At 65.4% G+C, this 54,740-nt stretch carries 56 protein-coding genes and 1 tRNA gene (2 of these 57 only partly in view); 30 read left to right on the forward strand and 27 right to left on the reverse strand.

All coding sequences use genetic code 11. The annotated features are described in order from the left end of the window. Positions 1 to 287, forward strand: the 3' portion of a protein-coding gene (locus tag DEIDE_RS02245; RefSeq protein WP_242402940.1) for a putative pterin-binding protein. It extends 358 nt beyond the left edge of the window; the window shows 287 of its 645 coding nt (coding positions 359-645); the start codon falls outside the window, past its left edge; the stop codon is at positions 285 to 287. Beyond that, positions 284 to 1,549, forward strand: coding sequence for a sensor histidine kinase (locus DEIDE_RS02250; protein WP_242402941.1), 1,266 nt, complete (start codon positions 284 to 286; stop codon positions 1,547 to 1,549). The genes DEIDE_RS02245 and DEIDE_RS02250 overlap by 4 nt, the downstream gene beginning before the upstream one ends. A 25-nt stretch (positions 1,550 to 1,574) precedes the next feature. Here the strand turns inward: DEIDE_RS02250 and DEIDE_RS02255 are convergent, their stop codons facing one another. Then, positions 1,575 to 2,603, reverse strand: a complete 1,029-nt coding sequence (locus DEIDE_RS02255; protein WP_242402942.1) for a CAP domain-containing protein — start codon at positions 2,601 to 2,603, stop codon at positions 1,575 to 1,577. An 82-nt stretch (positions 2,604 to 2,685) separates the two neighbouring features. Further along, entirely contained in the window at positions 2,686 to 3,294 is a 609-nt protein-coding gene (locus DEIDE_RS02260; protein WP_012692345.1) for an RNA polymerase sigma factor, read from the reverse strand. 95 nt (positions 3,295 to 3,389) lie between these two features. Here DEIDE_RS02260 and DEIDE_RS02265 point away from each other — a divergent pair, with 95 nt between their 5' ends. After that, complete coding sequence (locus tag DEIDE_RS02265; protein ID WP_012692346.1) at positions 3,390 to 3,749, forward strand: FUN14 domain-containing protein; 360 nt, start codon at positions 3,390 to 3,392, stop codon at positions 3,747 to 3,749. 311 nt (positions 3,750 to 4,060) lie between these two features. Here the strand turns inward: DEIDE_RS02265 and DEIDE_RS02270 are convergent, their stop codons facing one another. Beyond that, positions 4,061 to 5,068: a LacI family DNA-binding transcriptional regulator gene (locus DEIDE_RS02270; protein ID WP_041227352.1), complete on the reverse strand. Its 1,008-nt coding sequence runs from the start codon at positions 5,066 to 5,068 to the stop codon at positions 4,061 to 4,063. 211 nt (positions 5,069 to 5,279) lie between these two features. Between DEIDE_RS02270 and DEIDE_RS02275 the strand changes: the two genes are divergently transcribed. The 7 genes from DEIDE_RS02275 to msrB all read left to right on the forward strand — a co-directional run bounded on the left by DEIDE_RS02275 (position 5,280) and on the right by msrB (position 11,307). Then, positions 5,280 to 5,756, forward strand: a complete 477-nt coding sequence (locus DEIDE_RS02275) for a copper chaperone PCu(A)C (RefSeq protein ID WP_012692348.1) — start codon at positions 5,280 to 5,282, stop codon at positions 5,754 to 5,756. A gap of 49 nt (positions 5,757 to 5,805) precedes the next feature. Then, entirely contained in the window at positions 5,806 to 6,510 is a 705-nt protein-coding gene (locus DEIDE_RS02280; RefSeq protein WP_012692349.1) for an SCO family protein, read from the forward strand. After that, entirely contained in the window at positions 6,507 to 7,370 is an 864-nt protein-coding gene (locus DEIDE_RS02285; RefSeq protein ID WP_012692350.1) for a cytochrome c oxidase assembly protein, read from the forward strand. Before DEIDE_RS02280 ends, DEIDE_RS02285 begins: the two co-directional genes overlap by 4 nt. A 42-nt stretch (positions 7,371 to 7,412) precedes the next feature. Beyond that, positions 7,413 to 8,348, forward strand: a complete 936-nt coding sequence (locus DEIDE_RS02290; protein WP_041227353.1) for a hypothetical protein — start codon at positions 7,413 to 7,415, stop codon at positions 8,346 to 8,348. A 185-nt stretch (positions 8,349 to 8,533) separates the two neighbouring features. After that, entirely contained in the window at positions 8,534 to 9,115 is a 582-nt protein-coding gene (gene xpt / locus DEIDE_RS02295; RefSeq protein ID WP_012692352.1) for a xanthine phosphoribosyltransferase, read from the forward strand. 94 nt (positions 9,116 to 9,209) lie between these two features. After that, positions 9,210 to 10,772 carry an acyl-CoA carboxylase subunit beta gene (locus tag DEIDE_RS02300; protein WP_012692353.1) on the forward strand — a complete coding sequence of 521 codons (1,563 nt, stop codon included), beginning with the start codon at positions 9,210 to 9,212 and terminating at the stop codon, positions 10,770 to 10,772. Between the two features lie 82 nt (positions 10,773 to 10,854). Beyond that, on the forward strand, positions 10,855 to 11,307 hold the full coding sequence (gene msrB, locus DEIDE_RS02305; RefSeq protein WP_012692354.1) for a peptide-methionine (R)-S-oxide reductase MsrB: 453 nt from the start codon (positions 10,855 to 10,857) through the stop codon (positions 11,305 to 11,307). A gap of 72 nt (positions 11,308 to 11,379) precedes the next feature. On the opposite strand, the gene DEIDE_RS02310 is transcribed toward msrB, so the two are convergent. The 4 genes from DEIDE_RS02310 to DEIDE_RS17890 all read right to left on the reverse strand — a co-directional run bounded on the left by DEIDE_RS02310 (position 11,380) and on the right by DEIDE_RS17890 (position 15,210). Further along, a complete protein-coding gene (locus tag DEIDE_RS02310; RefSeq protein ID WP_012692355.1) occupies positions 11,380 to 11,952 on the reverse strand; it encodes a CAP domain-containing protein in 573 nt (190 codons plus the stop codon). A 136-nt stretch (positions 11,953 to 12,088) separates the two neighbouring features. Further along, positions 12,089 to 12,841: a hypothetical protein gene (locus DEIDE_RS02315; RefSeq protein ID WP_012692356.1), complete on the reverse strand. Its 753-nt coding sequence runs from the start codon at positions 12,839 to 12,841 to the stop codon at positions 12,089 to 12,091. Positions 12,842 to 12,911: 70 nt separating this feature from the next. Beyond that, complete coding sequence (locus DEIDE_RS02320) at positions 12,912 to 14,363, reverse strand: sigma 54-interacting transcriptional regulator (RefSeq protein WP_012692357.1); 1,452 nt, start codon at positions 14,361 to 14,363, stop codon at positions 12,912 to 12,914. 256 nt (positions 14,364 to 14,619) lie between these two features. Then, on the reverse strand, positions 14,620 to 15,210 hold the full coding sequence (locus DEIDE_RS17890; protein ID WP_012692358.1) for a VOC family protein: 591 nt from the start codon (positions 15,208 to 15,210) through the stop codon (positions 14,620 to 14,622). Between the two features lie 144 nt (positions 15,211 to 15,354). Between DEIDE_RS17890 and soxR the strand changes: the two genes are divergently transcribed. Beyond that, a complete protein-coding gene (gene soxR / locus DEIDE_RS02330) occupies positions 15,355 to 15,828 on the forward strand; it encodes a redox-sensitive transcriptional activator SoxR (protein ID WP_012692359.1) in 474 nt (157 codons plus the stop codon). Then, positions 15,825 to 16,256 (forward strand): GNAT family N-acetyltransferase, encoded by a 432-nt coding sequence (locus DEIDE_RS02335; protein WP_162485382.1) that lies wholly within the window; start codon positions 15,825 to 15,827, stop codon positions 16,254 to 16,256. The genes soxR and DEIDE_RS02335 overlap by 4 nt, the downstream gene beginning before the upstream one ends. An 81-nt stretch (positions 16,257 to 16,337) precedes the next feature. Here DEIDE_RS02335 and DEIDE_RS18955 read toward each other — a convergent pair whose 3' ends face one another. The 3 genes from DEIDE_RS18955 to DEIDE_RS02345 all read right to left on the reverse strand — a co-directional run bounded on the left by DEIDE_RS18955 (position 16,338) and on the right by DEIDE_RS02345 (position 19,596). Beyond that, positions 16,338 to 16,511, reverse strand: a complete 174-nt coding sequence (locus tag DEIDE_RS18955; RefSeq protein ID WP_162485383.1) for a hypothetical protein — start codon at positions 16,509 to 16,511, stop codon at positions 16,338 to 16,340. Positions 16,512 to 16,954: 443 nt separating this feature from the next. After that, positions 16,955 to 17,149 (reverse strand): hypothetical protein, encoded by a 195-nt coding sequence (locus DEIDE_RS02340; protein ID WP_012692361.1) that lies wholly within the window; start codon positions 17,147 to 17,149, stop codon positions 16,955 to 16,957. Positions 17,150 to 17,307: 158 nt separating this feature from the next. Then, positions 17,308 to 19,596 (reverse strand): ATP-binding protein, encoded by a 2,289-nt coding sequence (locus tag DEIDE_RS02345; protein WP_012692362.1) that lies wholly within the window; start codon positions 19,594 to 19,596, stop codon positions 17,308 to 17,310. A 242-nt stretch (positions 19,597 to 19,838) separates the two neighbouring features. Between DEIDE_RS02345 and gatB the strand changes: the two genes are divergently transcribed. The 5 genes from gatB (at position 19,839) to DEIDE_RS02370 (ending at position 24,338) form a co-directional block, all read left to right on the forward strand. Next, a complete protein-coding gene (gene gatB / locus DEIDE_RS02350; protein ID WP_012692363.1) occupies positions 19,839 to 21,266 on the forward strand; it encodes an Asp-tRNA(Asn)/Glu-tRNA(Gln) amidotransferase subunit GatB in 1,428 nt (475 codons plus the stop codon). 55 nt (positions 21,267 to 21,321) lie between these two features. Continuing rightward, a complete protein-coding gene (locus tag DEIDE_RS02355; protein WP_012692364.1) occupies positions 21,322 to 21,981 on the forward strand; it encodes a hypothetical protein in 660 nt (219 codons plus the stop codon). A gap of 115 nt (positions 21,982 to 22,096) precedes the next feature. Next, complete coding sequence (locus DEIDE_RS02360) at positions 22,097 to 23,035, forward strand: carbohydrate kinase family protein (RefSeq protein WP_012692365.1); 939 nt, start codon at positions 22,097 to 22,099, stop codon at positions 23,033 to 23,035. Beyond that, entirely contained in the window at positions 23,032 to 24,063 is a 1,032-nt protein-coding gene (gene mltG, locus DEIDE_RS02365) for an endolytic transglycosylase MltG (RefSeq protein WP_012692366.1), read from the forward strand. Before DEIDE_RS02360 ends, mltG begins: the two co-directional genes overlap by 4 nt. Before the next feature lie 74 nt (positions 24,064 to 24,137). Further along, entirely contained in the window at positions 24,138 to 24,338 is a 201-nt protein-coding gene (locus DEIDE_RS02370) for a hypothetical protein (RefSeq protein WP_012692367.1), read from the forward strand. A gap of 101 nt (positions 24,339 to 24,439) precedes the next feature. On the opposite strand, the gene DEIDE_RS02375 is transcribed toward DEIDE_RS02370, so the two are convergent. From DEIDE_RS02375 to DEIDE_RS02410, 8 genes are all read right to left on the reverse strand, one after another. Beyond that, positions 24,440 to 24,823 carry a 2Fe-2S iron-sulfur cluster-binding protein gene (locus DEIDE_RS02375; RefSeq protein ID WP_041226995.1) on the reverse strand — a complete coding sequence of 128 codons (384 nt, stop codon included), beginning with the start codon at positions 24,821 to 24,823 and terminating at the stop codon, positions 24,440 to 24,442. Positions 24,824 to 24,871: 48 nt separating this feature from the next. Beyond that, positions 24,872 to 26,548, reverse strand: a complete 1,677-nt coding sequence (locus DEIDE_RS02380) for an adenine deaminase (protein WP_012692369.1) — start codon at positions 26,546 to 26,548, stop codon at positions 24,872 to 24,874. 176 nt (positions 26,549 to 26,724) lie between these two features. Next, complete coding sequence (locus DEIDE_RS02385; protein ID WP_012692370.1) at positions 26,725 to 27,513, reverse strand: hypothetical protein; 789 nt, start codon at positions 27,511 to 27,513, stop codon at positions 26,725 to 26,727. A gap of 80 nt (positions 27,514 to 27,593) precedes the next feature. Beyond that, entirely contained in the window at positions 27,594 to 28,373 is a 780-nt protein-coding gene (locus tag DEIDE_RS17895) for a prepilin-type N-terminal cleavage/methylation domain-containing protein (protein WP_012692371.1), read from the reverse strand. Next, positions 28,370 to 28,759, reverse strand: coding sequence for a type IV pilus modification PilV family protein (locus DEIDE_RS18960; RefSeq protein ID WP_012692372.1), 390 nt, complete (start codon positions 28,757 to 28,759; stop codon positions 28,370 to 28,372). Before DEIDE_RS18960 ends, DEIDE_RS17895 begins: the two co-directional genes overlap by 4 nt. Continuing rightward, positions 28,756 to 29,238, reverse strand: a complete 483-nt coding sequence (locus tag DEIDE_RS02400) for a pilus assembly FimT family protein (protein ID WP_012692373.1) — start codon at positions 29,236 to 29,238, stop codon at positions 28,756 to 28,758. Before DEIDE_RS02400 ends, DEIDE_RS18960 begins: the two co-directional genes overlap by 4 nt. After that, positions 29,235 to 30,881 (reverse strand): pilus assembly PilX family protein, encoded by a 1,647-nt coding sequence (locus DEIDE_RS02405; protein WP_012692374.1) that lies wholly within the window; start codon positions 30,879 to 30,881, stop codon positions 29,235 to 29,237. Before DEIDE_RS02405 ends, DEIDE_RS02400 begins: the two co-directional genes overlap by 4 nt. A 74-nt stretch (positions 30,882 to 30,955) precedes the next feature. Further along, positions 30,956 to 32,023, reverse strand: a complete 1,068-nt coding sequence (locus DEIDE_RS02410) for a peptidase C39 family protein (protein ID WP_012692375.1) — start codon at positions 32,021 to 32,023, stop codon at positions 30,956 to 30,958. A gap of 61 nt (positions 32,024 to 32,084) precedes the next feature. Between DEIDE_RS02410 and DEIDE_RS19460 the strand changes: the two genes are divergently transcribed. Continuing rightward, a complete protein-coding gene (locus DEIDE_RS19460) occupies positions 32,085 to 32,264 on the forward strand; it encodes a P-loop nucleotide/nucleoside kinase family protein (protein ID WP_012692376.1) in 180 nt (59 codons plus the stop codon). A gap of 301 nt (positions 32,265 to 32,565) precedes the next feature. Here the strand turns inward: DEIDE_RS19460 and DEIDE_RS02420 are convergent, their stop codons facing one another. The 3 genes from DEIDE_RS02420 to ruvX all read right to left on the reverse strand — a co-directional run bounded on the left by DEIDE_RS02420 (position 32,566) and on the right by ruvX (position 35,898). After that, a complete protein-coding gene (locus tag DEIDE_RS02420) occupies positions 32,566 to 33,573 on the reverse strand; it encodes an alpha/beta hydrolase (RefSeq protein WP_012692377.1) in 1,008 nt (335 codons plus the stop codon). A 72-nt stretch (positions 33,574 to 33,645) separates the two neighbouring features. Continuing rightward, complete coding sequence (locus tag DEIDE_RS02425; RefSeq protein WP_012692378.1) at positions 33,646 to 35,328, reverse strand: long-chain fatty acid--CoA ligase; 1,683 nt, start codon at positions 35,326 to 35,328, stop codon at positions 33,646 to 33,648. 159 nt (positions 35,329 to 35,487) lie between these two features. Further along, entirely contained in the window at positions 35,488 to 35,898 is a 411-nt protein-coding gene (gene ruvX, locus DEIDE_RS02430) for a Holliday junction resolvase RuvX (RefSeq protein ID WP_041227358.1), read from the reverse strand. 60 nt (positions 35,899 to 35,958) lie between these two features. Here ruvX and DEIDE_RS02435 point away from each other — a divergent pair, with 60 nt between their 5' ends. The 5 genes from DEIDE_RS02435 to DEIDE_RS02455 all read left to right on the forward strand — a co-directional run bounded on the left by DEIDE_RS02435 (position 35,959) and on the right by DEIDE_RS02455 (position 39,963). Beyond that, on the forward strand, positions 35,959 to 36,744 hold the full coding sequence (locus tag DEIDE_RS02435; protein WP_012692380.1) for an enoyl-CoA hydratase-related protein: 786 nt from the start codon (positions 35,959 to 35,961) through the stop codon (positions 36,742 to 36,744). 182 nt (positions 36,745 to 36,926) lie between these two features. Beyond that, a complete protein-coding gene (locus DEIDE_RS02440; protein WP_242402943.1) occupies positions 36,927 to 37,187 on the forward strand; it encodes a DUF4242 domain-containing protein in 261 nt (86 codons plus the stop codon). A 315-nt stretch (positions 37,188 to 37,502) separates the two neighbouring features. Beyond that, positions 37,503 to 38,222 (forward strand): M23 family metallopeptidase, encoded by a 720-nt coding sequence (locus DEIDE_RS02445; protein ID WP_012692382.1) that lies wholly within the window; start codon positions 37,503 to 37,505, stop codon positions 38,220 to 38,222. Beyond that, positions 38,219 to 39,184: a TolB-like translocation protein gene (locus DEIDE_RS02450; RefSeq protein WP_012692383.1), complete on the forward strand. Its 966-nt coding sequence runs from the start codon at positions 38,219 to 38,221 to the stop codon at positions 39,182 to 39,184. The genes DEIDE_RS02445 and DEIDE_RS02450 overlap by 4 nt, the downstream gene beginning before the upstream one ends. Before the next feature lie 80 nt (positions 39,185 to 39,264). Further along, positions 39,265 to 39,963 carry a tyrosine-protein phosphatase gene (locus DEIDE_RS02455; RefSeq protein WP_012692384.1) on the forward strand — a complete coding sequence of 233 codons (699 nt, stop codon included), beginning with the start codon at positions 39,265 to 39,267 and terminating at the stop codon, positions 39,961 to 39,963. A 6-nt stretch (positions 39,964 to 39,969) separates the two neighbouring features. Here DEIDE_RS02455 and ilvA read toward each other — a convergent pair whose 3' ends face one another. The 3 genes from ilvA to DEIDE_RS02470 form a co-directional block, all read right to left on the reverse strand. Continuing rightward, complete coding sequence (gene ilvA / locus DEIDE_RS02460) at positions 39,970 to 41,514, reverse strand: threonine ammonia-lyase, biosynthetic (protein ID WP_012692385.1); 1,545 nt, start codon at positions 41,512 to 41,514, stop codon at positions 39,970 to 39,972. A gap of 73 nt (positions 41,515 to 41,587) precedes the next feature. Continuing rightward, entirely contained in the window at positions 41,588 to 41,761 is a 174-nt protein-coding gene (locus DEIDE_RS02465; protein ID WP_162485384.1) for a hypothetical protein, read from the reverse strand. 143 nt (positions 41,762 to 41,904) lie between these two features. Continuing rightward, entirely contained in the window at positions 41,905 to 43,065 is a 1,161-nt protein-coding gene (locus tag DEIDE_RS02470) for an FAD-dependent oxidoreductase (RefSeq protein ID WP_338032123.1), read from the reverse strand. An 89-nt stretch (positions 43,066 to 43,154) separates the two neighbouring features. Between DEIDE_RS02470 and DEIDE_RS02475 the strand changes: the two genes are divergently transcribed. The 3 genes from DEIDE_RS02475 to DEIDE_RS02485 are packed head-to-tail and all read left to right on the forward strand — an operon-like array spanning position 43,155 to position 48,341. Next, positions 43,155 to 44,465 carry a SpoIID/LytB domain-containing protein gene (locus DEIDE_RS02475; RefSeq protein ID WP_012692388.1) on the forward strand — a complete coding sequence of 437 codons (1,311 nt, stop codon included), beginning with the start codon at positions 43,155 to 43,157 and terminating at the stop codon, positions 44,463 to 44,465. Further along, on the forward strand, positions 44,462 to 47,230 hold the full coding sequence (locus DEIDE_RS02480; protein WP_012692389.1) for a TonB-dependent receptor: 2,769 nt from the start codon (positions 44,462 to 44,464) through the stop codon (positions 47,228 to 47,230). Before DEIDE_RS02475 ends, DEIDE_RS02480 begins: the two co-directional genes overlap by 4 nt. 34 nt (positions 47,231 to 47,264) lie before the next feature. Then, positions 47,265 to 48,341 carry a hypothetical protein gene (locus DEIDE_RS02485; protein ID WP_012692390.1) on the forward strand — a complete coding sequence of 359 codons (1,077 nt, stop codon included), beginning with the start codon at positions 47,265 to 47,267 and terminating at the stop codon, positions 48,339 to 48,341. A gap of 1 nt (position 48,342) precedes the next feature. Here DEIDE_RS02485 and DEIDE_RS02490 read toward each other — a convergent pair whose 3' ends face one another. Both DEIDE_RS02490 and DEIDE_RS02495 read right to left on the reverse strand, forming a co-directional pair. Further along, positions 48,343 to 49,368: a serine hydrolase domain-containing protein gene (locus DEIDE_RS02490; protein WP_012692391.1), complete on the reverse strand. Its 1,026-nt coding sequence runs from the start codon at positions 49,366 to 49,368 to the stop codon at positions 48,343 to 48,345. A gap of 10 nt (positions 49,369 to 49,378) precedes the next feature. Continuing rightward, complete coding sequence (locus DEIDE_RS02495; RefSeq protein WP_012692392.1) at positions 49,379 to 50,392, reverse strand: asparaginase; 1,014 nt, start codon at positions 50,390 to 50,392, stop codon at positions 49,379 to 49,381. 79 nt (positions 50,393 to 50,471) lie between these two features. On the opposite strand from DEIDE_RS02495, the gene DEIDE_RS02500 reads away from it, so the two are divergent. From DEIDE_RS02500 to DEIDE_RS02510, 3 genes are all read left to right on the forward strand, one after another. Further along, positions 50,472 to 50,547: transfer RNA gene (locus DEIDE_RS02500), tRNA-Asp, on the forward strand. Positions 50,548 to 50,741: 194 nt separating this feature from the next. Then, the gene (gene speA / locus DEIDE_RS02505; RefSeq protein ID WP_012692393.1) at positions 50,742 to 52,664 is read left to right on the forward strand and encodes a biosynthetic arginine decarboxylase; all 1,923 of its coding nucleotides are present in this window, start codon (positions 50,742 to 50,744) and stop codon (positions 52,662 to 52,664) included. Between the two features lie 215 nt (positions 52,665 to 52,879). Further along, a complete protein-coding gene (locus DEIDE_RS02510; RefSeq protein WP_041226996.1) occupies positions 52,880 to 53,344 on the forward strand; it encodes a DUF6789 family protein in 465 nt (154 codons plus the stop codon). A gap of 115 nt (positions 53,345 to 53,459) precedes the next feature. Here DEIDE_RS02510 and DEIDE_RS19355 read toward each other — a convergent pair whose 3' ends face one another. Then, complete coding sequence (locus DEIDE_RS19355) at positions 53,460 to 53,636, reverse strand: hypothetical protein (RefSeq protein WP_193589556.1); 177 nt, start codon at positions 53,634 to 53,636, stop codon at positions 53,460 to 53,462. 83 nt (positions 53,637 to 53,719) lie between these two features. On the opposite strand from DEIDE_RS19355, the gene DEIDE_RS02515 reads away from it, so the two are divergent. Beyond that, positions 53,720 to 54,740, forward strand: partial view of a class I SAM-dependent RNA methyltransferase gene (locus DEIDE_RS02515; RefSeq protein ID WP_012692395.1) — the 5' portion only. It continues 212 nt past the right edge of the window; 1,021 of the gene's 1,233 nt are visible here — the first part of the coding sequence; the start codon lies at positions 53,720 to 53,722; the stop codon falls past the right edge of the window.

Raw genomic sequence — 54,740 nt, forward strand, 5'->3', positions numbered from 1 at the left:
GTTTCACCTATGAGGGCGTGCCGCTGCGCGATCTGGCTACGGCCGGCGGATTTGTGGGACGCGACCTCCAGGTTTACGCCGAAAATGGTTATGTGACGACTATTGCCGCACGCGATTACCAGAAAGAGGCTGTCATGCTGGCCTACGCTGCCAACGGCAAGGAGATTCCTGTGCTGCAGAAAGGCCCGCTGACAGTCGTGATGCCTCCCGACGAGAAGCGCTTTCCAGCGCAGAAATACGACTACGCGTGGGTGTGGTTCGTAGACCGCATCACGCCTGCCAAGTGAGGCTGCTGTCGCTGCTCCAGGGAGTGCCCCGCCCGGTGCTGATACGTGAGACAGCCCTGGCGCTGCTTCCGGCTTTGTTGACCCTGGGGTTGCTGCTGATGGCCACCCAGCCGGCGTACCGCACTCTTATTGAAAATGAGCGCGACTGGTCACCCTACGAGTACCGTGCGCTTGCTCAGGATCTGCAGACATACCAGATTGCCCGTCTGGATCCGACGGTAAGCGTAGATGAGCGTCAGCGCAGCTGGCTGCGGGCGCTGTCCAGTACCGGAACACCAGGGCAGTTTACTGATCTCGGCAGTGTAGAAAGTTTTGGCGAAGCCCGTCTGGAGAGCATTAACCGGGATCTACAGCTCAACACCGATTTAAGCATCAGACGGGCGATTATGACGGCTCTTCGTCTGAACGCCCAGGCGGACACCTATGCCACCAAGATCAGTGAAAAGGCCATAGACGCCTTGCAGCGCCTGCGCTTCGCACTGATCCTGGCTGCAGGTCTGACGGGCCTGATGAGCCTGCTGCTGATTACCCGTGCACTGCTGATGTGGCGCGCTGAACGTGAACGTCGCTCGCGGCGTGAGGCACGGCAGCGCGAGGCCCTGAGCCTGGCCAGCCATGAGCTGCGGCGCCCGCTGCAGTCGCTGTTGCTGGCCAGTGACCTGCTGCGCCACGCCCAGAGCGCGGAGCAGCGACAGCATCTGCTGTCTCTGATCGAGGACAGCGTTGTGCAGCTCGACAGCCGCGCTGACCTGACCCGCCTGAATGACCTGTACCTGGACGTAATCCTGCGGGTGCAGCGCACTGACCTGCGACTCCTGGTGCAGCGTCTTGCGGCGCGGCGGGTGGATGTCTGCGTGCCAGAGACACCGCTGATCTGGCCGGTGGATGCCAACCGTGTCCGCCAGGTGCTGGAAAATCTGGTGGAGAATGCCCTCAAGTACACCACCGGCCTGGTGGAGGTGCAACTGCGGCTGGTCGGCAACCGGCCTGAAATCACAGTCCGTGATTATGGACCGGGGATTCCACCAGCCCTGATCGAACGCGTTTTTCTGCCCTACGAGCGTGGGCCTCAGGGGTTGGATGATGGACACGGTCTGGGGCTGGCACTGGTTCGCCGCTACGCCCGCGCCCACGGGGGAGACGTCTGCCTCTCGCACGCGCCTGACGGCGGGCTTATTGCCACCGTGCGCCTGGGTGAGCCATCAACGTTACTGTCTGAACTGTCCAGGCCTGAACGCGCGGGCGCAGCGGCAGGAAGTTGATTCCTTTTCTGTCAGATCAACATTTTCAGAGTTTGGCGAAGACCTGGGTCCAGTAGCGCTGGAACTTGGTGCCGGGGCGTTCGACATAGGACAGGCCAATCAATGTGAAGTCACCCATGATGTTGCGGCAGTGGCCAGGGCTGCGCAGCCAGCTGCCCACCACTTCTTCTGGAGTCTGCTGTCCGGCCGCAATGTTCTCGGCAGCCACGTTGGGTGCGAGACCGGCGGCCTGCACCCTGCGCAGCGGTGAACTGCCGTCCAGGGCGCTGGTATGGTCAAAGTAGCCCTGCAGGGCCATGCCAGCCGATTGAGCCAGGGCCGCAACGTCCAGGGCATCTTGCTGTTTCAGAGGGGGAAGCGCCCGACCTCCCTCGCGCAGCGTGGCGCAATTGAATCCCTGTGCGCGGGCCCTGTTGGTCAGGCGCAGCACCTCTGTCTCAAAGGGTACGCTGCCGCCCAACGAGGCCATGCGGAACGACAGCCGACGCTCCAGGATTTTGCCTTCCTGACCGGGAAGACGCACGGCAAGGTCTACCGGCCCTTCTGTGACCCGTACCGGTCCGGGGCCGACGTCCTTTCCGTTGACCTGAAAGGTGGGAGTGCCCGGTGCGTACGCGACGCTGCCCGCCGAGCTGAGGCGGAGCGTGCCGCGGCCGATCAGGACGGTCATCTCGGCGCGCTCGGGACCGCTGGAGCGTACGTTGAGCTCGCCAGTGGCGCGGCTCACGGCCCTGCCGGTCGGGTCAAACAGGGTGGCCCGCACTGCATAGGTACCAGTCTTGTAGTACGTATGGCTGACCTTTGGGCCCACCCCCACGGCTCCATCTCCAAACACCCACTCAACCCGGTGCTCTGCCGGCACCGTGGCCTGAAAGCTGACCTGCAGCGGCGCAGCCATGCTGCTGTCGGTCCGGTACGCGATCCGGAAAGACACCTGTGCACTGCTCTGGGCCTGGACCCAGGCGGACCAGGGGACAGCTGCCAGTGCCAGCGTCAGGGCGGCGCGGCGCACCAGAGAGCGGGAACGTGAAGAGGAGAACAAGGCAGGCGGCACGTCCCCAGACTAGAGAATGGCCCGTGCCGGCACCGTGAAGTGGGAACCCCGAATGCGGATTTTCCGGCAGCCAGATGCTGGCCTAGTGGACGTCGGCCACCCCGGCCAGCAGATCGGCCAGCTGTTCCTTGGCCCGGAAGACGCGGCTTTTGGCGGTGCCCACGGCGACCCCCTGAATCTGTGCGATCTCGTCGTAGCTGAGATCCTCTACGAAGCGCAGCACCACGGCTTCCCGGTACTCGGCCGGCAGCCGGAGCAGGGCCCGCTGCACCCGGTCCTGGGCGTCAGCGCTCTCGGCAGCCTGCACGGGAGAGCGCGCGCCACTGGTGACCTCGAAGCCAGCATCCTCGCGGGCTTCTTCCAGGCTGAAGCGCTGCAACTGCTTGCGCCGATGTGATTCGATCTGTGTATTGCGCGCCACCTGATACAGCCAGGGCAGCACCCGCTCGCCCGGACGGAAGGTGCGGATGCTGCGCCACGCCCGGAAGAACACCTCCTGTGTCAGGTCCAGGGCGTCCTCGCTGTTGCCTTCCAGGCGGTACAGGTAGCCGTACATCCGCCCTTCGTAGGTCTGCACGAAGCTGTACCAGGCGGCTTCGTCGCCGGCCACCAGCCGCTCGTGCACTTCGGGTGCGAGCAGGTCGGGGGCGGGGGAGGTGGTGCTCAGGTCAGTCACGTTGAGGTACACCATACCGCTCCCGCCTTTAATCACGCGTCAGCTTTAAGGCATACCCCCCCAGTGCCGCCGCGTATACCGCATTCCAGGAACGCTAGGATGCGCAGGTCTTGAGCCCCACTGCCCCCGCCGACCCCACCGACACAGGACGCATTCTGGACGCGCTCCAGCCGCTCCTGCCTGATCTCAGCGTGGGTGCTCTGCTGGGCTTCGCGACAGGCGTGGCCCTGAGATATATCGGGCGCGTGGTCCTGATCGTGGTGGGCGTATTGTTCGTGACACTGCAGCTGCTGGCCTACGCAGAACTGATCAGTATCAACTGGCTGAGGGTTCAGGCGCTGACCGAACCGTGGCTGCGTCAGGGGGGCGAGCAGGGTGCGCAGTGGCTGGGACGGGTGCTGACTGCCAACCTGCCTTTTGCTGGAGCTTTCAGCGCCGGGCTGCTTCTGGGCCTGCGCGCCCGTACCTGAGTTCCAGGCCGGTTGGCGCTGACTTGGGTCTGAAGGTACAGGCAGGTGTGCCTGTTCAGCCGGGTGGAGCAGAAGCAACTGTGTGGCGGGCAACAGCAGTGGGGATGCGCGGTTCCAAGCTGCTGTCATGGTCACAAGGCGTGAAAGCTGGAGGCAGGCGCCTGAAAGCGGCCGCGACCAATCCGGGGAATCTGCCGGGTGCTTTCACGTCGTGAGCGGGTTGTGCTGGTGGCTGCTTCATCTGGAGGTGGGCAGCCCGCTGCCCCTTTTCCGCAAGGCGTCTGTATCAGACTGTGTCAGATCAGTCTGTGTCAGGCAGTTTCGCGGCGCACCAGGGTCGGCTCGAAGCGCCGGGCGCGTGGCGGGCCGCGGTGGCCATTCAGGCGCGAGAGCAGCAGCTGCGCTGCCTCGTAGCCCATGCTCTCTACCGGCTGATGCAGGGTGGTCAGACCGCGCGCCGCGGCCCAGGGCTGGTCGTCAAAACCAATGATCCGCAACTCCTCTCCAACCTTGATGCCGCGTGCATGGGCCTCGTCCAACACGGCACCGGCCAGCAGATCAGCTGAAGCAAAAACGGTTGCTGGCAGGCCTCCGGGTGTCGCCCGGAGCTCGTCGAGCAATGACGCAGCGGTATTGCGCGCGGCGAGGGTATCGAAACTGGTGATGAATTCCCCGCTCACCTCCCGTCCGGCGCGCTTCGTGGCGTCCAGAAACCCGCTCCGGCGGTCCTCGAAGACGCGGGTGGTAAACAGCTGATCAAGTTCGGTTTCTACCCAGATGGCGTACACGGCGCCGGGCAGGCTTGAGGCGTACTCGCCGGCCAGACGCCCGCCGGTCACGTTGTCCATATAGGCGCAGTCCACATTGTCGGTGTAGGCGTCGACCAGTACGGTGGGCTGCTGGGTGCGCATACGCCGTTCGTGGAACAGGGTGGTCAGATTGTAGGTGGCCATCACCAGGCCGTCAGCCTGATAGGCCAGGGTGTGCGAGCCCAGGTAGCGCTCCAGCCGGGAGCGGTCCAGCAGGGGAAAGATGGCCACGTCGTAGCGCGCTTCCTGAAATGCCGCTTCCAGACCGTCAAGGAGCCGGGTATAGAACTCGGTGGTCAGCATGGGCAGCAGCACACTGATGGTGTAGCTCTTGCCGCCTGCGATCCGGCGGGCGTGGGGATTAGGGGTGTACTCCAGATCGGCAATGGCCTTGAGGACCGTCTCGCGGGTCACACCCTTGACGGCCACGTGGTTGTTCAGCACGCGCGATACAGTGCCAACCCCCACTCCAGCCCGGCGGGCAACATCCTGAATAGTGGGTTTGCGCATCAGCTGCCCCACCATATCCCGAGTTGTGGAACCTGTTCCACTTTGTTCAACCCGTCGCCATACAAGCGGGCGCATGCAGAGGCAAGGATACTGAATGGGGGGGGGACAATCGGGCCGGGTCTGCCGTTCTAGACTTCGCTGGACCGCGGGGCAGCTGCCCGTCAGGGCACGCCCTTGTCTTCTGCCCGCTGATCCTGCAAGGAGAAGATGCATGTTCCCCCGTATTTTCCTGGCCCTGTGTGCCAGCCTGTTGTTTCTGGCGCTTCCGGTTGCCGCCGGGCATGCCGCTCACGGTTCGGCCCGAACGCTCGCGACGGTTCCGGCAGAAATCAAGGTGGTCAGCACCCGTGTCCTCGCGGTGCCACCAGGGATCCGGGACACCAGCGCTTTTATCTCGCTTCGCAACCCCGGCGCCCGCCCGCTGGTGCTGAAGGCGGCCCATACCCCACTGGCTGCCCACAGCATGCTGATGGTGACGCACAAGGACGCTGCTGGCCGCACCGGCATGAAAGAGGTCAAGCGCCTGAACATTCCCGCCCGCGGCACGCTGCTTATGGGACCCAGCGGCACGCACCTGATGGTCATGGGGCTCAAGCGTGCCGTGAAAGTGGGGGAGAAGCTGCCCTTTACCCTGAGCTTCAGTGATGGCCGCACCCTGAAGGTCAGTGCCACTGTGTATAAACCGTGAGCTGCTCCAAGGCCACCCCTGCCCGTTTACCTCTGGAGGTGCTCCCCCTGTGACCGAAATATCTGCTCCCCGTCCTACAGCTGAAGCGTCTGGTGCCGAACCTGCTGAGACAGCAGCGCTGCCTGTCCGGCCCTGGTATGTATCGGCGCTGCTGGCGGTGTGTGCAGTGACGCTGCTGCTGGCCGGAGCCTGGGGCTTCGCGCGGCTGAAAAGCCCCTACCCGTTCTACGGCACGGCTTACGGGTCCGGCACGGTTGCGGGCGCTTTCCAGGGCACGGATCACAACCGCAGGCCGTTTGCCTTTACTCCGGGTCAGACCGGGGGGAAAACCACAGCCCTGTTTTTTGGGTTCACGCACTGCCCCAACATCTGCCCGCTCTCCCTGGCGTACCTGGACAAGGTGCGTCAGGCCCTGCCGCCTGCCGAGCGCGAGCGCTTTCAGGTGATCATGGTCAGCGTGGACCCGCAGCGTGATACGCCTGAACGCCTGGGCGCCTACGTGACGTTCTTTGGCCAGGCGCAGGGGGTCAACGTGCCGCCTGAAGCACTGAAGGATGTGGCGCGGGCCTACGGCGTCAGCGCGCAGAAGGCCGATGTGAGGAGTGACGCCGAGTACCAGATCAACCACACCACCGCCACCTACCTGATCGACAGTGCCGGCAAGCTCCGGGTGCTGTGGGACTACACCCAGCTGCCCCAGGTCGACCGTGTGCTCAGGGACGTGCAGTACGTCATGGACAACCCGGCCTCATGAGCATTCTGGCGGCTCCTTCCAATCTCAACCCGACGCTGGGTGACCTGCTGACCCTGCACGCCGACCCGCTGTTTCTGGTGCCTACGCTGCTGGTGGCTGGCGCCTATTTCTGGCGCTTTGCTCAGGCCCGCCGCACGCCCGAAGGCCGCGCCCGCTGGCCCTGGTGGCGGGCGGTGCTGTTCGGCACCGGCACAGTACTGCTGCTGCTGACCACCCAGAGCCTCGCCGCGACACTGACCCAGAGCAGCATGGCGCTGTACATGGGCCGCTTGATGATTCTGGCCGAGGTGGTGCCCCCGCTGCTGGTGCTGGGGATTCCGCGCGGAGTGCAGCTCAGTCCGCGGCGTGGCCTGGGCCGGGTGCTCAACCTGTTGCTGGACCCCTGGCTGGCGCTGGCAGTCTGGAGCGCCGTCATCATCTACTGGAATGTACCCGCCGGCTTCAATGCCAGCGTCGTGACCAACACGGCTGCGGCCCTGCTGCCCGCGCTGTATCTGCTCAGCAGCCTGCTGGTGTGGGCAGTTATCCTGCGTCCCCTGCCAGCCGTGCAGGCCGCCACCATCGGGTCACGCGGCTGGTTCGGGCTGCTGGCCGGCCTGCCGATGATGGCGGTCGCTGCCGTGTGGCTGTACTCCCCCCGGGTGCTGTACACGCCCTACGTCAACGCCCTGTGCCTGTGGAACCTGACCCCACTGCAAAACCAGCAATGGAGCGGCTGGATCATGATGATGGCCGGCCTGCCGGCTCTGGGCCTTGCGCTGGTGCAGCTGATGGGCTGGCTGATTCAGCTGAGTGAAGGACAGGGCATGCCCCGCTCCGAGCAGCCTCCCAAAACCCAGCCGCCAGGGCCTCCTGCCTGAAATCCTGACGGTCCCGGCTGTTTGCCACCTAGAATGGCGCGCATGACTGATCTGCCCAGCCACTGGCAACCCGCCCCTGCCGGTTACAAACACGTGGTCAGTGTGAGCCTGGGCGACAGCAAGCGTAACGCCCGCGAGGAAATTAACGTGCTGGGCCAGCCCTTTATTCTCGAGCGCATCGGAACGGACGGCGACAGCCGCAAGGCTGCGCAGTTGTTTCAGGCGCTCGATGGCCGTGTCGATGCCTTTGGCCTGGGCGGTGCGGACCTGTACGTGATTGCAGGAGGACGCCGGTACACCTTCGGCAATGTGCGCCAGCTGGTGTCGCATGCCAAACTCACGCCTGTGCTGGACGGCAGCGGCCTCAAGAACACCCTGGAGCGCGACGCCATTGCCCAGCTTGACCCGCTGCTGAACTGGCGTGCCCAGAAGGTGCTGATGGTCTCAGCAGTCGACCGGTTCGGCATGGCCGAAGCGCTGGCTGAGCATGGGGCGCAGGTGATCTACGGCGACCTGATTTTCGGGCTTAACGTGAACGTGCCGCTGCGGACGATTACGGCCCTGCGCCGGGTGGCGGCGCTGGCGCTGCCGGTGATCACCAAACTGCCTCAGGACTGGTTTTACCCCACCGGCAAAAAGCAGGAAAGCAGCGTCGAAGGCAAGGGGACGCGGTATTACGCCTGGGCCGATGTGATTGCTGGAGACACCCACTATGCCAAGCGCTACGCACCCAGGGATCTGCAGGGCAAGACCATCCTGACGCAGACGATCACCGAGGCAGACCGGGTGTGGATGAAAGAGCGTGGGGTCCAGCGGCTGATCACCACCACGCCGCGTATGGGCAGCCGGAATTTCGCGACCAACGTGCTGGAGGCTTTCTTTGTGGCGCTGAGTGGAAAGCGCGAAGCCCTGAGTGAGGCTGAGTATCTGGAGTATGTGCGGCAGGTCGGGTTCAAGCCAGAGGTCAATGAGTTGTAGTTCGGTCATTTGCTCCCTGGCCCCAGCCCCCTGCCCCTCTGGGGTAGGGGGAGCTTACGTTGCACTGGGCAGGAAGTCTGTCCGGGGTCGCAGGCATGCTCTTTCATTCGCGTGAGCGGCTGAGCTGCACCGTCCTTGTTTGGCGGCCTGACTTTTTCTCTCTTCTCTGCCGGTAGACTCCGGGGATGCGGGCTCTGGTAGATGCAATTCGGGCGCAGGGTACGGTGCTGCCCGGCGGGATTTTGAAGGTAGATGGGCTGATCAACCACCAGTTGTTGCCCCAGCTGACCCGTGAAATGGGCGAGACCTTCGCGCGGAGTTTTGGGCCCCTGAAGCCCACCAAGGTGGTGACCATCGAGGTCAGCGGGATTGCGCCGGCCCTGGCTACGTCCATGGTTCTGGGCGTACCGATGGTGTATGCCCGCAAGAAACGTCCGGTGACCATGCAGGGTCCCGTGTACACCGCGCAGTCGGTGAGCCGCACCAAGGGCGGGGTGGTGGAACTGTTCGTCAGCCATGAATACCTGAGTGCTGACGACCGCGTGGTGGTCATTGACGACTTTCTGGCCTCGGGAGGGACGCTGCTGGCGCTGGCAGGCATGATCCGCGAGAGCGGCGCACAGCTGCTTGGGATGGGCTGTGTGGTGGAAAAAGCCTTCGAGAACGGCCGCGCCAACCTCGCGTCTCTGGGGGTGCCGGTACGCACGCTGGCCAACATCGTGCGGATGGACGAGGGCGGCACGCTGGTGGTTGAAGCTGGGCACTGAGACGGTCGGTAAGCCCATGGGATTTCCACCCGTCCCCCGTCCAGGAACGGGCGCAGGGTAAGCAGCCTAACGCCCGTTTGGGTACAGTGGGCGCATGACCCAACCCGGTGTGGAACTGCAGGAACTTATTGCGGCCATGGAGCAGCGCCGCCACAAGGTCGAACAGGGCGGCGGCCCCGAGCGCCAGAAAAAGCAGAAGGAAGGCGGCAAGCTGACCGCCCGCGAGCGCATCGAGCATCTGCTGGACCCGGGCAGTTTCCTGGAGATGAGCACCTTCGTCGAGCACGGCCGTAACCGCCTGATGGAAGGCGTGGACGCGCCGGGCGAAGGGGTCGTGACCGGGCGGGGCACCATCGACGGCCGTCAGGTGTTCGTGTTTTCGCAGGACTTCACGGTGCTGGGCGGCTCGTTGGGCAAGATGAACGCCAGCAAGGTCACCAAGATCATGGATCTGGCGGCCAAGACCGGCTGCCCGGTCATTGGCCTGAACGACAGCGCTGGCGCGCGTATTCAGGAGGGGGTGGACTCGCTGAGCGGTTATGGAGAGATCTTCTACCGCAACGCCATCTACAGCGGCAGCGTGCCGCAGATCAGTGCCATTCTGGGACCCTGCGCAGGTGGAGCGGTGTATAGCCCGGCGCTGACGGACTTCATCCTGATGAGCCGGGGCACCAGCTACATGTTCATCACCGGTCCTGAGGTGATTAAAAGCGTCACGCGTGAAGAAGTGACCTTCGATACGCTGGGCGGAGCCGACGTGCATACCCGAAAGAGCGGCGTGGCGCACCTGGCCTACGACGGCGACGAAGCGGTGCTGGACGGAGTGCGTGACCTGCTGGGGTACCTGCCCCAGAACGCCCGCGAACACCCGCCGGTCAAACCCACCCAGGACCCCCCGAACCGGAGCAATGAGCGCCTGCTGGAACTGGTCACGCCCGATCAGCGCAAGCCCTACGCCATGCATGACGTGATCCGTGAACTGGTGGACGAGGGCACGTTCCTGGAGATTCAGCCGGACTGGGCCAAGAACATGCTGGTGGGTTTTGCGCGCCTGGGCGGGCAGTCGGTGGGTATTGTTGCCAACAACCCCAAGAGCATGGCAGGCACGCTGAATATCGACGCGTCGGACAAGGCCGCGCGCTTTATCCGCACCTGCGACTGCTACAACATTCCGATCCTGACCCTGGTAGACGTGACAGGTTTCCTGCCCGGAACCCAGCAGGAATACGGTGGGATCATCCGCCACGGCGCCAAGATGCTCTACGCCTACGCCGAGGCCAGCGTGCCCAAGGTCACCCTGATTACCCGCAAGAGCTACGGCGGCGCGTACCTGGCCATGAACAGCCGTGATATGGGAGCGGATGTCGTGTACGCCTGGCCGATTGCCGCTGTGGCCGTGATGGGCGCCGAGGGAGCCGCCAATATCGTCTACAGGCGCGACATTAATTCCAGTGACAACCCGGAAGCCACCCGGGCGCAGAAGATCGCCGAGTACAAGGAAGCCTTCGACAATCCCTACGTGGCTGCCGCCAAGGGCTATATCGACGACGTGATTCCCATGGAGGAAACCCGCGCCCGCCTGATTCAGACCTTCGAGATGCTGCGCAACAAAGAAGAGACCCGGCCCTATAAGAAGCACGGCAATATGCCGCTCTGAGAGGCGCTGTTTCCGGGCTGTACTGGGATGAACACCGCCTGATCCACTGTTCGTCACCGGGTTCGCGCCTACACTCCGTGACATGAGCAAAGCTGACTTCCGGAAGCCCGCCGACGCCGAACTGCGTGAGCGACTGACGCCTATCCAGTATCAGGTCACGCAGCACGAGGGCACCGAGCGGGCCTACACCGGCGAGTACTGGGATCACACCGAGGAAGGCATCTATGTGGATGTGGTGTCGGGCGAACCGCTGTTCAGCTCACGCGACAAATATGACGCTGGCTGTGGCTGGCCCAGCTTCACGCGGCCAATCCAGAACATGTCGCTGACGGAGAACACCGACTACAAGATCGGCTACCCCCGGACAGAGGTCCGCTCCCCGGTGGCGGACTCGCACCTGGGACACGTGTTTCCTGACGGCCCTCAGGAGCATGGCGGCCTGCGCTACTGCATCAATTCCGCGTCCCTGCGTTTTGTGCCGGTGGGCCAGCTGGAAGCCGAAGGGTACGCCGACTACCTGCCACTGTTCCGCTGAATAAGGGCAAATCGTAAACAAGCAGGCCTCAGGAGTTGCGACTCCCGAGGCCTGCTCTTTTCCAGCTGCAATTCAGAACGAGGCGCCGAAGTTCTGTACCCAGTAATGACCATAGCTGCCGCCTTGAACGTGGCTGACGCCCAGTTCCCGGAAGGCCGGGTTCATGATGTTGCGGCAGTGGCCCGGGCTGCTCAGCCAGCCGCTGACGACTTCCTCCGGGGTGGCCTGCCCAGCGGCAATGTTTTCCCCGATGGTGCTCCAGCGGTACCCTGTTGCGTTGATACGGTCGGCCATGGTCCGGCCGTCCAGGCTAGTATGGCTGAAGTAGTTGCGGGCGGCCATATCGCTGGCGTGCCCCTGAGCCGCCTGATTCAGCTGTGCATTGGCGCTCAGCGCCGGCGCCGCAGCGTGGCTGGTCGTGCCGCAGGTGCGGGGCTGGCTGCGTGCAGCGTTGGACAGGCTCAGGACACGGTCCGTGAATGCGCCGCCAGCAGGAGGTGTTTGTGGTGGTGTCGGAGCGACCGGTGCAGGGACAGCAGGTGCGGGAGAAGCAACAGGGGACGCAACTGGTGTATTGGCACTACAGGCCGTGAGGGCCAGCAGCAGTGTGGGGAAAGCGAAAAGTCGGCGGGAGCCTGTGGCCATAGGGATCATTACAGCGCATCAGTCCTCAGCCAGACATGAACGCATGGCTCTCATTTCTCATAACCTGACAAAGTGGCCCCAGGGCGTGATGTACGTCTGAAATGCGAAATTTCAGACATGAAGATATTTTCACCGTTCACATCCGGCAGATGGCCGGTGCGGCGTCTGAGTTCCAGTGCAGAACGCTGAACCATACAGGCAGGGTGCCTTCCAGGTGCACGGCGTCCCCCGTGGGCGCCGACGTGGTGACCTGGCCTCCGCCCAGGTGAGCTGCAGCTTCCAGAAGGGCAGGACCGGCTTCCGGGGTCAGGGCTCCCCAGAGATGTGTGGCGCCTCCCACGGCTGTGGCCCGCCACAAGAGGGCCCCGGCAGGCTCGCCGTCCTGATACGCCTGCAGCAGCACAAAGTCCCGGTTGCCTTCCAGGACCCGGCCCAGGTGATGCGCCAGATCCGCACCCCATTCCGGTGTGCCGCGCGCCGTGGCCAGAATGTGAGCCCAACCAGCCACGTGCAATCGGCTGACCTGCTCGACCACCACTCCGGATTCAGGCTGCCCGTTCAGGGCGACCGTACCGACGTGCAGGCTGATGGCCAGCCGGGCATGATCAACAGGCTGGGAGGTGGCCAGCAGCACAGGCAGGCTGTGGGCCGCATGCCAGGCGGACACGTTTTCGAGGATGCCGCTCGGCTGGTGTATGGCCTGCTGATCGTTCTCCGGCAGGGCAGCAGCCTTCAGGTCTGGCAAATACAGATCTGGCAGATAGGTGGCGTTCAGCCCCAGGACATTCGTGCCTGGCGTGAGCAGAGTCACGGCGCCGCCTTCCTGGCGCTGCACCGCTGACAACGGAGAGAAGAAGTCCAGCAGCTCGGACAGGGCGGCATTCAGCATAAGGTTCACGCTACCCGGAAAAGACCAGGAGGCAGGCCGATACAGCCTGCCTCCTGCAATGGTGAAGCGCTCAGTTCCAGCGGCCCCCACGGCCCTGCTTCAGTTCCGGCTCCGGCGCAGCGTACAGTTCCTCGGCGCGGCTGAGTTTCTTGCGGCCATACAGCCCCTCAAGGATAAATTCGGCCGCGGCGGCGCGCACGGCGTCATCGGCACTGCCAGCGACCTCGGCGGCCAGAGCAGTCAGCCCGGGAACCTCATCGGCGGCTTTCAGGGCGCTGGCAGCGTCCCCACCCTGGGGGAAGCGGAACACGTTGCCCTGATCAAACCATTTTTCCAGCTCACGGGTGTCCGCGCTGCCGTAGTGCCGCGCGTAGACCACTCCGGCCGCCTTGCGAATCACATCACGGGCAACGTTGTCCGCCCCTTTGAGCTCGCCTTCGTACTCCAGCTCCATCTTGCCGGTAATGGCGGGCAGTCCGGCGTACACGTCGCTGACCCGCACCACCGGGGCGTCACCGGCAACCAGGCTGCGGCGTTCGGCGTTGGCGGCGCCCAGTTCCATCAGAGAGATCGGCAGGCGCTGCGAAACCCCGCTGAGCTTGTCCACGCGGCCGTCCTCACGGGCCTGGAAAGCAATTTCTTCGATCAGCTCGGCAATAAAGGGCGGCACAATGATGCCCTCGGCCCGCACGGCTTCCTGGGCAGTGATTTCCATACCCTGACGCACGTCTGTGGGGTAGTGCGTACGAATTTCACTGCCGATGCGGTCCTTGAGCGGCGTGACGATCTTGCCGCGCGCGGTGTAGTCTTCCGGGTTGGCCGAGAAGACCAGCATGACGTCGAGCTCCAGGCGGATCGGGTAGCCCTTGATCTGCACGTCCCCTTCCTGAAGGATGTTGAACAGCGCAACCTGTACCTTGGGCGCCAGGTCTGCCAGTTCGTTCACGGCAAAAATCCCGCGGTTGGCGCGCGGCAGCAGCCCGAAGTGCATGCTGCGTGTATCCCCCAGGCTGGTGCCCAGCCGGGCCGCCTTGATGGGGTCCACGTCCCCGATTAGGTCGGCGACCGTGACGTCGGGCGTGGCCAGTTTCTCCACAAAGCGGTCCGCGCGCGGCAGCCAGCGGACCGGCAACTCCAGCCCGTGAGCTTCGAGCAGGTGCCGCCCTTCGGCGCCCACCGGGTTCAGGGGATCGTCGGGCATGTCCACGCCGTCAATGACCGGTACAACCTCGTCCAGTAGCCCAGTGATGGCGCGCAGGATGCGGCTCTTGGCCTGGCCGCGCAGGCCCAGCAGAATAAAGTTCTGGCGGGCCAGCAGGGCGTTGATCAGCTGCGGAATCACGGTTTCGTCGTAACCGACCACGCCCGGGAACAGCTCCTCGCCGCTTCTGAGCTTGCGGGTCAGGTTGTCGCGTACCTCGTCCTGCACCAGCCGGACCCGGCCGTCAAAAGGCCGGCGCCCCGCATACTCCGGCGACTCGAGTAATTCCCCCAGCGTCCTGGCTTTTGCAAGTGCAGTCATGATGCGCGGAAGCTATCACGCACGGTTTCAGTGGAATGTGCGTGGACGCAGAGACGGACGTGTGGAAGGCTTCTTTGATGCCGCTGTCTGCCGCACAGACCAGCTGGGGAGGGCTGTATTCGGCAGGGCAGACAACGCCGGCGACAGGCTAGATTCTGCTGGCGGTCAGGGTATTGGCTTTCCCTCTGCCTGGGAACCGTCAGCCTCATCAGGCTCCGGTGGTCAAGCACCTGCCGGGCTCCGCTGTTCGTCCAGGTCAGCTGGAATTCAACCGGAACTGCTGGCCCCGTCCCGTGGGAAACCATCCCCGGCCGTCCCGCACCACGATCAGCATGCCTTCGTGACTGCCCAGCGGAGTGAAGGTGTCGCTGCCCCCGTTGAAGCGGCTCAGGCTGTCAACTGCTGCGTTGACATCCAGAACCACCACACCGAACTCACTGAGACGCTGCAGGGCATGCGCTCCGAAAGGCCGCGAAGCCCTATCGGCGCTATCGTGCCGCGCGACGAATTCAAGAATATGTTCAGCCGGGTCCTCGAAATACAGAGTGGTGGTGTTCCAGTTTCCGCCGGGTGGAAAGCGGGTCTGGCCATCCGGCGCGGCCAGCAGCTTCACCCGTGCCAGCAGCCAGCGTTCGGCGGCCTCGACCTGCGTCGGCGCAATATCCCAGGCCAGGTGGTAGAAACCGCTGCACAGGTCATCCTGCTGCCAGGTCAGCCGCGTGGTGCCGGTGCGGAAGGTCACGCTGGTGGGTGTTTCGTGCTTGGTAGTCAGCCCCAGCGTCTGCGTATAAAAACGGCGCTGAGTCTCAAGCTGGCGGGTTGGCAGAATCAGCGTCTCAATATGCATAGAACCTCCGGTCGGGGGCGCGCGTGGTGAGGTCATAGGGTCCGGAAACGGAATGTGCAGTGAAAGAACATCTGAACCTCCTGGGTCTGCACTCTGGTGCTATGGTTGAGTGTAAAACCTGAAGTTTTGTTAAGGTCAAGTCCTATGTCTGTTCCCGATGATGTCGATCTGTCCCTGTTATGGAGCCCTGGTGAGCTGGCCAGACGCAGCGGCCTGGCTGTTTCAGCGCTGCATTTCTATGAACGTCAGGGCCTGATCCGCAGCTGCCGCACATCCGGAAATCAGCGGCGCTATCCGCGTGAGACCCTGCGCCGTCTGGCCTTTATCCGGGCCGCCCAACGCGTCGGCCTGCCCCTGGCCGATATTCGCGCTGCCCTTGAAACGCTTCCTGGCGAGCGTACGCCCACGGCTGCAGACTGGGCTGCTCTCTCGGCGCACTGGCACGCGGAACTCGATGCCCGGATCGCGGTGCTTGGCCGCCTGCGCTCGGAGCTGAGTAGCTGCATCGGGTGTGGTTGCCTGTCGCTTGAACGCTGCGCACTGGTGAACCCGGATGACATCTGTGGCCATCAGCGCCCAGGGCACAACGCGCTGCTTGACCCGCCGGGCGCCTTGTGAGGTGGCGTGCAGCAGGTCCACAGGATGCCGGCGCCATCGCGTTTCACCGTTATCGCGAGGACGCAGACGAGGCAGAGCGCGACGTCTACGCCAGCTGGGTCAGGGCCGCGCTGGAACGTGAGGTGTACGTCGGCTTTCTGGCTAGTACGCAGGGTGGTGAGGTCGTGGCCGGAGCCGGGCTGCTGGTGCTGGAATGGGGGCCGTCGCGAGGTGACCCCCAGCCCTACCGGGCGAGAGTCGTCAATATCTGGACGCATCCGGACTGGCGGCGCCAGGGTCTGGCGCGTGAGGGAGTGCTGGCCTGCCTGGATGCCGCCCGCCAGCGGGGCGTGACGCGGCTGAGCCTGGGCACCACGGCTGCTGCCCAGGGGCTCTACGCCAGCCTGGGGTTCCGGGGTAGTGCTACGGAGATGACACTGGTGCTGTAACTGGGCTCTAGGGGTTCACAGACCAGCGACCAGTGTCTGATCGGCTGGATGAATGCGGTTACGCCCGGCTAGCTTGGAGGTCTACAGGTGCTGATCAGCCCTATTCAGAGCCGTGGCAAAGGTCACCGGCTGGCCCAGGGCGTAGCCGATGCTGATGGTCAGGAGACGGTCCCGCAGCAGCGGCGTCCATTCATGGTTCCCGAGCACGGCGCGGCATCGCTCGAGCAGGGCGTGGGGCGCTGTATGGCCGGTCACCCGGGTCGCCAGCAGAAATTCCTTCCCTCATATAACAGGCAAGCAGAGTGTCGCTGCGCGCGGTGTCGGTCAGCAGATGTGCCACGGTACGCAGCACGCTGTCTCCGACCGTATGCGAGTGCTGATCAACGCCGCCCGTGGCGTAGAAGCGTTGGTGGTCGTTGCCTTCAGGAGGGCGGTGCTGTAAGGCAACGTCCATGCCCTGAACCGTTTTGAGTTCATGAAGCAGGTGATTCCCTACATGCCCAAAAGCCCGGTGCAGACCCGCTCTGGAAAGCGTTGCCTGCAGCGCGAATCTTGAAGACCATGGCCGCAGACGGGCGAAAGCACATCTGCGGCCATTTCACCGAATACGGTCTGCGCTTGGCCACCACCTGACGTTCGCCGTGGCTGGGAAGCGGCAGTTCACGGTACAGGCTTCCCGTTCAGGGCAGGCTGGGCTCTCAATGGAAGCGGAGCATGGAGCGCAACCACGAGACCAGCAGCACATGCGCGCGCCAGGCAGGTTCGGTATTGGGGTCGGGGTCGGGCGTGCAGGCGGCTTCCCGGGCAAACCGGGCGGCAGCAGCATGCCGGGACATTTCCTTCTGGTGGTTCTTGACGTAAGTTTCGATTTCAAATTCGGTGTGCAGCAGCATACGTCCCCCTCACCTCCCCTGGCGGGGAGGAGCCCGGTGCGACTTCCGTGGACTTCTGGCTTCGGGAGCATGCGTCGCTCCTGACCTCACGGTAGCGGCCCACGGCAGCGTCCACATCTGGAGAACTACGAAGCCACTGCGCGTTGACAGGGGAAGAACTAGGTACGAATTCCCCGTTCGAGGGCCCAGCGCGCCAGGTCCACGCGGTTACGCAGCCCAAGCTTCCCGAGCATGTTTCCCACGTGCTTGCTCGCTGTGCCTGGGCTAATGTTCAGCAGCTTTGCGATGCGCCGGTCCGGGTGGCCCTGCACGAGCAGGATGAGCACTTCACGCTCGCGGGTCGTCAGTTCAGGCGTGTCCAGGGCTGCCGGAGCGTGCGTGGGCGCTGACGGGGTTTCCATGTCTTTCAGGGTCTGCGCGAATGCCGCTGCGGCGCGGCGCGCTTCTTCCGGAGTCCACTGCGCGCCTTCGCGCCACGCCTGCTGGTACGCGACTTCACCAAGCCGGTCATGAAGCTGGCTCAGGACCTGGGCTTGCATTGATTCGATGTACCGGCTGTGGTGCGGAAGGCTCAACCGGTCCGCAAAAGCCGTCAGCCGCACGGCCAGCGCATCGTCGCCCGTGGCGGCCACAACCATGCCGAAGCCTCGCGCGGCGTTCCTGGCGTGCACCCAGTACCCGCGTCTCAAGGAGAAGTCGAGGCTGGAAAGGTACGATTCGGCAGCGGCCAGCCACCGGCCCAGGTGGTAGTGGGCATGCCCCACCAGGGTATTCCGGGTTTCGGCATCGTGGTGTCCGAGTTTCAGGAGCTGGTCTCTGGCACTGGTGGCGTACCCGAGCGCCTGATCGTACTGACCGAGCTCCAGCAGGGAGAACACCGAGTTGTTCATGGCGTAGGCAGAATTCGTCCGCAACTGGTCCAGACTGGCGGCGTCCTGATTCTCGCTGTGCGCTATCAGCTGAGCACACCGCTCAATGACATCCTGATTCATCCGCAAGGACTCGGCGCTCCGACCCGCCCAGTGTTCCGCGATAGCGAGCGACCGCAGACCGTTGAGTTCCTGGTATATGTCTCCAGCTTCCCGGCTGGCGGCACAAAGTTCACGCGCGCACGCCGCGAGCGCCTCAGGCTGGTGATTGAGGGTGAGCAGGCACTCGACTGCGGTGTGCAGCGCCTGTGGCCGCAGATGTTCCAGCCCGCGGGCAGGAAGCGCCAGGGCGCGCTGGGAAAGGAGGTGGCCGTCGCTGAGCAGGCCGAACGGCACCCAGATCAAGACGATGCCGTGCAGATACCGCAGGGCCACTTCGGCCTGCTGGCGCTCAATTGCCCAGATCAGCCCGGCCCGCATGTTGGCGTAGTCAGGAAGAAGCCGCTCCTGTGCGTCGGCTGGCGTTCTGCCGGACGTGCTGCGCCGCATGATCTCCGTCATGGACAGGTAGTACCGGGCGTGCCGCTCCCTCCAGGTCTCCGCCTGTGGGTGGTCACGCAGTTTTTCCTGGGCAAGCTCACGCAGGGGCTGCAGCATCTTCCACCGCGTCCCGGGGGCGTCAACACGGGACAGGAAGCTCTGTTCGATCAGGGAGCCGACCCGGTCCAGCTCGTTTTCCGCCCCCCAGACGTAAGCAAGTGCGTCTGGCGTGAAGCTCCCCTCGAACACCGAGCAGCACTCGAACAGTTCACGGTCCTCCAGGCTCAGCAGGTCATAGCTCCACTCGACGGCAGCCCGCAGCGACCGCAGGCGCTGCGGGCGGTCATGGAAATCCGCCTTGAGAAAGGCCAGGGGATGCTCCAGCTGCACGAGCAGGTCGGGCAGGGCGTACGTGCGAAGCCGGGACGCGGCCAGCTCAATGGCAAGCGGCACACCCTCAAGGGCATGCACGAGTTGTTTGACGTCCTGTCTGTTCTGGTGGTTCAATTCGAACCCGGGTTGTACCAGGCGGGCACGCTGCTCGAAAAGCTGTGCAGCGGAACTGTCTTCGACGCGTGTCTGAGGATCGGGGAGAGTCAGAGGTCCGAGGGGGTACTCGTGCTCCTCGTGCAGGTGCAGCGCGGTGCGGCTGGTGACGATGATCCGGAGCGTGCTGGTGGCCTCCAGAACCTCGGCGACATGCGCAGCCGCGCCGGTAAGATGCTCGAAGTTGTCGAGGACCAGCAGCAGACGGGTGCCGGAGGTAAATTCGGCGATAGCGCGCAGAGGCGTGTGCTGGCGCTCGGGGTGCGGGAGTTGCGAGGCAATGGTGGCAAGGACCTGCTCAGGACTGTTCAGGGCGCTGAGGTCCACGTGCAGCACGTGATCGTATTGGTGCTGCAGCTGGTGCATGAGGTGAAGGGCGAGCGTGGTTTTGCCGATTCCACCGGGTCCGCGCAGGGTGATGAGGCGCGCACCTTCGTTCAACATCCTGAGGAGGCTCTCTGTGTCGCGTTCCCGACCAAGAATCAAGGACATACCGCCCTCCTGCATGCCGTGCCAGTCTTCAGTGTAGGTGGCGTGGCAGCGTGCGGGGTGATGCTCAGGGCGGGGGCCTGACTGCTGCCAGTGCCCTGCCGTCGTGATGTGGGCGCAGAGACCACTCGCCTGTGGAGAACACACAGCGTTGAACGGATCTCTGCTCTTCTTGCCAGCCTCGGCGCCTACAGGCTTTTAGACCGCTTCCGGCCCTCGGTGGAACGCGGCGGTATGCTGCGCGCATGTCGTACCAGGCGGTCATCGGGCTGGAAGTGCACCTGCAACTCAAGACCCGCACGAAGATATTCAGTTCCTGCCCGGCGGAGTACCACGGCGCCGAGCCCAACACGTTCACAGATCCCCTGACGCTGGGGCTGCCCGGTACCCTGCCGACCCTCAACCGGGAGGCCGTGGAACTGGCCATGATGTTTGGCCTGAGCCTGAACTGCGACGTATCGGGCTTCACGCAGTTTCACCGCAAGAACTACTTTTACCCGGACGCGCCCAAGAACTTTCAGCTCTCCCAGTACGACCGGCCTATCGCCCGCGACGGTTTTCTGGACATCGGTTCCGAGCGCGTGCGGATCAAGCGCGCTCACCTGGAAGACGACGCCGGTAAACTGACGCACCCGACCTATGCGCCCTACAGCCTGCTGGACCTCAACCGGGCCGGGACGCCGCTGATCGAGATGGTCACGGAAGCCGACATCACTGGCGCCGAGCAGGCCCGCGCCTTCCTGGAAACGGTGCAGGCCATCGCGCAGGCTCTGGGGGTCAGCGACGCCACGCCTGAGGAAGGCAAGATGCGCTGTGACGTGAACATCAGCCTGCACAGGGCCGGTGAGCCCTGGGGAACCAAGGTGGAGGTCAAGAACCTCAACTCCTTCCGCAGCGTCGCGCGCGCCATCGAGTACGAGGTCTCCCGGCAGACCCGGGTGCTGGGCGCAGGTGGGCGCATCACCCAGGACACCCTGGGCTGGGACGAGGGCGGGCAGAAGACCTTCGTGATGCGCACCAAGGAGGGCGAGGCCGACTACCGGTACTTTCCCGAGCCGGATCTGCCGCCGCTGGACATCACGCCCGAGTGGATCGAGCGCATCCGGGCCCGTATGCCCGAGCTGCCTGCCCAGAAGCGCGAGCGTTACCTGAGCACTGGCGTGCGTGCCGCTGAGGCCCAGACGCTGAGCCTGAACGTGGCGCTTTCGCGGTTTTATGACGAGGCGCTGCGTGCTGGTCCTGCCGGTCAGCAGCCGGATGCCCAGAAGCTCGCCAACTGGCTGCTGACCGACGTCGCCGGTCACCTTGCTGCGCAGGATCAGAACATCACCCAGTCGGCGCTGAAGGCCTCGCACCTGGCAGCCCTGGTCCGGCTGATCGACGCCGGCACCATCAGCGGGCGTGTGGCCAAGGACCTGCTGCCCGAGGTCATGCAGGGCCAGGACCCGGAAACGCTGGTGCAGGAGCGCGGGCTGAGTGTCGTGACCGATACCGCCGCGATTGACGCGGCCATCGACGCGGCTATGGCGGCGGACCCGGGCACAGTGGACAAGGTCCGCGCGGGCAACACCAAAGCCATGAACGCTCTGTTCGGCCCGGTGATGAAGGCCATGGGCGGTCAGGCCAAACCCGAGGTCGTGCGCGAGCGCCTGACCCGGAAACTGGGCCTGTGAGGGCCAGCCTGCACAGGACTCGGCCTTCCGGTCACGCTGGGGCAGGCCGCAGAGCATGAGCCGCTGGCGCACGCCTGCTCTGGTGGCCCTGTGGACCCAGGTGGTGTCGCTGTTTGCAGTCAGTGCTTACGCCCTGTGGAAAGGAAGCTTTGGCTTCGGCGCGGCGATCAGCGCGGCCGAGGCGTTTCTGGCAGGCCTGGTGATGGTCTGGTGGACCCTGCTGTATGCGCGGCTGACCCAGGCCCAGACCGTGCCTCCGACAGACGGTGTGCTGCGGGCCCTGCAACTGGTCTTTCCAGGGCTGACCGCGCTGCGCGCCGCGCTGTGGCTGATGACCTTGCTGGCGCTGCTGTCGGGTGCCGGTGCGGAAGCCAGCCCCGTCGCCCTGACCGCCCTGGTGACCGTCTGGGGCGGCGCCGTGGTGGCCAGCAACGCGGTTTACGGCGCTCTGGTGCGGCTGGTCACCCAGCCGTCAGATCCCCTGCAGCGTCAGCGGTTGCTCGACTGGCTGAACGTGGCAGCGGCCCTGAGCCTGGGCATGGGGGTACTGAACGTGGTGCCTATTGCCGGCTTCAGCAGCCCGCCGGTGCTTCACACGCAGCTGGTGTACGGGCTTGTTGCTGCTGTAGACGTGCTGGCCACAGTGCTGGCCCGGCAGGCCCTGCGCGCTGCTCCTGTTCCCGCACCTTCTGACCAGGGTACGGCCCCCCGGTAAGACCCCAACGCTGTGCCCTGGACCCTCGCGCGGGCCGCGGGCGCTGAGCGCTATGCTGGCCCCCAGGCATGACCGTTTTTCTTGAACCGATCGTTTCCCGTGCGCGGGTCCAGGCGTGAAGCCGCTGGTGTCTCTGGGTGACCTGGCCTGGGACGTGCTGGCCAAACCCGACTCCATGCTGCTGCCGGGCGGCGACACGACCGGCCGCCTGGAGCTTTCCGGGGGGGGCAGCGCCGCCAATGTGGCGGTCTGGGCCCAGCGCTCCGGATACCCGGCCACCTTTATCGGCAAGATTGGTCAGGACCATTTTGGCGAACTGGCCATGGCCGGGCTGCGTGCTGAAGGTGTCGAGGCTGAAGTCATCGCCAGCCACGAGCACCCCACAGGCGTCATTCTGGCCCTGATCGACCGCCGGGGCCAGCGCGCCATGCTGACCAGTCAGGGTGCGGACTGGGATCTGCTGCCTACCGAACTTCCCGTGGCCACCCTGGAGGGTGCGCGTCACCTGCACCTGACAGCCTGGAGTCTGTTCCGTGATCCGCCGCGCGCAGCAGCGCTGCGCGCAGCCCGGCTGGCCAGGGCTGCGGGCGCGACCCTCAGCCTGGACCCGGGCAGCTTCCAGATGATCCAGCAGATGGGCCGTGAAACCTTCTTAGAGGTGGTTGACGGCGTGCCCTTTGACGTGATTTTCCCTAACGACGACGAGGCGCGCGCCATGAGTGGCGAGCGCGAGCATGGCCGGGCCCTGGACTGGCTGCGCGAGCGGTACCCGGAGGCCCTGGTGGTATTGAAAATGGACGAGGAAGGCGCATTGCTCGAAGGCCCGACAACCCCCCGGACCCACGTGCCGGCCACACCCGATACCGCTGTCGACGCGACCGGAGCCGGAGACGCCTTCGGGGGCGCTTTCCTGGCCAGCTGGCTGCAGCACGGTGATCCGGTGCGGGCCGCGCACCTGGCAGTGCAGGTGGGCGGCTGGGTGGTGGCCCGCTTCGGCGCGCGTCCGGCCACCGACGCGGACCTGCAGGCGCGGCTGCAGGCGGTGCTGGCATGACGCGCATGCATAAGCGTGGGATGCCCCTGTGGGCCAAGCTGCTGCTGGCCCTGCTGGCGCTGCTGATCCTTGCTGCGCTGGCCGCGTTCATGTATGCACGGAGCCTGATGGCGCCGGCAGGCGGCGGGCCCTACACCCTGGAAGTCAAACCCGGCGATACCCTTTCGGCGGTCTCGCGAACCCTGCAGGAGCGCAAGATCGTGAAAAATGCCGACGCGCTGAGACTGCTGATGCGCCAGAACGGGACGGCGGGACGCCTCAAGGAAGGGCTGTACGACCTCAACGGGCAGATGGACCTTTCACAGGTTGCTGAGAAACTGGCCGGGCCAGCGCGGATTCCGGTTGTAAATGTCACCATTCCCGAAGGCCGGCGCATCAAGGACCTGCCGGCCATCTTTGCCCGTGCGGGCTTTGACGCGGCCGGAGTACGCGCTGCCCTCAACGACCCGAGCCTGAGCCCGTACACCAAGGGCAAGCAGCCGGATCTGGAAGGCTTCGTGTTTCCGGATACCTACCAGTTCCGGCCCAAGGAAACGCCGCGCAAAATCGTCCAGACCCTGCTTGACCGTATGAACACCGAGTTCACTCCGGAAAATGTGGCGCGGGCCAAGGCGCTGGGATTGGGGGTGCGTGACTGGGTCATCCTGGGCAGCATGGTCCAGGCCGAGGCTGCCAATGACAGCGAGATGCCGGTCATTGCTGGCGTGTTCCTGAACCGTCTGCGAGACGGCATTGCGCTGGGAAGCGATCCCACCGTGGCGTATGGCCTGGGCAAGGACCTGCCCGAGCTTGACCGCAGCGCCGGAGACTTCACCAAGGACACGCCCTACAACACCTATACCCGTGGCGGGCTGCCGGCAGGGCCGATCAACAACCCCGGCCAGGCCGCGCTGAACAGCGTCCTGAATCCCGAGCGCAAGCTGGCCGATGGCCGCGACGCGGTTTATTTCCTGCACGCTGACAACGGCAAGATCTACGTCAATCACACTTATGCAGAGCATCTGCGCGACAACGCCCGTTACCGCTGAAGCAGACGTCTGTGGAGAGAAGGGGCTGCCTGGCAGGCAGCCCCTTCTCTCCTGTCTCCCCCTAAACTCTGGCCATGGCCCCCTTTCTCAGACGCCGCAACGCCCTATGGCTGGCGCTCCGGAGGGCTGAGCCCGGGTCAGCACCCTTCGACGAGGCGCTGCTGGAACTGTCACAGCTGACCGGATGGGATCGCGTGCGCATCCTGGCTGGTCTGGGCCTGTTCCAGGAGGAAGCGGAAGAGGATGTTGATCCCAGCACAAAGGAGCCGACATAGGCGTCGGCTCCGGAAGAGGTCAAGCGTCTGCGTTGTTTCGTTGTTGAACGTCTGGCAGCCAGAACGGGATCACCGCCGGCTCATCCCTCACTGCTGCTGCTTCAGCCCTCGGTGGATGAGCCAGGGCGTGTGGTCCACTGAGGCTCGGGCTCGATGTTCTCGGCGGGTGCCTTGCCCGGCTCCAGGCCGCTGGAACTGGCCGTCTGCAGGGGCGTGACGCTCATGCCCTGCGCACACTCGATCTGGCAGGACAGTCTCGCGGTGCCCAGCAGGCCCTTTTCGGTGAGCTTGTCGTACTCGGCGACCGTCATGGCGTCCGGTTCACCCTCGTCAAAGGACACCCGGCACGTGGTGCAGCGTGCCACCCCGCCGCAGCGGTGCAGCATATCCACCCCACCACGCTCCAGTGCCAGCACCAGCCGCTCGCCTTCCTGTGCCTGAATCTCGCCGAAGCCGGTCACCGTAATCGTCACGCCCTGAGTCATGGTCCCAGCATCGCACGTCCGGAGTCTGCGGCGCGTCTGCCCGCGTCTTTATCTGCTCGGAACCAGCTGCCAGGCCTCTACATCCAGCAGGCCACGCGGCGTGAGCTTCAGGGAAGGAATCACGGTCAGTCCCAGGAAGCTCAAAGTAGTCACCGGGTAGGGCAGGGTGCAGCCCAGCGCCCTTGTAGCGGCGGTCACACGTGCCAGACCTGCCGCTGCTTCCTGCGGCGCCTCGCCAGTCATCAGGCCCGCGAAGGGCAGCGGCAGGCTCGCACGGACCTCGCCGTCAGATACCACCACGAGACCGCCGCCCAGGGCTTCCAGAGCGCGCCCGGCCATCCGGACGTCCGTGTCTGACCCGCCCAGGAACGCAGCATGATGGGCGTCGTGCAGCACGCTGATGCCCAGGGTGCCTCCTGTCAGGCCGGAGCCGGCTGTCCAGCAGGCTGACCATTCGCCGCGGCCGTACCGGTCAGCCACAATCAGCCGGGCGTCCCCGCTGCCTTCGGGCTCCCGCGAGGTCGTGATCTGCTCTGCGTGAATTCCCAGGACGGGCCAGCCGGGCGGCACCTCAAAAGTTGCGGCGTCCCAGCCCTGGCCCAGATGAACACCTCCTCCGGAAAGTGGCGGGGTCAGTTCACCCGGCTGCGCTTCGGCGCCGCCCACGAAGGTCTCCAGCACCTCGAAGCTCTGCAGGTCACGCAGCAGCACAAAGTCAGCCAGGTGCCCCGGCGCGATCAGGCCCACGTCGTGCAGCCCCCAGTACTCGGCGGGGTTGCAGGTCACCAGCGCCAGGGCGTCCAGCGGGTCCAGGCCGCCCGCCACACACGCGCGCAGCAACCGGTCAAGGTGTCCCAGTTCCAGCAGTTCGTCCACGCTCACGTCGTCGCTGACCAGCATCGCGCGGCGCGGGCGCTCACGGAGCACCGGCAGCAGGGCCTGCAGGTTGCGTGCCGCGGAGCCCTCACGGACCATCAGCCATAAGCCGGCCCGCAGGCGCTCGCGGGCTTCCTCCGGCGTGGTGGCCTCGTGATCGGAATGCAGGCCAGCGGCGGCGTAGGCCTGCAGGTCGCGTCCCCGCACTCCTGCTGCGTGGCCATCAAGCCGGCGTCCTGTGGCCCGTCCGGCCTGAATCACGGCCCAGACCTCCTCGTCTCCACCAAGCACTCCCGGATAATTCATCATTTCGGCCAGTCCCAGGACGCCCGGCTGCCCCAGCATCTGCCGGACCTCGGCCGTTCCTACCCGTGCGCCTCCAGCCTCAAAGCCGCTGGCCGGCGCACACGACGGGGCCGAGGCCCACACCCGCAGTCCGCTGCGGCGCCCGGCTTCCAGCATCCACTCCAGGCCCTGCGGGCCCAGCACGTTGACCACCTCATGCGGCTCGGCCACGACGCCGGTCGTTCCTCGTAGCAGCACCGCCCGCGCAAATCCTGCGGGGGTCAGCAGGCTCGATTCGATATGCACGTGGCCATCAATGAAACCTGGAGCCAGAAAGGCGCCGCGCGCCTCGACCACCCGCGCCGCCTGCAGGCCGTCTCCAGTTCCGCCCAGGACAGCCACGCGACCATCCGCGATCAGCACATCTGCTTCCAGAATTTCCCGGGTCACCGGCTGAGCCACCCGCGCGCCGCGCACAAGCAGGTCTCCCTCTTCCAGGCCGCGCGCCACACGCACCAGCCGCCGGCGATCCTCCAGGCTCTCGGTCATGGCCCACTGCGTCATGGCCCAGTCTAGAGCAGTCTCGTGCCGGGTCCGGGGCAAGCTGATCTGTCTGGAGCCGGCGCTGGTTGCCCTGACAAGGGGAAGCCACTGTAGGGGAGCGTGCCCACGAGGCTGAGCCTCCGGGACATCTGGGCCTCTGGGACAGCTGGGCCCTGGCCGAGCTGACGGACGACGCTTCAGAACCTGCGCAGCCAGTCCAGCGCTGCTCCGCGCTCAGCCAGGGCCCGGGCAAACACCTGTGCGTCGTTCAGGGCTCCCTGAGTTCTGCCAGCCGGTACCGGGGCAGATTTGACCGGACCCGCCGAGGCGAAGCGGCGGGCGCGGAACATGCCGGGGTGCTCCTCGAACACGGCCGTGACGCCTTCAGGCAACTGCGACAGGTGGGCGGCAAAACTGCGTTCCTGAGCCAGCTCCACGTGACCGGCTCCTGGTCCAAGTTCGGTCAGAAGCCGGTCGATCAGGGCAAAAATACGTGCGGCGTACTCGTCCACCTCTGCGCGGCGGGGCAGGTATCCACGGTGAATCACCCGGTTGCGAAAATCTGCCCCCAGCGCCTTGCCGGTCAGGAAGTCGGGTTCCTGCCCCTCACGCAGCAGGTAGGCCAGCGCAAACATGCCGATCTGCCGCTCGGACTGGCTCACCACATGCCGCCAGGTGGTGTCCAGCCGGTTGACCGCCACGTCGAATTCCTCATCTTTTCCCGAGGCCTGTTCAAGGACAAAGGCGCGTATATAGAACTCAAAGAACCGTTCCAGTGCGGCCGCGAAGCTGGCCACGGCCTCGCGTGCGTAGCCGTCCATCAGGGCGCGTGTGCCCAGGTCGAACAGCACCTCGAACTTCTGCTTGCGCACAAAGAGGCAATACGCTGCTCCGCACGCAGTGCACTGCAGGTCATGGATGCTGGCATCCGCGAACTCCACACGGTTTTCGTGCCTGCACACCGGACACCGGGAGGGAAACAGCATGGGCCGAGTGTAGGGCAGGTGTCAGGGAGCGGCTGCTGGAAGGTGCTGCGTAAGCCTGACGGTTCCAGCGGCTGGGGCCCTTACGGGAGGTTGCGCGCCTGTACGGTCAGGGTATAGGGCGAGTCTGGCGTCCGCATTTCACGCCCGCGCACCCGCTGTCGGTACTGGAAGCGCAGGGTGACGGTCCGGTCGGCCGGGCTGTAGGCAAATGGCGCGTCTCCCAGATTGCCAGCAGGCGTCAGATAATCCGCGACCAGATACGGCTGCATGCCGGCCAGGCTGGTGGCTGCGTTCAGGTTGAGCAGCGCCTGACAACTGGCCAGATTGTTGGGCGGGTAGGCAGGCGCCCCGCTGCCGATCATCGGAGGAGAAGCCAGCAGCTGCGCCGGAGAGCCCACGCAGTCGCGTGGCGTGCTGCCACTGCCTCCGAAGGGGTCGGTAGAACGGTATTCCCGGAGCACCTGAACGTTGGCCTCGGCCCACGGGTCCGCCACCTTGTCGGCCGGTGCCACCCTGGAGCGGATTTCCAGACGGTAGACGTGCAAGTGGTACCGGGCCAGGGTTCCGCCGGAGCTGTGGTCCGGGACCACCAGGGCCAGGCAGGGATGATCGTTCGTACAGGAAAGACTGTTGACACTCAGCCCCGCGGTGGCCACGCGCACCCGCACGGCGGCGCGGATGCGGTCTCCCAGATAGCCACTGGTGTCGTTCAGCTCAGCCAGGCTGTGCGACAGGGCTGCCGTACGTGTCGAAAGGTCCAGGGTGGACGCCTGCCAGCTGGTCAGCAGTACAAACACGATGCCCATCAGGGCCAGGGCCACCAGAAGTTCCACCAGCGTCAGTCCTGCATGTGCCTTCACAGGGGCCGGCCGAAGTCCAGCACAAAGGTCAGGGTGGGCTGGCTCGCATGGGAGCAGGAAAGGGTCACGCGTTTGATCTGCCCGTCGGCCAGGGCCGGAATGGGCCGGGTGCTGACCGCAGGCGTGCAGGTGTAGTTGTTCAGGGTGTCGGCTGCCGGGGCGGCAGGCAGTGTGGCAGCATCGAAACCGCTCTGGGTGCTGTACTGGGTGCGTACCCGCTCCAGGTAATGCCTGGCTGCAATGGTCACGGACTGATCGGCGCGGGTCTGGCTGTTCAGCTGGAAAATTGAAGGAAACAGCGCCAGCACCGCGGCCGACACGACGGAAAAGATGGCGAGCGCCACCAGCACCTCAACCAGGCTGAAACCACAGGTCCGGTCCCTCACTTGACCACCACCTTTCCGAGGATGCTGGTCACGCGGACGGTGCGCTGAATACTGGGCTTGGCCCGCCACTGCGCGACATAGGTATTGGGTGCAGGATCGGTGGTGGCATAGGGCGGGGTGAAGTTGACGTTGTTGGTTCCTGCGCTGGCCGCTCCGGTTAACCGGATCATGGTGCCCTGCGGCAGGGCATAGGTCTGTTCCTGCGTGGGGGTGCCGCTGCAGGTGTGGTGCGGGAAGCGGCTGATTTCATAGCTGGTGGCGCCGGACAGCGGCGCACTCAGGCGGATCTGCCAGCAGGTGTTCGTGCGTTTGGCTCCGGTGCGCGTGGTGGTGACTGCCTGCGCGAACTGCTGCGCGGCTTCCAGCACAGTGCTGCTCGCGCGCCAGCGGGCGTAACTGCTCAAACCCACTGCAGCCAGAATGCCGACCATCGCCACCACGATCAGCGCCTCAATCAGGGAAAAGCCGTGATTGATCATTGCTGCCTCCAGGTGCCGGGAATGGCCTGCAGTTCCAGTGCCGAAAGCAGCGATCCGGCAGCAAGCAGCGCGCCGCGGTCGTAGACAATCTTTGCGCTGCCCTGACCCGTTCCGGCCACCTTGGTATCGCACGCGTTGCCCGGACCGCTTCCGGTCCTGGACGGAGACGGCATGCACTCGGTCCCGGCAAGCGCCTGATCGGCACCTTCGGTAATGACAGCCCCGCGGATCACCGAGTTGCCCTGCTGGTCGAAGTCGCCCATCACATAGACGGCGCCGGAGAATCCTGCCGCGCAGGTGCCGTTGACGGTCAGGTTTCCGCGCACGATCAGCAGGCCGCTGCCGCACAGTTCGCGGTTGCCGTTCAGAGAGACCGCGCCATCGATAAAGGTCAGGCCTGCAACCATTCCCGTGAATTCTGCGGCACTCACCGTGGGCTCCAGCCAGCCCTGGTAGGGCGAAACTGCCAGCATCTGGTATTTGGTCTGCCCCAGTACAGAGGCGAACAGGTCCGGGCCCGGGCTCACGCTGAACGGATTGCGGCCACGCGTCTGCGAGTCGTCCGGGAGGCTGCCGTTCACCACCTGGTCCTGTCCGGTAATCCCGTAGCCGGAGATCACGCCTCTTACGTTGCGCCGCACCGGAGTGCCTTCGGCCACGGTCGCCATGGTGCCTCCTGCTTCCCAGGCAACCGTGGCTGTTCGTTGAGCAGCGTCGATGCTCTGCACAGTTCCGCGGAGCGGTCCGACCAGCACCGTTGAGCCCTCGGTCAGCTGCGACGGGTCCGAGACTGCGACAGCACCGGTGGTGCCGGGTATTCCGGTAAACGTGGTGGTGACGGCCGAGTCCGCGCGGTGAACTTCAGATCGGGTCGGCACAGTGCTTTCAGCCTGGGCCGCAGCAACTGCCACAAGAGTGACCGCACCGGCCTGTCTGTCTACATGCAGTACCCGGTAGCTTCTGCCCTGCAGCCCCACGTAGTCGTCAGGCCCCAGCAGCAGCCGTGAAGACAGGACGGGCTGCAGTACCACCTCAAAAGGAGTGTTCCCGGCTGGCACCGTAAGCGGCTGGGCGACCAGGGCCACCTGAATCGTCCCAGTCGAATCCAGCATGGATTCACCCTGTACTGCAGCACCTCCGGTGATATCCACGTTTGAATACGACTGCAGCGCGGCCTCGGCACGAATGTTGAACGCCGGCTGGTTGACGGCATGAAAGTCCTGCAGCACCTGTGCGCGGGCATCTCCAGCGCTGCCGGTGGCCATCAGGGTAAAGATGCCCGTGGCTGGTGCGGTAGTGGCAGTCACGGGCGCGTCGGCATAAGTGCTCAGCCCCTGCCCGCTCAGCCAGGAATTCAGCGCAGCTGGCGAACTACCCCGGAACTGCAGGTGAGCAGGCAGAGCGTCCCGCTGAGCCCTGAACCGGACTGACAGAGTATTGAGCCCGCTTTCGGCTGCCAGCAGGGCCTGATAGGCGGCGCGCTCATTGACCCCACCCTTGCGGGCGCCCAGAGTCATGGTGGCAGTGGTGCTGACCACAATCATCAGCACAATGGTTGTAAACAGCAGAGCAATGACCAGCGCAACCCCCTGCTGCGCATGATGCGGGGCAGGGGGGCGGCCAGCCTGAACAGGCGGCAACATGAGGACAGCCTAGGCAATGCCCTCCACGGATGAGGACTCAAGTCAGCGCAGACCGTCTCAGACGTGAAATCCGCTCAGGGCAGCCGGGTGCCCTGGGGGGTAATGACGTAGGTAATGCCCCCGCTGTGATCCAGCCACAGCTTTTCAAACGCGGCGCGGGGGTAGGTGCGGCGCACCGTGTCGTTGCCGGGCGCAGCAGGATCATTGAGCACGGGGTTGCCCTTGGCGTCAAAGCCTGCCAGGACCATCAGGTGTCCGGCGCTGCTGGTCAGCGGAGCGCCGGGCAGCTCGCCTTTTTTCCAGCCCAGGCTGACAGCCAGCGGCAGGCCGGCGGCCGTGAACTTCTCAGCTGCCGCCAGGCTGGGCAGCCGCGTCACGAAGGCCCGCATGCCGTGCTCGCCGGCATACGCGGTATTGAACGGCCAGTTACCGGTCCCGTCATACGCCCGGTCGTACATGCCACGTGCGGCCTGCGGGACACTGATGTCCTTGCCATACCCAGCCAGAATCATGCTGACACTCGTGGGGCTGCACCAGACCTCACCGCCACCCTCATAGATCATCTGGGAGCGCTGCGGCACATCCACGATCTTGCCCCAGGCCTGACGGTTTCCAGCCTGCCCCAGGGCGGCGCTGCGCCGCGCCCGTTCGGTGGTGTTAAAGGCCAGCAGACGAACCTCGGTGCCGCTGCCGCGCAGGGTCACACGGTACTGATACGCCGAGCCCTTGCCCGTCAGGCGCAGGGTATCGGTCAGAATCTGCCCGCTGGCGTCCTTCTGGCCGTTCTGGCTGCTGCGACCTTCGGCGCTGCTCCAGGTGCCAAAGGAGTACCAGCGTGACCACGCGCCGCTTTGCTGTGCGCGCACCTCGACGGTCACGCTGCCACTGTGCCCGGTGCGGGCATTCCAGGAAGGCACCAGTTCATCGAAGGCGGGAACGCTGACGGGCTTTCCTGTCAGTGTGCCGCTGCTGGCCCCGGGCGCCAGGCCCAGGACGTCGCCACGCAGCTGCACCCCTTTGAGCTCGGCCCCGGTCCAGTCGGTACCGCGCTCATGAATAACAGTGGTGGAATGGGGATAGGTCATGGTGAGGGCCTCCGCGCTGCCCAGCAAGGACAGCGCCAGGACAAGGGCTTTGCGCATGTAAGGACTATGCCGCTTGGAGCGAGTCAAAGGATGAGTCAGGCAGCCTTATCCTGAGCACGTGACGCCGGCCCTGCATCTGCTCGTAGGTCTTCCTGGAGCGGGAAAGACTACTCTGGCCCGTGAGCTGGAAACGCAGTACGCCGCGCTGCGGCTGACGCCGGACGAGTGGATGCTGCCTTTGTTCGGGGCAGGTGAATTCTGGAAAAAGCGTGCTGTTCTGGAACGTGACCTGTTCTGAAGTGTGGCCCGTGGCCCGGCGTGCATTGACTCCCGGACTCAGCGTGGTGCTGGACTACGGTCCATAGTCACGCAAGGAACGCGAGACGTATCGTCTGCGGGCACGTGGACTGGGGTTGCCAGTAGTGCTGCATCTCCTGGACCTGCCGCCAGGTGACCTGTGGCTGCGGCTTCAGGCCCGCAACGTAGAGCACGTTCCCCATCAGGCGGACCGGACTGAAGCAGTGAAATGACTGGTTCGAGCGGCCTATAGCTGAAAGCGGGCGCTGTTCGATGGTCCTGACGCAGTGTGGTGAGTATCCTCAGGTTCCCTGCATGTACAGGAAGGCTTCGGGCAGGGCTTCGCGCCAGGTGATCCAGTTGTGGCCGCTGGGGTATTCGCGGTACTGGTGCTCCAGCCCCAGGTCGGCCAGCAGGCCTGCCATGCGGCGGTTGGGACCAGTCAGCCACTCGAGGACGCCGGTATCCAGGCTCAGGCGCAGATGCCGGGGAGGCTGCGCCTGCAGCTGCGTAAGCAGCCACTCGCCAGCACCCGTCGTGTCGATTCCGCCGTCTTTCGTGCGGGCGCCGGGCCGGGCGATAAAGGCGCCGCTGTGGCTGACCACCCGTGAGAACAGCTCCGGGTGGCTGCGTCCCAGATGCAGGCTGATCAGCCCCCCCAGGCTCGCCCCCCACAGACCCCGTGTAGAGGCCTGGACCAGCGGCCCTTCGACCCGTGGAAATACTTCCTGGGTCAGGAAGTCCAGGTAGTGGTCATTGAGGTAGTACTCGATGTTGCGGTCCACCGGCTCCACAAACACCAGCGCGGCGCCCGACGCCAGTCCGGCCTCCACAGCCCGGTCCATCAGTTCGCCCAGCCGGCCAGTACGGTAAAAGGCCACGCCGTCCTGCACGTAATACACCGGCAGCGGCCCGCCCGCGTAACCGTATGGGGTGTGCACGATCACGCGCCGCTTGCCGTGAAACACCTCGCCGTCCCAGGACAGACGGTGCGAGGTCCCGCGCTGCGTGGCGTCCGGAAGCTGCCACAGCGGATGGCGGACGTAATCGCCCACGACAGCAGCGCGCGGGTACGGCCACCAGGGATTCAGGCTGCGCTGGTCATTGTCGGGATCGGCAAATGCGTCACCTGCCGCGTCCACCCACGCATATTCCACCCATGCGCCGCGTGGCAGCGTCAGCGTGATGGGCTGTCCTGCCTCGACGGGAAGCGGAGGTCGCTTGCGCCAGTCGGTCATATCTCCGATCAGCCCGGCAGCCCCTGCCGGAGGCGTGAATGTCACCTGTTGTCCCTGCACCGATACGGCCATAGCCGCGATTGTACGGCCAATGAAAAGCCCTCCCACTGCCCGTCAGGACAGGGGAGGGGCCGGCAGGTGCGCTCAGGCGTCGCTGGTGGCCTGACTGCCGGCCTTATAACCGCGGTACTGGTCGCGCAGTTCACGTTTCAGGAACTTGCCGGTTGCGCCGATCGGCAGACTCTCGGTGATCACGGTGGCGTCCGGCAGCCACCAGCGGGCGAACTTCGGGGTGATGAACTCGACCAGCTCCTCATGGCTCACGGTCTGGCCTGGCCGGGGCACCACGACGGCCAGCGGGCGCTCGTCCCACTTGGGATCGTCCATGGCGATCACGGCGCACTGGGCCACAGCCGGGTGGGCCATGATGGCGTTTTCCAGGTCCACCGAGCTGATCCACTCGCCGCCGGATTTGATCAGGTCCTTGGCGCGGTCCTGAATGTGCATGAAGCCGCGTTCGTCGATCGTGACGATGTCGCCGGTGTCGAACCACAGCTTGCCATCGTCCAGGGTAAAGAAGTTGGACTGGCCCTCGCCCTTGAAGTAGCTGCTGGCTACCCAGGGAGCGCGGATGATCAGGCGGCCCATGGTCTTGCCGTCGTGAGGCAGCAGCTGTCCGTCATCGCTGAGCAGCGCCAGTTCGACCAGCGGCACTGCGCGGCCCTGTTTGGCGCGCAGTGCGTAGCCCTCATCGCTGGTGGGATCCACGCCCACCGGCACGTTGCTGGCTGTGCCCAGCGGGTGGGTTTCGGTCATGCCCCAGGCCTGCAGCATACGAAGGCCGTGGCGGTCCTCGAAGGCGCGGAGCATGCTTTCCGGTGAGGCGCTGCCACCGGAAATCAGGGTCTGCAGGCGGCTCAGGTCGTAGGGCGTGCCCTCTGCCTTGGCGCGGTCGAGTTCGGCCAGCAGGCCCATCCAGATGGTCGGCACACCGGCCGTGATGGTGACCTCTTCTTCCTGCAAGAGCCGCGCGATGCTGGGCCCGTCGCTGAAGACCCCGGCAAACACCTGCTTGGCGCCGTACATGGCACAGGTGTAGGGCAGGCCCCAGGCGTTGACGTGGAACATGGGCACAATGGCCAGCACGCTGTCGGCCTCGCTTACTCCCAGTGCGTCCTTGGGGGCACTGGCCAGTGAGTGCAGCACGGTGCTGCGGTGCGTGTAGATCACGCCTTTGGGGTTGCCGGTGGTGCCCGACGTGTAGCACATGGCTGCCGGAGCGTTCTCCTCAAGGTCGGGGTAACGCGCGAGTGGTTCGTGCGCCATCACAAAGGCGTCGTAGTCTTCCGCGCCCGGAATGGCCTGCGGGAGAGGACCCATCACAAACACCCGCTCGATCTGCGGGCAGGCTGCGCGGATGGCGGGGATCATCGCCGCAAACACGTTCTCGATGATCAGCACACGGTCCTCGGCGTGGTTCAGGATCCACACGACCTGCTCGGGGTGCAGGCGGATATTCACCGTGTGCAGCACGAGCCCGGCGCTGGGCACACCCATGTAGGCCTCCAGGTGCCGGAAGGAATTCACGCACAGGGTGGCCACGCGGTCACCAGGATTCAGACCCAGGCCCTGCATGGCACTGGCCAGGCGCAGGGCCCGGTCGGCCACGGCCCCGTAGGTCGTGCGGTGCTTGTGGGGAATCGGCTGGCCCTTCTCGTCACGCCCGGCCACCATCAGACTGACGACCTCGCGCCCGGCATATTGCGTGCGCATGCGCTCCAGAATGGTGGGAATCGTCAGCTGAACGTCCATCATGTTGCCCTGCATAGTGGTCTCCTCTTTCTTGCCCCGTGAACGGGATAAACGCGCGCCGGCGGCCAGCTGCCGGGCCACCGCCGAACCTGCTCAGAATCTGTTTGCCCGAACATTCTACTCCCGGGCTGAACCGCGTCCAAGAAGGGCGGTGAAACCCGGTCGGGAACGCTTCTAGGCAGGACCCGCGCCATGGCGGCCCATCAGGTACAGCTCCAGAATCTGCACGGCTGCTGCCTCGTCCTCGTCGGCAGCTCCCAGTTCCCGCGCGCGCCGGGTGGTGAAGCGCTCGTCCTGGTAGGCCACGCGGTAACCCTTGTCGGTCAGGACCCGTCCAAAGGCGCGGACCCGGTCGGCGGTGGGGCTGGGAGCCCCATCGGTACGCAGCGGCAGGCCCAGCAGCAGCAGGGTCGCGCCGGTTTCCTCGACTTTCAGCCTCACGGCCTTGAGGTCCAGCGGCAGCCTTTTGCGGTCCACGCTGCCACGCCCGAAGGCCAGCTGGCCCAGGTTCACGGCAAAGCCGATCCGGGACTTGCTGACGTCCAAGGCCAGAACGACGTCCTGAGAGTCCGGGGGTACCGTCATGGGCGTCATGCTAGCGCGGCCCTGCCCAGGAGCACCTTCCTGAGCAGGTAGCCTGTGGCCATGACTGAAGCTGTGCTCCTGACCGAAACGAATGCTGGTGTGCGCACCCTGACCCTCAACCGTCCCGAGAAGCTCAACGCTGCCAACGACGCCCTGCTGCTGGCCCTGACCGAAGCTATTGCCGAAGCAGACGGGGATGCGTCCGTGCGGGTCATTGTGCTGACCGGCTCAGGACGGGGCTTTTGCGCCGGGCAGGATCTGGGCGACGTTTCGGGCCGCAACATGACCTTTACCGAGCACCTGAACCACACCTACAACCCCTTGATCCGGGCCATCCGGAGCTGTGGCAAACCGGTGATCAGTGCGGTCAACGGGGTGGCGGCGGGTGCTGGAGCCAGCCTGGCGCTGGCTGGAGACGTGAGGCTATGGGCGCGCTCGGCCGCTCTGATCGAGATTTTTTCCAATATTGCGCTGGTTCCCGACAGTGGCAGCACCTGGTTCCTGCCCCGGCTGGTGGGCTACCACCGCGCGTTCGAACTGATGGCGCTGGCCGAGAAGGTCCGGTCCGACGAGGCCCTGCGCCTGGGGCTCTGCGAGCACGTGTTCCCGGATGAAACGTTCCACCAGGAAGTCCAGGCATACGCCGAGCGCCTTGCGGCCCGTCCGGCCAACGCCCTGAAACTGACCAAGCAGGCCCTGAATGCGGCCATGACCACCACCCTGGATGTGGCTCTGGACCGCGAAGCCGAGCTTCAGCAGGTGGCGGGGGATCACTGGGAGCACGAGGAGGGCGTCACGGCCTTTAAGGAGAAGCGGGCACCGGACTTCCGGCGCGAATACGAATAAAGGAGGGCACTCTGCCCGGTGCGCAACTTCCCTGTATGGGCCGCAAGAGTATGCTGGAAGCACTCGGGACGCGATGACCCCCACCCCTCTCCGGCGCCTGTCATTCGGGTGCACGCGGTCACCTCAGGTGGGGCGAGCCAGTGGTGAGACCGACCCGTGTGGGGGTGTCTATGAAGGTGTTTATGACCGAACGCGACCTTCCCGGAATCACGATGGACCAGCTGGGTGCCGCCCAGGCTGCGGTGATTGGCGAAAGTCAGCGCGCAAGCGAGGCGGGGACGCCGGTACGTTACCTGCGGAGTATGTACGTTCCAGGCGATAACCGCTGTGCCTGCCTGTTTGAGGCCAACAGTGCTGATGACGTCTGCCGTGTGAACGACGCTGCTGGTGTGCCCTACACCCGGGTGGTCGAAGCACACGATCTGCCGTCTCCGCAGTCCTGAATCAGAAGCTGGACTCCACAGAGCAGCGCTGGGCAGCCCTGTGGGGTCCGGTTCCTGAAACGCTCTCAGGCACCCTGGGCTTCAGCTATCTCGCAGAAGTGGTATCGGGAGCCGGGGGATTTTGGGTTTTCCGGCGCCATAAGGATTTTAGTTCCGAGTTCACCGCATGTTCTTGACGAATAGCGCATAAAGCGCTATCTTTTGTCCATCACCGCCCAAGAGGCGGGTTTTTTATTGCCTTCAGACTTCTTCTCATTTCCAGATTCATGTAATCGCGTGCACCGTATAAGCGGGTCTGCTGGGCCAGCATCGGGCATGAGGTTCAGAACCCTGGGGGCGGGCGCGGCGTTGGGTGCGTCCGCCTTTGCTTTTGCACATTACGCACCTGCCCTGCCCGACAGTGCCATTGCGCGGCCTGCCCAGCAGTTTGGCCTGCCATTTGCTGGGCCCCCAGGACCAGATACGTGGATGCTGGGGCAGGGATACGGCAACACCACCGGTGCCTACCGGCAGCGGCGCAGAACCTACGGCAACCTTCAAGGAGTCCATGCCGGGCTGGACTTCAGTGCGCCGTGTGGCACACCTGTGCGTTCCATCGGGGACGGCACGGTGGCCGAGGTGGACGGCCCACACGGCAGCCCCCCGCATAACGTGGTGATCAATCATGCCGGGAACCTCAGCAGCCTGTACGGGCATCTGCGCGTGCGCTCCAGCCTGCGGGTAGGACAGGCTGTCAAACGGGGAGACGTGATCGGGCAGAGCGGCGACTCTCAGGAAACCTGTATCAGTGCCCCACACCTGCACCTGGAACTGCGTGACCGCTCGCACCAGCGCTTTTTCAACCCGCTGCCATACATCCGCGCAGACTGGGATTCTCTGTCCCTGGCGGGCAGTTTTGGGCGCGGCTACCAGTACGACCTGAACGCTCCACGCCGCTGGCAGACCCCCGAGTCCCAGCCGGAAGTGCGCCGTGGTGGAGCCCTGCTCAATGAGTTTGCCCGGCCATGGCCTCCCGCCCCGGGAGGAGGCCGATGAGACGGCTACTGAGCCTGCTGGCAGCCGCCACCATTTCGGTCTCGGCGGCCGCTACGTTGCCTTCGCAGCAGGTGCTGAGTGGCACCTGCTGCCCGGGAGCCGTGTGGACCCCGGACTCCAAGGCGCTCCTGTTTCTGGATGGCCCTCCGGCACGTCCGGCCACAGGGATCTATCAGGTTCCGGCCACGGGGGGTTCCGTGACACGCCGGTTTTCCAGCGTGGCCTTTTTTTCTCCAAAACTGGCTTGGGCGGTGCGACCCGGCAACGGGGACGCCACCACACTGGAGCGGCTGTCGGACGGCCGGCGGTTTACCCTGCCCACCCGCGGAGCAGATGTCACCTGGACCCGCGCTGAGACCCGGCTGGCCTACACCCGCAGTGACACCACCGGCAACTTTGACCGCCGCCTGAGCCGGGTGTACGTGGCAGACGTGTTTGGCGCGCCGCGGCAGGTGGCGACGCTCTACGGCGGCGGCGTGAGCGGCTGGATCAACGACACCACCCTGCTGCTCAGCGGCAAGGCTCAGCCGGGCGTACGCGACCGCGAACTGTTTACGCTGGACATCCGCAACGGCGCGCGCCGGACCCTGGGTCAGGCCCTGTCGTTCCGGGGCGTCAGCCTGAGTCCCGATGGTGCCTGGGTCGTGTATTACGTGGCCTTTGATTCCAAGGCCCGCAACGGGCTGTGGATCCGCCCCACTGCTGGGGGCGCTGCCCGGAAGCTCGACGCCTTTGGAGCCTACCGCTGGCGGGACGCAGGACGCCTGCTGCTGATTCCACTGCAGCCCGACGGCTCGCCGCACGTACTGCGCGAATACCGTATGCGTGAAAACGCCTGGCGCACGCTGGGTGACCTGGGCGATCAGGTGCGCCAGGGTGACTGGAGTGTCAGCCCGGATGGTCAGAGGATGGCTTATCTGAGTGCCAGGAATGGAAACGTACGGGTGCTGAACCTGCCCTGATATGAACCTAGCGCCTGCGGCCTTCTATCACCAGGACCGCGCACCCAGACGCAGCGCTGCCCCGGCCCACAAGCTGGGGCGTGGCTGAATCTGCCTTCCGAACACTCCCCTGGGATGGCCTCCTCAACGCTCGTCAGGTGCTGCCAGGCCTGATCCGCAGCGCAAGCCTCTCGGCCCTGACCCCTCGGGGGCGCCAGGACCTGCTGACGAGTGGGCTGGGGCGCATCATTGACCTGCGCAACCGCTCCGAGCGGGACCAAGATCCTGCTCCCTTTGAGGGGCAGATGCTGTACCTCAATCTGCCGCTGTTGCCGTACCGCAACCGTGCACTCAATACGGCCAGCGTAGAGGCCCGCACCAATGCGGAGCACTACTGCGCGGTCCTGGATCACGTCGGCAATTCCCTGGCGACCATTTTCGGTGCGGTTCTGGACGCCGCCCCCGGCAAAGTGCTGATTCACTGTCATGCTGGAAAAGACCGTACTGGGCTGGTTACGGCCCTGGCCCTGGAGCTGACAGGCGTTTCCCGCCGCGCTATTGCGGCAGATTACGTAGAGACCGACCAGCACATGCAGGGGATGTACGCGGACATCCTGGCCCGCCAGCCGGACCCGGTAAAACGCAGGAGACTGTCCGCGTTTCTCGTCAGCCGCGAGCAGGACATTCTGTGTGCCCTGGACCATCTGGACCAGACTTGGGGAGGCGTAGCCACCTACCTGGAAGCGTTCGGGTTCAGCCGCAAAGACCAGGAACGGCTGGTGACCCGGCTGGCAGGCTGAGACCGCTTACGTCAGAAACAGGCGGTAGGAGGGGTTGGTGCTCATCTCGGTGGCGGGATAGCCCAGGTCGTGCAAGAAGGCGGTGAAGTCGGCCTCGTCTCCGGGCGGCACCTGCAGGCCCGCCAGCACCCGCCCATGCGCGCTGCCGTGGTTGCGGTAGTGAAACAGGCTGATGTTCCAGCGGCCGTGCAGGTGGGTCAGGAACTCCAGCAGCGCGCCGGGCCGCTCAGGAAACGTGAACGAGTACACGCGTTCGTGGGCCGCCTCCGGCGCCCGCCCGCCGACCATGTGACGCACATGGACCTTGGCCAGTTCATCGTCCGTGAGGTCAGTCACCGGGTACCCGCGCGAGGTCAGGGTACCCAGCAGTTCTGCACGCTGCGCTGCGCGGGCCAGCTGAACCCCCACGAAAATCCGAGCGTCCTCGCGTGGAGCGTAGCGGTAGTTGAATTCCGTTACGGCGCGCGGGCCAATCACCTCGATAAATTCCCGGAAGGCCCCCGGGCGCTCCGGGATGGTGACCGCCAGGATGGCCTCGCGCTGCTCACCGATTTCAGCGCGCTCGGCCACGTGGCGCAGGCGGTCGAAATTCACGTTGGCACCGCAGGTAAGCGCCACCAGAGTCTGTCCGGACTCTTCGAGCCGCTCTGCATACTGCTTGAGACCAGCCACCGCCAGCGCTCCGGCAGGCTCCATTACCGCGCGGGTGTCATCGAACACATCCTTGATGGCTGCGCAGACCTCGTCGGTACTTACACGGACCCAGCCGTCCACGTAGCGGCGGGTCAGGTCGAAGGTGTAGGCGCCGACCTGCTTGACCGCCACGCCGTCCACGAAGATGCCCACCGTGTCCAGGCGCACGCGGTGCCCGGCCTGCAACGACTGGTACATGGCGTCACTGTCGTCGGGCTCCACACCGATGATGCGGACGTCGGGGCGCAGGGCCTTCATGACGCTGGCTACCCCGGCGATCAGGCCGCCGCCGCCGACCGGCACGAACACCGTGTATGGCCGGTCCTCGTCAAGCTGGCGCAGCAGTTCCAGCGCCACGGTCGCCTGCCCAGCAAGCACATGCGGGTCATCGTAGGGGTGCACGAAGGTCAGGCCCTGCCCGCGTTGCAGCGCGTAGGCGTGGGTTTCGGCGTCACTGAAGCTGTCACCATGCAACACGACCTCAGCACCCCGGGCGCGGCAGGCACGCACCTTGATTTCGGGCGTGGTGGCCGGCATGACGATCACGGCGCGGACCCCAAGTTCCTGGGCGGAATAGGCCACGCCCTGGGCATGGTTGCCGGCCGAGGCAGTAATCACTCCCCGGGCCCGTTCGGCCGCCGAAAGCTGGGCCATGCGGTTGTAGGCGCCCCGCAGCTTGAACGAGAAGATCGGCTGCTGGTCCTCGCGCTTGAGCCAGACCCGATGTCCCAGCCGCTCGCTGAGGGCCGGAGCCGGACTCAGGGCAGTCTGGACTGCCGCGCCATACACCTTGCTGGTCAGGGCCAGGCGCAGCACATCCTGGGCATCGAGGGTGCCGGGTTCAAAGGTCTGTGTCATGTGTCTGCCTCCATGAAAGAAAAGGGCCCCGCCTGGAGGGGCGGGGCCGCGGTGTCAGCTTAAAAACCAGCTGTCAGGCACTCACCCCTGAGTGCCGGAAAATTCGCGTCATCATGCCTGTTCGCAGGAATCCACTCCGGTGTTCCCAGGTCGAGCGTGCATCAAGAAAGGCCGCGGGGTGCAGCCGGAAGGCTGTCGCGTTGGCAGTGCGCAGCACCCTGGACGCGGTGCCCGGCTTGACGGTCATGTCCGGCAGCATAGGGGAGAGCCGCCCCCTCCCGGACCTGCCGCGTAGACAAGCGGCCCAGACAGGAAAGAGCCGCAGGCAGACAAGTGGCCCAGTTGGAGAGCGCCCTGGTCGTCATGGCTTGTGGATCAGGACACCCAAGGTCAGTTCCAGGGACGCGTCTGTACGCCTGCCATGCTGGCGGCAAGGTCGTAGGCGGTGCTCAGGCCCAGGACATCGGCCAGCGGCCCACCCAGCAGCAGATGGGCGCCACCGGGCAGGGCCTGATGCTGGGGCCGGCCGCCTGGAGAGCCACCCGGCAGAACCAGCCAGGCGCCCGGGACGTCACTGATGCTGCGTCCCAGCTCCAGGGCCCCGGTGCCCAGCACGGGCAGCAGATCCATCAGGGCCACCAGATCCTCCAGCGTTTCGCGGCGCAGCCCGGTTGGCACTCCGGTCAGGTGCCCCCCCTGGGGTACATAGCCGTGCGGGTCCCGGTGGTGAATTGGTGGAACCAGGGTGTACCCACCCGCCTGTGGGCGCAGGGTCAGGCCGGATGCCCGCAGCACAGGTGAGGCGGAATCGCTGCTCACATTCAAGCGTGGGACCTGACGATAGGCGCGGGCATGAGCGGTATGTACGCCCAGGTCGTGTTCGGCAGCGTATGGCCCCCCGGCTCCCAGGGCAATGATGACCCGGGGTGCGCTGAGCACATGGGTTTCGTGCGTGATGATCTGGTGGGTGTTGGTCACAGTCAGGCGCTCCACCTGAACGCCGCCGGGCACCAGCGTCGCGCGGGCATTGAGCATCAGGTCAGCGCCCTGCCGGATCGCCTGCTGCGCGCAGGCCAGTGCTACGGCGCCTGGCCGGTAGGTGGCCGCCTGCGGGTCAAGCCGGGCAAACGGGAGACCTTCCATCTGAACCAGCGTGGATAGGGTGGGAAACCGCGCCTGCAGGCTGGAGGTCTGGACCGTGCCGTCCATCTCCTGCGCATGGAGTTCCAGCAGAGTCCGCTCATCAAAGCCTGCGTCTCCAAAAACAGTAGCTACCTGCGTGCGCACCCACAAAGCCTCGGCCTGCCACGCGGCTGGCAGGTCCATCCCGGTCCAGATGCCTGGAGCCAGAATGGTTGCACCGTCCTCGTTGGGCAGGCCGCCCTCGTCAAGCAGCAACGTCCGCAGGTCCGGAGCCAGCTGGCGCAGATACAGGGCGCAGGCTGCGCCCATGCGTCCGGCTCCGGCCACGATCACGTCATAGCCGGGGTCCACAAAGGCCTGCCCCACGTGTGCCCAGACCTGTCCCGCCTTGCTGGCCGTCTCGCTCATGCCCAGCATCATGCCGCGCGTAGGCCAGTATCGTTCTCACCCGGCTGTCAGGTGCATGGGATGAAGGGTTGTTTATACTCCGGACTATCATGCCTTTCCGTTTGCGTTCCCGGCGCGGCTCGTGGGGCCACTGCAGCCTGAGTGCCCTGGGGGCGGCCCTGGTGCTTGGTGCCCTGTCTGACGCCAAGGCGCTGACTGTCCGCGTGCTGGTCTCCAGTGGACAGCAGGTCACGGTGCGGGTACCGGTAACCCCCACGCCCACCTCACCGCTGGTGGCTCCCTCTGTACTGGCGGGTCTGCCCCAGCCTCAGGCCATGAATACCTGGGTGGTCGGGACTTCCGGCCGTCAGCCGGGCGCGCACCTGACCCTGGGCGGTCAGGACGCGGGCAATACGGCCCTGTACCTGCCGCCAGCTCCGGGCAGTGTGGTGGAAATCAATGGGCGGTTCTACCGAGGTGGGGTGCTGCTGCGTGCCCAGGACGGGGGCGTTCAGGCCATCAACGTGGTCGATGTCGAAGATTACCTGCGGGGCGTGGTGCCGGCCGAAATGCCCAGTGGCTGGCCGGTCGGTGCCCTGGCCGCGCAGGCGGTGATCGCGCGGACCTACGTTGCTGCCCGCATCAACCCGGCGGCGCCTTACGACACCTGCGCCACCGAAAGCTGCCAGGTCTACCGTGGCATGGATGCTGAAAAGCCTGGGACCGACGCCGCTATTGCCGCCACCGCTTCACAGGTCATCGCTTACGGCGGTAAACCTGCCAGCACCTACTTCAGCAGCGATTCGGGCGGCTTCACTGCTTCCAGCGCGGAAGTGTGGGGCAAGGAAATCCCGTATCTGGCCGCCAAGGCCGACCCCTTCTCGACCAGCGGGCCCCGGTCACGGTGGCGCCTGGAAGTGCCGCTGAGCAAGGTGCAGACAGTGGCCTCGCAGTTTGGGGTCAAAGTCGGAGACCTGCGTAGTGTGAGCGTCACGCGTGTCAGCGAATCTGGGCGGCCGCAGGAAATCACGCTGAGCGGCGCGGCTGGCGTGGCCCGGATTTCCGGAGCACAGGCCGGCGGCTTCGTCCGGGCCCTGGGCGCCATGAGCAGCCGCGCCACCCTGAGCGGCTTGAGCCCCCTGATCGTGGAGGGAAGCGGCGCCGGACACGGCGTGGGACTCTCGCAGTACGGTGCGCTGGAACTCGCACGGCAGGGCTACGACTACATGCATGTGCTGGGCTTCTACTATCCGGGAACCACCCTCAACCGGCTGGCCCGCGTGCGTGAAGGCGCTGGTCCGGTGCTGGCCGGTGGACGGCCTCTGCCTGCTCCAGCTCTGAGAAGCCCTCCTGAACCGTCTTTCCCTGAACCTGCTGGCCCCTCATGGCTGGCCATGCGGGCCGGCCCGGGTGTGCCATGAAGGGCTGCACGGCACCGAAGCGGCGCGCCGGATTTCTTCGTGGCGCTCTGCTGACCCTGGGGCTGCTGGCCGGCGCGATGGGCGCCGCAGAAGCCCGTACTGTCCGGATCATCTCGGCCGATACGCTGGAACTGCGTCAGGTGGACGGCCAGGAACTGGTGATCATCACCGGTGAGAGCGTGGAACTGCGTGTTGACGACGACGTTGTGCGCGCCCGGCGGGTGGAGTTCAACCGCACCCGGCGCACCCTGACGCTCGTTGGTGCGGCCCGCTACACCACAGCCAAAGATGGGCAGGACCTGCGCGGTGAAAACCTGGTGGTCGACCTGGGCGAGGAGCAGATCACCGGCGAGGACGTGCTGATCAGCGATGATGAACTGGAAATCCGCGGCACGGAAGTTGAGCGCATTCCAGGCCAGCTGCGTGCCAGCGGAGGCTACTTCACGACCTGCGCCCGCTGCGGGCGCACCCCCAACGACTTTGCCTTCCGGGCAGAGCGCCTGATCGTGTATCCCGGCGACCGGCTGATCGCCTACCGCGCGCAACTGCTGCTCGTAGACGTGCCGGTGCTGTTCTTGCCGGTGCTGGTGCTGCCCCTGAACGAGCGTGACCGCCAGCCCCGGCTGGAGATCGGCCGTGACGCCCGGGACGGCACGACTGTGGAAGCGGACCTGCCTTTCTCAATCGGCTCGAACACGTTGGGCACCACCCTGCTGCGCTATTACCAGAACCGCAGTCCCAGCCTGGGAGTAGGCGTGGCGCTGCGCTCGTACGCGCCGCTGCCGTATGTGGACCGCATCAACCTGTACACCCTGGCCAACCCCAAGCCGCTCACGGCAGATGGGAAAGTGAACCCCGGCTACGACCTGGATATCGATTTCAGCGCCAGCGGCCGGATTCCCCTGACCGAGGCGGTGCGCGACCTGGATTACCGCGTGAGCGTGACGCGGCGCGATATCGGGCGCAAGGAGGGCGACGGGACTTACGGAGTCACCAACGTGAACTTTGGCGCCAAGGTGGAGTATCCCCGCTTCACTGCTGAATTCAACTACGTTGACCGCTTCGGCCCGGAAGCGACCACGCCCATCACCACGCCGCTGAAAGAACCGGAAGTCATCATTGACCCCAAGGTGTACACCAACGGCAACTTCAGCCTGGACACCCGCGTCAGCGCCGGGCAGTACACCGCCCAGAGCAACCCGCTTTCACGCAGTGCAAGTGCCCAGGGCATCAACATCACCACCACCCGGCTGGAAGAGCAGCACGACCTGTCCTACTCTGCCCAGCCCTGGCCGGGTGCGGACCTGCGGCTGCGCAACACCTTTACCGGGCGGTACTACGGAACCGGGGCCCGCACGGTGGACCTGCTCGTCAGCGGCGAGCTGACCCAGCGGTTCAATGTGGACAACACCGTCACCTTCGGGGCGCGGTACCTGCGCACCGAGGGCACCAGCCCCTTTGCGTTCGACGCGGTCAACCGCCGGGTGCTCAGCGCGCCCGTCAGCATCACGCTGAGCACCGTGCCGGTCCGGGATGTCCGCTTCGGCATCTCGTACACCCGCGATCTGTTCCTGGGCCCGCAGGAGCAGCAGCCGCTGGGCGTCACCCTGAGCGTCAACCGCCTGCCCCTGCGCCTGGACGCCTCGCTGCGCCACAGCATTGATACTGGCGAGTTGCAGGACTTTACGTACAACGTGACCCTCAGCGACCCGGACAGCGGCACACCGAAGGTCACTCCGGCGCAGCCCGCGACCGAAACGCAGCCAGCGAAGCCTGCCACCGTGACGCGCAGCAGCCCCTGGCCATTCCCGAATCTGTCCCTGAACGCCACAGGGGGTTACCGCAAGGGCACCGGTCTGATTCCGTTCCGGGTCGGTGCCACCGTGACCGGGGACCTGCGCACCAACACTTTCACGGTCTACGCCATCCACGACTTCAAGACCGAGCCGGTCAGTGAGCTCGGCGTGACCTACAGCCTGTCCACCACACGCGACGTGGTACTGAATCCGGTCACGGTGGCGGGGCGTGAAACCTTCTACCTGGAGCCTGCCCGCATGAGTGGCGAGCACAGCGTCACCTGGCGCGGGCAGTACCGGGCATTTACCGCCCATGACCTGCTGCTCGAACCGCCGGCCACGGCGACCTCCAGCGGCACGGTGACGTTTGGTGTGGGCACTGTGCAGGGCAGTGCAAATAACTGGAATCTGCTGTACGGGGGCCCGTACGACCTGCGCCGGGGTGGCTGGACTGCGCCGACCCTGACCGGCACCGTCAGTGTGACCCGTCCAGGTCAACGGCTGGGGCTGGTCGCCGTGATCAACGTGGCGGGCCTGGACCAGAAACGCACCGAGCTCGCGCGGGTGGACGCCGACGCCAACTGGCAGTTCGGCAGCCGCGCCGCGATCTCCGGCCGCGTGTTGTACAGCCGTACCCGCAGTGGCACCTTCCCCAACGATGTGGCCACCGACACGCTGACGGTGGCGCCGGTGCGGGCCACGGTGGCTATCGGCAACGGTGAGAAACCCGGCGCCTACCTGACCGCCAGCCTGCGCCAGACCTTTACCTGGGTCGACGGGGTGCGCCAGAACTACACGCCGATCTCGCCGGTGATCGGCCTGACCATCGACCGCTGCTGCTGGGCCCTGCAGGCGGAAGCCGACCTGGGGCTGGGACGCTACCGTGTGGCTGTCGGCCTGCCCGGTCAGTCCTTTTATCCGCTGTTCGACCTGACCAAGGAAGGATTTGATATTCCGCTGCTGCCCTGATGGCTCAGCCCCGCTCCTCAAGAGGTGACCGCCCGTGAACCCCCGCTCCGCCCTGTTTGCGCTGCCCCTGCTGCTCGCTGCCTGTACCGGCACCGAGGAAAGCACCCCCAACCTTCCCCTGGCGCTGCTGACCGACGGCGGCGCCACACTGCGCACCCTGACTCCCGCAGAGGACACCTCCAGCACTCCTTTTACCGATCTGGCCCGCCAGACCGTGACGGGTGGCATCAGTGTGGATACGCTGTCCAGTGGCCAGCGCTTCGCCCTGACCCGCACGGACGGTGTGGACCGCCGCAACGCTCAGCTGACCACCGCCGAGCCGTTCGCGGCGCTGCCGTTTACTCCCTGCCTGCGCCAGACCGCCACGACCGTCGCCCGTGACCGCCTGCTGACCCTCAGCGAATGCCAGGGCGGCCCACAGCGTCTGGCGCTGTACCGGGACGACGGTGTTCTGGTCTGGACGGCCCTGTTGCCTACCTTTCTGCCTGTCATGGGCAATGACGTGCCCCCAATGAGGCTGGCGGTCGTGCGCGATACAACTGCCGGGCGCGACGTTGCCTTGGTGACCCGCCCCCGGATGGGTGGAGGCAGCGAGGTGCTGCGCGTGGCTCCGGTAAATAACGGCGACACGGTCGCCGAGGTCAGTGTGCCGCTGCCTGTGCCGGCGGTTCGTGATCTGGCGGCTTACTCAGCGGCAGGAGGGACGGCCCAGGTCCTGGCCGCGACCGATACCGGTATCCAGCCGCTCAAGGCCACCGGGGAGCCTGACGCGGCGGCAGCCCTGAAGGCCTTTGGCACAGACCGTTACGACCGGCTGTGGACGGGTCCGGTGGGCAGCCGGCCCCTGCTGGCGGCCTGGCGCAACAACGCCACCTCAACAGGACCCCTGCTGCTGTGGGATGGTGTGCGTCCTGCGGCTGCCACCGTGACCAGCTTTGTCAGCGACCTGCGGGACGTGACCATCACCCCGACCGGCCTGCTCTACACCCTGAGCGGCACTGCCCTGACCCGTTACGACACTGCCTTTGGTCTGACCCAGGGCAACTGGCGGGTGCGTACGGTCATCAGCGGCCTGAACGACGCACGCAGCGTGACCTGGCTGGTCCCCTGAATCAATGGGCTTCCGGGCGCGTTGCTCCCAGCAGCGCGCTCAACAGTAAAGGGACCGCGCCCCGCACGCCCACCACTGGAACCCCACCACGGACCAGCAGCGCGACCACCACGCCGGACTGAGGATCAAAGCCCAGGCCGGTGCGGGTGCCGCGCGCTACCCCGTCGTGCCAGCGTGTAGTGCCCGAAGCCATCCAACCTGGAGCCACGCCACTGAGCGGACGGGGCAGTCCGGCTGGCTTGAGCAGCCCGCTCCAGTGTGTTCCCGCGCGGCCCGTCAGGTGGGCCTCACCAAAGGTCAGCAGATCGGCCGCGCTGCCGTACAAACCCCCAGCACCGGTGAGCGGCCCGAAGCCCGTCACCGCCGAGCTGCCCAGCACGCCTCTGGGCGTCACTACGTTCTGGCCCGGAGTCAGGCTCACGTCTGCCAGCTCCAGTGGGCCGGTCACCCAGGTTCTGAGTGCCTGTCCGTACCCGTCGGCACTCAGGTCCTCACCAGCCGAGACAGCGCAGGCCAGCGCAAGCACCCCGGCACCCAGGTTGGAGTACTGAAACCGGCCCGCCTGCCCGGCACTGGCCCAGCGGGCTGCACTGGCCAGGGCATGCCGTGGGCTCATTCCCCCGTAGGGATCGTGGAACCGGGTCAGGGTGGTCATCGCGGCCCGGGCCGGGTGGGCAGGCAGGCCAGCAGTGTGTGTCGCCAGGGCCAGAGGCGTCAGCGCCCTTGGCAGCCCCCGGAAGGGGCCACCCAGGCGGCGCAGCGGCGTGGCCCAGTCCAGGCAGCCCTGACGCGCCAGGGCATCCGCCAATGCGGCAGTAAAGGGTTTGGTCACACTGGCCAGTTCGAACAGTCCGTCTGCCGGCACGCCCCCCAGGGGCACGGCCACCCGCTGCCCGGCCTTCGCAACGGCCAGTACGCCGCCACGGGCAAATGCGAGGCGGACCAGTGCGCGCAGGTGCCGCACATCCTGCCCGAGCACCTCAGAGGCCTGGGCCAGCGCGGCGGTGTGCGGGTCGCGGCGAAACATGGCGTGCAGCCTAGAGTGCGGCTTCGGGCCTCCAGTGCAGCGCAAGCTTCACCTGCACCTCACCGACCTCGCGCCCGGCCCAGTTGCGCTGGACTGATGGTGCCAGTGCCCGGAGTTCCGGAGTCAGGGGCACGCCCAGGGCTTCGAGGACGGCCAGCGCCACGAAGGGCCGGGCCCGCTCGCCGCCGTCCATGATCTTGAAGGCAACCCCCAGCGGACCTCGTGAAGTCTGACGCAGGCCCATGCCAAAAAAGCCCTCGGCACCCATTTTGGTAACCAGGCCTGGAACCAGCGGCATCAGGGTAGTATCCAGCCGTCCTGGCCCGGCCACCAGTTCGGGGTAGATCGTCATGGCGCTGAAAATGCGTCCAAGCACCGCGTCGGAGCGTGGATCGGCCAGCCGGGCGAAGATACGCGCCATGCCACTGAGCGGCAGCGCGAAGGCTGGCACGCTGCAGCCGTCTGTCCCAGCGTGCACATGCTCGGGCGCTACCCCGGCCAGCTGGGCGTGTGCAGCCCGGATCTTGACCTGAAGAGGGTGGTCATGGCTGGTGTAGCCTTCCTTGGGCCAGTCGTACAGGGCACAGCTGAGCAGCATCCCGGCATGTTTTCCCGAGCAGTTGTGGTGCAGTGGAGTCGGCGCCGTACCGGTGCGGATCAGCTCGGCTGCGGCCTGGGCGTCAAAAGGTGGGTGTGCACCGCATAGCAGGTCGGCGGCTGTGCTGCCCGAGCGGGCCAGCAGGCGCCGGACCACGGCCAGATGGGCGGGGGTGCCGGCGTGGCTGGCACAGGCGATCGCCAGTTCGTCAGCCGGCAGCTCTGGAGCCACACGGGCCAGCGGCAGGGCCTGCACCGGCTTGCTGGTGCTGCGCGGAAAGGTCACAAGATCCGCGTCTCCACAGGAGGCCACCACCCACCCAGCAGGGTCGACCACGGCGACATGAATCTCGTGCTGGCTTTCGTTGAGGCCGCCGCGGGTGTACTGCACCTGGCCCGGGGCCTGCACCTGTTCAGAGAGAGACATGCTGGCAGGGTAGCGTGAGCGCCACAGAGGGCTGGCTGACTTGACTTCCGCTGCCCAGCCCTTTAATCTCTTGTCCGCTGGTCCGGTAGTGTAGCGGTTAGCATAACTGCCTGTCACGCAGTAGGTCGCGGGTTCAAATCCCGTCCGGACCGCCAGAATGAGAAGAAGCGAGACCCTTAAGGGTCTCGCTTCTTGTTGTTGACCACAGAATGCAACCCGGCCCCCGGCGCACAGGGGGGGTAGGTGCCGTATCATTTGCCCCGGTTTCGCACGGCGTCCGTGAAAGGCATTTGCTACTTTCCGAACCCCGCGCACGGCGAGCCTACCTTACCTATGGAGGACGCCTGTTGTGACGACTACCCCCACCCCCGGATTCACCACTGCTGACGCTGCCGAGCTCTACCAGGTTCCCAACTGGAGTGGCGGCTGGTTCCGTGTCTCAGACAAAGGCCAGCTGGAGGCCACCACCAGTCCCGGCCTGCATGTGCCGCTGCGTGCGATTGTCGATGAGATCGTCGACCGCGGCGAAAGCCTGCCAGTGATCCTGCGGTTTCCGCAGGTGCTGGCCGGGCGGGTCAAGCACCTGAACGAGGTCTTTGGGCAGGCCATTGCCGAGTACGGCTATACCAGGCATTACCAGGGTGTTTTTCCCATCAAGGTCAACCAGCGCCGCGCGGTGGTCGAGACTGTGGCGTCGGCCGGTTACGACTACGCGCACGGTCTGGAGGCCGGCAGCAAGGCCGAGCTGGCCCTGTGTCTGGCCCAGCGCATGCACCCCGACGCCCTGCTGTGCTGCAACGGCTTCAAGGACGACGGCTTTATCAAGCTGGCGCTGTGGGGCCGCACGCTGGGCAAGAACGTCGTGATTACCATCGAGAAGTTCAGCGAACTTGACCGCATCCTCAAGCAGGCCAAGGCGCTGGGCGTCCGGCCGGCCATCGGGGTCCGGTTCAAGCTGCATGCGCGCGGGTCAGGGCAGTGGGAGGAATCCGGCGGCGATCAGGCCAAGTTCGGTCTGAATGCCTACGAGCTGCTGCGGGTGGTCGAGCGCCTGAAAGAGGAGGGCATGATCGACTCGCTGGTCATGCTGCACACCCATATCGGCTCGCAGATCACCGACATCCGCCGGGTTAAGGTCGCTGTCCGCGAGGCCACCCAGACCTACGCCGGCCTGATTGCCGCCGGGGCCGAACTCAAGTACCTGAACGTGGGCGGCGGGCTGGGTGTGGACTATGACGGCTCCAAGACGACCTTCTATGCCTCGATGAACTACACCGTCAAGGAGTACGCCGCCGACGTGGTGTACACCATTCAGGAAACCTGCAAGGCGCGCGGGGTGCCTGAGCCGATCATCATCTCCGAGTCCGGCCGGGCCCTGACGGCCCACCACGCGGTGCTGATCCTGCCGGTGATCGACGTCACGGGCCCCACCCGCAACCTGGAAGACCAGGAACTCGTGGCACCTGCCGAGGACAGTCACCAGCTGATCAAGGACATGCACGAGATCGTGCAGAACATTTCCATGCGCAACTACCGCGAGATGTACAACGACGCGGTCGGCGACAAGCAGACGCTGCACGACCTGTTTGACCTGGGCTACGTCACGCTGCAGGACCGCGCGCGCGGTGAGGCGCTGTTCAACGCCATCCTGCGCAAGATCTCCAAGCTGATCCAGAGTGAGAAGTACGTGCCTGACGAACTTGAAGATCTGCAGAAGGTCCTGGCGGATAAGTACATCTGCAACTTCTCCCTGTTCCAGAGCCTGCCCGACAACTGGGCGATCCAGGCGCTGTTTCCCATCGTGCCGCTCGACCGCCTGAACCAGAAGCCCACCCGGCAGGCCACGCTGGTGGACATCACCTGCGACTCGGACGGCAAGATCGAAAAATTCATCGACCTGCGGGACGTCAAAGCCACCCTGCCCCTGCACGAGCCCGGCAAGCAGCCGTATTACCTGGGTGTGTTCCTGATGGGCGCCTACCAGGACGTTCTGGGCAGCTCGCACAACCTGTTTGGCAAGGTCAGCGAGGCGCACGTCACAGTACGGCCCGGCGGCCGGTTCAACATTGACCTGTTCGTGCGAGGCCAGAAGGCCCGGCGCATGATCGAGTCGATGGGCTATGAGGAACCCATGCTGCGCGACTCTATCGAGGACCAGGCCGACGCGGCGCTCAAGGTCGGGACCCTGACTCCCGGGCAGGAGCACGAGTTGCTGGAGGACTACGGCGAGGAACTGCTGGGGTACACCTATCTGGAGTACGAAGAAAGCTGAGTCTGCTTCTGGCTGAACTGGTCCGGACGCTCAGCGGCATCTCACCGGGAAGTAAAATCCAGGAATCAGCACCACCGTCCAGGGGTCTTCTGAAGACGCCTGGACGAAATCTATGAGGACTGCGCATGGCCCCGGGGCCGATCACAGGACCCCAGGTCAACGCCCGTTAGGCCAGGGCACGTTTCTCTCACCTGCTGGCCCCTCATGATCCGGCCATGAACCCGTTTTTGAAATCTGCCGTGGCCGGACTGGTCGCGACCCTGCCGATGTCGGTCTGGATGCTGGGAGCGCAGCACTGGCTGCTGCCCCGGCGCGAGCGATACCCTCTGCCTCCCGAGCAGATTACCGAGCATGCCGCCGAAGCTGTTGGCCTGGAGGGCGTCGCTGAGAACGATACGGCCCTCAAGGCGGCCACGGTGGTCAATCACTTTGCCTACGGCGCGGCGGTAGGAGCGCTGTACGCGCCCCTGAAGGACCTTCCCGGGCCACCGTTGCTCAAGGGAGTTGGTCTGGGAATTTTTGTGTGGACCGGCAGTTACCTGGGACTGTTACCGGCCACTGGGCTGCTGAGCTCAGCGACTCATCACCCTGCGCGGCGCAACATGCTGATGATCGTGGCGCACTTTATCTGGGGTGGGGTGACAGGGGTGCTGGCCGAGCGGTCAACGAGCCGGCGGTAGGACCGGGTGTTGAGGCGGAGCCCCGATGGGGATTGGCCGCTCCAACAGAAGCCTCCGGTGCGCGTTGATAGGCACCGGAGGCTTGTTTCCTGAGGCCTTGACAGGCCTCGCCGCTTTATTTCTCTTCTTCGGTTGTGGTGGTAGAGGTGCTCTGTGTGGTGTCTGTGGTGTCTTCCTGATCGGTGCTGGTGGTAGTGGTGGTGCTGGTGGAGGTATCCGTCTCGGTCTCGGCGCCGTCATCACAGCTGGCGAGCAACAGGGCGGCGATCAGAAGGGGAATGGTGCGTTTCATACAGTGATTCTGTCGGTTTGTGAGGACACCGTGGATGAGGCCCGGCCGGGCCATTTCTTCACGCGCCGCGCTACCCTGTATCTATGTCCGAGCCATTACTTACGCTGGAAATTGAGAAGCTTGTCGCGGGGGGGCTGGGGCTCGCCCGTGACGAGTCCGGCGTGGTGCTGGTGCGCGGCGCCCTGCCCGGCGAGCGCGTCACCGCACGTGTACGTGCCGGGAAAGGTGTGCGCCAGGGAACGGTGGTTGAGGTACTGCGGCGCAGCCCCGACCGGGTCGACGCCCCTGAACTGCCGACCGCCGACCTGGCCCACGCCCGCTATGAGGCGCAGCTGGCCTACAAGAAGGCCTTCGTGGAAGAGGCCCTGAGCCGTATTGCCAAAGTGCGCCGGCCCGTCAACGACACGGTGCCCAGTCCGCAGGCCTGGGCCTACCGCAACACCGCGCAGTACCTTGTCACGCCGCAGGGCCTGGCCTACCGCGAACGGCGCGGCAGCGACCCGCTGGTGGTGGACAAGGACCCCCTGGTGATGCCGCAGATCCAGGCGGTCGTGGACCGGATCAACCCGGCTCTGCTGGACCCCGCGACCGAGGTGGCCTTCCGGGCCAGCGGCCTGACCGGGGAAGTTGTGGCCGCCCTGATCGGCGCTGGCGAGACCCGGCAGTACCTGCGCGCCAGTGATCATCTGATGGACGCCGGGGTCGTAGGAGTGAGCCTGGCCCAGCCCGCCGGCCGGCGCTTCAGCGCGGGCGTGCGCCTGATCGCCGGCGAGAGCGAGATCCGTGAGCAGTTCGGGCAGGTGCAGGTCAGTGTTTCGGCCACCGGCTTTGCTCAGGTCAATCCTCAGGCCGCCGGGCTGGCGTACCTGCGCGCAGCGCAGCTGGCCGGCGAGGGGGACCACGCGGTGGACCTGTACGGCGGGTCCGGCGCTATCGGCCGGCATCTGGCCTCGGCCTTCCGCAAGGTCACGGTGCTGGACTCAGCGCCCGAAGCCCTGTCACGTGGCCGTCAGGATGTGGCGGTCAGTGGTGAGCACAACGTGGTCTACCGCAGTGGCGACGCCGCGCGCTTCAGCGAACTGGGCACCGACGTCATCGTGGTGG

It is taken from the genome of Deinococcus deserti VCD115, assembly GCF_000020685.1.
In the GTDB taxonomy this organism is placed as follows: Bacteria; Deinococcota; Deinococci; order Deinococcales; family Deinococcaceae; genus Deinococcus; species Deinococcus deserti.

What these genes read in the sequence shown, in the direction of transcription:
- DEIDE_RS02385 (WP_012692370.1), bottom strand. Translation starts at nt 27,513, where the DNA reads ATGCTGTTTCCCTCCCGGTGTCCGGTGTGCAGGCACGAAAACCGTGTG.
- DEIDE_RS02310 (WP_012692355.1), bottom strand. Translation starts at nt 11,952, where the DNA reads ATGGCCACAGGCTCCCGCCGACTTTTCGCTTTCCCCACACTGCTGCTG.
- DEIDE_RS02355 (WP_012692364.1), top strand. Translation starts at nt 21,322, where the DNA reads ATGAGCCGCTGGCGCACGCCTGCTCTGGTGGCCCTGTGGACCCAGGTG.
- DEIDE_RS02445 (WP_012692382.1), top strand. Translation starts at nt 37,503, where the DNA reads ATGAGGTTCAGAACCCTGGGGGCGGGCGCGGCGTTGGGTGCGTCCGCC.
- gatB (WP_012692363.1), top strand. Translation starts at nt 19,839, where the DNA reads ATGTCGTACCAGGCGGTCATCGGGCTGGAAGTGCACCTGCAACTCAAG.
- mltG (WP_012692366.1), top strand. Translation starts at nt 23,032, where the DNA reads ATGACGCGCATGCATAAGCGTGGGATGCCCCTGTGGGCCAAGCTGCTG.
- DEIDE_RS02285 (WP_012692350.1), top strand. Translation starts at nt 6,507, where the DNA reads ATGAGCATTCTGGCGGCTCCTTCCAATCTCAACCCGACGCTGGGTGAC.
- DEIDE_RS02490 (WP_012692391.1), bottom strand. Translation starts at nt 49,368, where the DNA reads ATGTTTCGCCGCGACCCGCACACCGCCGCGCTGGCCCAGGCCTCTGAG.
- DEIDE_RS19355 (WP_193589556.1), bottom strand. Translation starts at nt 53,636, where the DNA reads ATGAAACGCACCATTCCCCTTCTGATCGCCGCCCTGTTGCTCGCCAGC.
- xpt (WP_012692352.1), top strand. Translation starts at nt 8,534, where the DNA reads ATGCGGGCTCTGGTAGATGCAATTCGGGCGCAGGGTACGGTGCTGCCC.
- DEIDE_RS02425 (WP_012692378.1), bottom strand. Translation starts at nt 35,328, where the DNA reads ATGCAGGGCAACATGATGGACGTTCAGCTGACGATTCCCACCATTCTG.
- DEIDE_RS02475 (WP_012692388.1), top strand. Translation starts at nt 43,155, where the DNA reads ATGCCTTTCCGTTTGCGTTCCCGGCGCGGCTCGTGGGGCCACTGCAGC.
- ilvA (WP_012692385.1), bottom strand. Translation starts at nt 41,514, where the DNA reads ATGACACAGACCTTTGAACCCGGCACCCTCGATGCCCAGGATGTGCTG.
- DEIDE_RS02375 (WP_041226995.1), bottom strand. Translation starts at nt 24,823, where the DNA reads ATGACTCAGGGCGTGACGATTACGGTGACCGGCTTCGGCGAGATTCAG.
- DEIDE_RS02495 (WP_012692392.1), bottom strand. Translation starts at nt 50,392, where the DNA reads ATGTCTCTCTCTGAACAGGTGCAGGCCCCGGGCCAGGTGCAGTACACC.
- DEIDE_RS02290 (WP_041227353.1), top strand. Translation starts at nt 7,413, where the DNA reads ATGACTGATCTGCCCAGCCACTGGCAACCCGCCCCTGCCGGTTACAAA.
- DEIDE_RS02420 (WP_012692377.1), bottom strand. Translation starts at nt 33,573, where the DNA reads ATGGCCGTATCGGTGCAGGGACAACAGGTGACATTCACGCCTCCGGCA.
- DEIDE_RS02260 (WP_012692345.1), bottom strand. Translation starts at nt 3,294, where the DNA reads ATGGTGTACCTCAACGTGACTGACCTGAGCACCACCTCCCCCGCCCCC.
- DEIDE_RS02320 (WP_012692357.1), bottom strand. Translation starts at nt 14,363, where the DNA reads ATGACTGCACTTGCAAAAGCCAGGACGCTGGGGGAATTACTCGAGTCG.
- DEIDE_RS02510 (WP_041226996.1), top strand. Translation starts at nt 52,880, where the DNA reads ATGAACCCGTTTTTGAAATCTGCCGTGGCCGGACTGGTCGCGACCCTG.
- DEIDE_RS17890 (WP_012692358.1), bottom strand. Translation starts at nt 15,210, where the DNA reads ATGCATATTGAGACGCTGATTCTGCCAACCCGCCAGCTTGAGACTCAG.
- DEIDE_RS02400 (WP_012692373.1), bottom strand. Translation starts at nt 29,238, where the DNA reads ATGATCAATCACGGCTTTTCCCTGATTGAGGCGCTGATCGTGGTGGCG.
- DEIDE_RS02450 (WP_012692383.1), top strand. Translation starts at nt 38,219, where the DNA reads ATGAGACGGCTACTGAGCCTGCTGGCAGCCGCCACCATTTCGGTCTCG.
- DEIDE_RS02465 (WP_162485384.1), bottom strand. Translation starts at nt 41,761, where the DNA reads ATGACCGTCAAGCCGGGCACCGCGTCCAGGGTGCTGCGCACTGCCAAC.
- DEIDE_RS02470 (WP_338032123.1), bottom strand. Translation starts at nt 43,065, where the DNA reads ATGAGCGAGACGGCCAGCAAGGCGGGACAGGTCTGGGCACACGTGGGG.
- ruvX (WP_041227358.1), bottom strand. Translation starts at nt 35,898, where the DNA reads ATGACGGTACCCCCGGACTCTCAGGACGTCGTTCTGGCCTTGGACGTC.
- DEIDE_RS02380 (WP_012692369.1), bottom strand. Translation starts at nt 26,548, where the DNA reads ATGACGCAGTGGGCCATGACCGAGAGCCTGGAGGATCGCCGGCGGCTG.
- DEIDE_RS02480 (WP_012692389.1), top strand. Translation starts at nt 44,462, where the DNA reads ATGAAGGGCTGCACGGCACCGAAGCGGCGCGCCGGATTTCTTCGTGGC.
- DEIDE_RS02315 (WP_012692356.1), bottom strand. Translation starts at nt 12,841, where the DNA reads ATGCTGAATGCCGCCCTGTCCGAGCTGCTGGACTTCTTCTCTCCGTTG.
- DEIDE_RS02275 (WP_012692348.1), top strand. Translation starts at nt 5,280, where the DNA reads ATGTTCCCCCGTATTTTCCTGGCCCTGTGTGCCAGCCTGTTGTTTCTG.
- DEIDE_RS02435 (WP_012692380.1), top strand. Translation starts at nt 35,959, where the DNA reads ATGACTGAAGCTGTGCTCCTGACCGAAACGAATGCTGGTGTGCGCACC.
- DEIDE_RS02340 (WP_012692361.1), bottom strand. Translation starts at nt 17,149, where the DNA reads ATGCTGCTGCACACCGAATTTGAAATCGAAACTTACGTCAAGAACCAC.
- msrB (WP_012692354.1), top strand. Translation starts at nt 10,855, where the DNA reads ATGAGCAAAGCTGACTTCCGGAAGCCCGCCGACGCCGAACTGCGTGAG.
- DEIDE_RS02410 (WP_012692375.1), bottom strand. Translation starts at nt 32,023, where the DNA reads ATGCGCAAAGCCCTTGTCCTGGCGCTGTCCTTGCTGGGCAGCGCGGAG.
- DEIDE_RS02345 (WP_012692362.1), bottom strand. Translation starts at nt 19,596, where the DNA reads ATGTCCTTGATTCTTGGTCGGGAACGCGACACAGAGAGCCTCCTCAGG.
- DEIDE_RS02300 (WP_012692353.1), top strand. Translation starts at nt 9,210, where the DNA reads ATGACCCAACCCGGTGTGGAACTGCAGGAACTTATTGCGGCCATGGAG.
- DEIDE_RS02405 (WP_012692374.1), bottom strand. Translation starts at nt 30,881, where the DNA reads ATGTTGCCGCCTGTTCAGGCTGGCCGCCCCCCTGCCCCGCATCATGCG.
- DEIDE_RS02440 (WP_242402943.1), top strand. Translation starts at nt 36,927, where the DNA reads ATGACCGAACGCGACCTTCCCGGAATCACGATGGACCAGCTGGGTGCC.
- DEIDE_RS02270 (WP_041227352.1), bottom strand. Translation starts at nt 5,068, where the DNA reads ATGCGCAAACCCACTATTCAGGATGTTGCCCGCCGGGCTGGAGTGGGG.
- DEIDE_RS02370 (WP_012692367.1), top strand. Translation starts at nt 24,138, where the DNA reads ATGGCCCCCTTTCTCAGACGCCGCAACGCCCTATGGCTGGCGCTCCGG.
- soxR (WP_012692359.1), top strand. Translation starts at nt 15,355, where the DNA reads ATGTCTGTTCCCGATGATGTCGATCTGTCCCTGTTATGGAGCCCTGGT.